53 protein-coding genes, 2 tRNA genes and 3 pseudogenes (2 of these 58 only partly in view) are annotated in these 57,671 nt (G+C 45.4%); 30 read left to right on the top strand and 28 right to left on the bottom strand.

All coding sequences use genetic code 11. The features are described 5' to 3' along the window. Both RQM65_RS13150 and RQM65_RS13145 read left to right on the top strand, forming a co-directional pair. Window positions 1-164 carry the 3' end of a M3 family metallopeptidase gene (locus tag RQM65_RS13150; RefSeq protein WP_314015665.1) on the top strand. 1,879 nt of this gene lie to the left of the window's left edge, so the window shows 164 of its 2,043 coding nt (coding positions 1,880-2,043); its start codon lies beyond the left edge, outside the window; it ends in the stop codon at window positions 162-164. 413 nt (window positions 165-577) lie between these two features. Continuing rightward, the gene (locus tag RQM65_RS13145; protein ID WP_314015663.1) at window positions 578-1,099 is read left to right on the top strand and encodes a 5' nucleotidase, NT5C type; all 522 of its coding nucleotides are present in this window, start codon (window positions 578-580) and stop codon (window positions 1,097-1,099) included. Window positions 1,100-1,179: 80 nt separating this feature from the next. On the opposite strand, the gene RQM65_RS13140 is transcribed toward RQM65_RS13145, so the two are convergent. After that, window positions 1,180-1,833 carry a UbiA prenyltransferase family protein gene (locus RQM65_RS13140; RefSeq protein WP_314015661.1) on the bottom strand — a complete coding sequence of 218 codons (654 nt, stop codon included), beginning with the start codon at window positions 1,831-1,833 and terminating at the stop codon, window positions 1,180-1,182. Between the two features lie 329 nt (window positions 1,834-2,162). Here RQM65_RS13140 and gcvP point away from each other — a divergent pair, with 329 nt between their 5' ends. The 4 genes from gcvP (at window position 2,163) to RQM65_RS13120 (ending at window position 7,815) form a co-directional block, all read left to right on the top strand. Next, window positions 2,163-5,015, top strand: a complete 2,853-nt coding sequence (gcvP, locus tag RQM65_RS13135; RefSeq protein WP_314015659.1) for an aminomethyl-transferring glycine dehydrogenase — start codon at window positions 2,163-2,165, stop codon at window positions 5,013-5,015. Between the two features lie 170 nt (window positions 5,016-5,185). Next, entirely contained in the window at window positions 5,186-6,241 is a 1,056-nt protein-coding gene (locus RQM65_RS13130; RefSeq protein ID WP_314015658.1) for a 3-oxoacyl-ACP synthase III family protein, read from the top strand. Window position 6,242: 1 nt separating this feature from the next. After that, window positions 6,243-6,770, top strand: coding sequence for a methyltransferase (locus RQM65_RS13125; protein ID WP_314015657.1), 528 nt, complete (start codon window positions 6,243-6,245; stop codon window positions 6,768-6,770). A 184-nt stretch (window positions 6,771-6,954) separates the two neighbouring features. Then, on the top strand, window positions 6,955-7,815 hold the full coding sequence (locus tag RQM65_RS13120) for a glycosyltransferase family A protein (RefSeq protein ID WP_314015655.1): 861 nt from the start codon (window positions 6,955-6,957) through the stop codon (window positions 7,813-7,815). A gap of 71 nt (window positions 7,816-7,886) precedes the next feature. Here RQM65_RS13120 and RQM65_RS13115 read toward each other — a convergent pair whose 3' ends face one another. The 7 genes from RQM65_RS13115 to RQM65_RS13085 all read right to left on the bottom strand — a co-directional run bounded on the left by RQM65_RS13115 (window position 7,887) and on the right by RQM65_RS13085 (window position 16,132). Continuing rightward, on the bottom strand, window positions 7,887-8,396 hold the full coding sequence (locus tag RQM65_RS13115) for an OmpH/Skp family outer membrane protein (RefSeq protein WP_314015653.1): 510 nt from the start codon (window positions 8,394-8,396) through the stop codon (window positions 7,887-7,889). A 100-nt stretch (window positions 8,397-8,496) separates the two neighbouring features. Further along, window positions 8,497-9,324, bottom strand: a complete 828-nt coding sequence (locus tag RQM65_RS13110; protein WP_314015651.1) for an OmpH/Skp family outer membrane protein — start codon at window positions 9,322-9,324, stop codon at window positions 8,497-8,499. 361 nt (window positions 9,325-9,685) lie between these two features. Further along, window positions 9,686-12,304, bottom strand: a complete 2,619-nt coding sequence (locus tag RQM65_RS13105) for a BamA/OMP85 family outer membrane protein (protein WP_314015650.1) — start codon at window positions 12,302-12,304, stop codon at window positions 9,686-9,688. Window positions 12,305-12,308: 4 nt separating this feature from the next. After that, entirely contained in the window at window positions 12,309-13,049 is a 741-nt protein-coding gene (gene uppS / locus RQM65_RS13100) for an undecaprenyl pyrophosphate synthase (RefSeq protein WP_314015648.1), read from the bottom strand. Between the two features lie 212 nt (window positions 13,050-13,261). After that, window positions 13,262-13,960 carry a type IX secretion system protein PorG gene (gene porG, locus RQM65_RS13095; protein ID WP_314015645.1) on the bottom strand — a complete coding sequence of 233 codons (699 nt, stop codon included), beginning with the start codon at window positions 13,958-13,960 and terminating at the stop codon, window positions 13,262-13,264. Between the two features lie 87 nt (window positions 13,961-14,047). Continuing rightward, complete coding sequence (locus RQM65_RS13090; RefSeq protein WP_314015643.1) at window positions 14,048-14,929, bottom strand: NAD kinase; 882 nt, start codon at window positions 14,927-14,929, stop codon at window positions 14,048-14,050. 546 nt (window positions 14,930-15,475) lie between these two features. Then, window positions 15,476-16,132: a CBS domain-containing protein gene (locus RQM65_RS13085; protein ID WP_314015641.1), complete on the bottom strand. Its 657-nt coding sequence runs from the start codon at window positions 16,130-16,132 to the stop codon at window positions 15,476-15,478. Window positions 16,133-16,266: 134 nt separating this feature from the next. Here RQM65_RS13085 and RQM65_RS13080 point away from each other — a divergent pair, with 134 nt between their 5' ends. The 7 genes from RQM65_RS13080 to clpX all read left to right on the top strand — a co-directional run bounded on the left by RQM65_RS13080 (window position 16,267) and on the right by clpX (window position 24,043). Continuing rightward, a complete protein-coding gene (locus RQM65_RS13080) occupies window positions 16,267-16,983 on the top strand; it encodes a pyridoxine 5'-phosphate synthase (RefSeq protein WP_314015639.1) in 717 nt (238 codons plus the stop codon). Window positions 16,984-16,993: 10 nt separating this feature from the next. Then, window positions 16,994-17,770 carry an alpha/beta fold hydrolase gene (locus tag RQM65_RS13075; protein WP_314015637.1) on the top strand — a complete coding sequence of 259 codons (777 nt, stop codon included), beginning with the start codon at window positions 16,994-16,996 and terminating at the stop codon, window positions 17,768-17,770. A 134-nt stretch (window positions 17,771-17,904) separates the two neighbouring features. Then, window positions 17,905-19,500 (top strand): SGNH/GDSL hydrolase family protein, encoded by a 1,596-nt coding sequence (locus tag RQM65_RS13070; protein ID WP_314015635.1) that lies wholly within the window; start codon window positions 17,905-17,907, stop codon window positions 19,498-19,500. A gap of 244 nt (window positions 19,501-19,744) precedes the next feature. Further along, window positions 19,745-20,095, top strand: a complete 351-nt coding sequence (locus tag RQM65_RS13065; RefSeq protein WP_314015634.1) for a phage holin family protein — start codon at window positions 19,745-19,747, stop codon at window positions 20,093-20,095. 413 nt (window positions 20,096-20,508) lie between these two features. Next, window positions 20,509-21,831: a trigger factor gene (tig, locus tag RQM65_RS13060; protein ID WP_314015632.1), complete on the top strand. Its 1,323-nt coding sequence runs from the start codon at window positions 20,509-20,511 to the stop codon at window positions 21,829-21,831. 108 nt (window positions 21,832-21,939) lie between these two features. Continuing rightward, window positions 21,940-22,623, top strand: coding sequence for an ATP-dependent Clp endopeptidase proteolytic subunit ClpP (clpP, locus tag RQM65_RS13055; protein WP_314015630.1), 684 nt, complete (start codon window positions 21,940-21,942; stop codon window positions 22,621-22,623). A gap of 184 nt (window positions 22,624-22,807) precedes the next feature. Next, on the top strand, window positions 22,808-24,043 hold the full coding sequence (clpX, locus tag RQM65_RS13050) for an ATP-dependent Clp protease ATP-binding subunit ClpX (protein WP_314015628.1): 1,236 nt from the start codon (window positions 22,808-22,810) through the stop codon (window positions 24,041-24,043). 321 nt (window positions 24,044-24,364) lie between these two features. Here the strand turns inward: clpX and RQM65_RS13045 are convergent, their stop codons facing one another. Both RQM65_RS13045 and RQM65_RS13040 read right to left on the bottom strand, forming a co-directional pair. Continuing rightward, on the bottom strand, window positions 24,365-24,931 hold the full coding sequence (locus RQM65_RS13045; protein WP_314015626.1) for a hypothetical protein: 567 nt from the start codon (window positions 24,929-24,931) through the stop codon (window positions 24,365-24,367). A gap of 125 nt (window positions 24,932-25,056) precedes the next feature. After that, on the bottom strand, window positions 25,057-26,571 hold the full coding sequence (locus tag RQM65_RS13040; RefSeq protein WP_314015624.1) for a GH3 auxin-responsive promoter family protein: 1,515 nt from the start codon (window positions 26,569-26,571) through the stop codon (window positions 25,057-25,059). Window positions 26,572-26,617: 46 nt separating this feature from the next. Here RQM65_RS13040 and RQM65_RS13035 point away from each other — a divergent pair, with 46 nt between their 5' ends. Further along, entirely contained in the window at window positions 26,618-27,412 is a 795-nt protein-coding gene (locus RQM65_RS13035) for a DUF2797 domain-containing protein (protein ID WP_314015622.1), read from the top strand. Window positions 27,413-27,688: 276 nt separating this feature from the next. Further along, window positions 27,689-28,684 carry an NADP-dependent oxidoreductase gene (locus tag RQM65_RS13030; RefSeq protein ID WP_314015620.1) on the top strand — a complete coding sequence of 332 codons (996 nt, stop codon included), beginning with the start codon at window positions 27,689-27,691 and terminating at the stop codon, window positions 28,682-28,684. A 219-nt stretch (window positions 28,685-28,903) separates the two neighbouring features. Here RQM65_RS13030 and RQM65_RS13025 read toward each other — a convergent pair whose 3' ends face one another. The 3 genes from RQM65_RS13025 to sppA form a co-directional block, all read right to left on the bottom strand. After that, window positions 28,904-31,633 carry an AsmA-like C-terminal region-containing protein gene (locus RQM65_RS13025; RefSeq protein ID WP_314015618.1) on the bottom strand — a complete coding sequence of 910 codons (2,730 nt, stop codon included), beginning with the start codon at window positions 31,631-31,633 and terminating at the stop codon, window positions 28,904-28,906. Between the two features lie 302 nt (window positions 31,634-31,935). Beyond that, entirely contained in the window at window positions 31,936-32,646 is a 711-nt protein-coding gene (locus RQM65_RS13020; RefSeq protein WP_314015616.1) for a queuosine precursor transporter, read from the bottom strand. After that, window positions 32,643-34,400, bottom strand: a complete 1,758-nt coding sequence (sppA, locus tag RQM65_RS13015) for a signal peptide peptidase SppA (RefSeq protein WP_314015614.1) — start codon at window positions 34,398-34,400, stop codon at window positions 32,643-32,645. Before sppA ends, RQM65_RS13020 begins: the two co-directional genes overlap by 4 nt. A gap of 74 nt (window positions 34,401-34,474) precedes the next feature. On the opposite strand from sppA, the gene folK reads away from it, so the two are divergent. Next, window positions 34,475-35,620, top strand: a complete 1,146-nt coding sequence (gene folK / locus RQM65_RS13010; RefSeq protein WP_314015612.1) for a 2-amino-4-hydroxy-6-hydroxymethyldihydropteridine diphosphokinase — start codon at window positions 34,475-34,477, stop codon at window positions 35,618-35,620. 170 nt (window positions 35,621-35,790) lie between these two features. On the opposite strand, the gene RQM65_RS13005 is transcribed toward folK, so the two are convergent. Together RQM65_RS13005 and RQM65_RS13000 are read right to left on the bottom strand one after the other, a co-directional pair. Further along, window positions 35,791-36,393 carry an RNA methyltransferase gene (locus RQM65_RS13005; RefSeq protein WP_314015611.1) on the bottom strand — a complete coding sequence of 201 codons (603 nt, stop codon included), beginning with the start codon at window positions 36,391-36,393 and terminating at the stop codon, window positions 35,791-35,793. A gap of 34 nt (window positions 36,394-36,427) precedes the next feature. Beyond that, window positions 36,428-36,619, bottom strand: a complete 192-nt coding sequence (locus tag RQM65_RS13000; RefSeq protein ID WP_314015610.1) for a hypothetical protein — start codon at window positions 36,617-36,619, stop codon at window positions 36,428-36,430. A gap of 325 nt (window positions 36,620-36,944) precedes the next feature. Between RQM65_RS13000 and mutS the strand changes: the two genes are divergently transcribed. The 3 genes from mutS (at window position 36,945) to RQM65_RS12985 (ending at window position 40,111) form a co-directional block, all read left to right on the top strand. Continuing rightward, a complete protein-coding gene (gene mutS, locus RQM65_RS12995; RefSeq protein WP_314015609.1) occupies window positions 36,945-39,527 on the top strand; it encodes a DNA mismatch repair protein MutS in 2,583 nt (860 codons plus the stop codon). Window positions 39,528-39,908: 381 nt separating this feature from the next. Next, window positions 39,909-39,981: transfer RNA gene (locus RQM65_RS12990), tRNA-Gly, on the top strand. A 46-nt stretch (window positions 39,982-40,027) separates the two neighbouring features. Continuing rightward, a tRNA-Leu gene (locus RQM65_RS12985) sits at window positions 40,028-40,111 on the top strand. A 200-nt stretch (window positions 40,112-40,311) separates the two neighbouring features. Here the strand turns inward: RQM65_RS12985 and RQM65_RS12980 are convergent. Further along, complete coding sequence (locus RQM65_RS12980; protein WP_314015607.1) at window positions 40,312-40,812, bottom strand: hypothetical protein; 501 nt, start codon at window positions 40,810-40,812, stop codon at window positions 40,312-40,314. Window positions 40,813-40,920: 108 nt separating this feature from the next. On the opposite strand from RQM65_RS12980, the gene RQM65_RS12975 reads away from it, so the two are divergent. Next, on the top strand, window positions 40,921-41,745 hold the full coding sequence (locus RQM65_RS12975) for a Fic family protein (RefSeq protein ID WP_314015606.1): 825 nt from the start codon (window positions 40,921-40,923) through the stop codon (window positions 41,743-41,745). A 42-nt stretch (window positions 41,746-41,787) separates the two neighbouring features. On the opposite strand, the pseudogene RQM65_RS12970 reads toward RQM65_RS12975, so the two are convergent. Together RQM65_RS12970 and RQM65_RS12965 are read right to left on the bottom strand one after the other, a co-directional pair. Then, window positions 41,788-42,030: pseudogene (locus RQM65_RS12970) on the bottom strand (tyrosine-type recombinase/integrase); the annotation flags it as partial. A 41-nt stretch (window positions 42,031-42,071) separates the two neighbouring features. Further along, window positions 42,072-42,644: pseudogene (locus RQM65_RS12965) on the bottom strand (IS3 family transposase); the annotation flags it as partial. Here RQM65_RS12965 and RQM65_RS12960 point away from each other — a divergent pair. The 10 genes from RQM65_RS12960 to RQM65_RS12915 all read left to right on the top strand — a co-directional run bounded on the left by RQM65_RS12960 (window position 42,622) and on the right by RQM65_RS12915 (window position 48,793). Next, entirely contained in the window at window positions 42,622-42,909 is a 288-nt protein-coding gene (locus RQM65_RS12960) for a zinc-binding dehydrogenase (RefSeq protein WP_314015604.1), read from the top strand. The pseudogene RQM65_RS12965 and the gene RQM65_RS12960 overlap by 23 nt on opposite strands. A gap of 913 nt (window positions 42,910-43,822) precedes the next feature. Then, on the top strand, window positions 43,823-43,996 hold the full coding sequence (locus RQM65_RS12955) for a hypothetical protein (protein ID WP_314015602.1): 174 nt from the start codon (window positions 43,823-43,825) through the stop codon (window positions 43,994-43,996). Between the two features lie 255 nt (window positions 43,997-44,251). Beyond that, window positions 44,252-44,890 (top strand): ATP-binding protein, encoded by a 639-nt coding sequence (locus RQM65_RS12950; RefSeq protein WP_314015600.1) that lies wholly within the window; start codon window positions 44,252-44,254, stop codon window positions 44,888-44,890. A 239-nt stretch (window positions 44,891-45,129) separates the two neighbouring features. Beyond that, entirely contained in the window at window positions 45,130-45,636 is a 507-nt protein-coding gene (locus RQM65_RS12945; RefSeq protein WP_314015598.1) for an RNA polymerase sigma factor, read from the top strand. Between the two features lie 6 nt (window positions 45,637-45,642). Continuing rightward, window positions 45,643-46,302 carry a hypothetical protein gene (locus tag RQM65_RS12940; RefSeq protein WP_314015596.1) on the top strand — a complete coding sequence of 220 codons (660 nt, stop codon included), beginning with the start codon at window positions 45,643-45,645 and terminating at the stop codon, window positions 46,300-46,302. 24 nt (window positions 46,303-46,326) lie between these two features. Continuing rightward, window positions 46,327-46,764: a hypothetical protein gene (locus RQM65_RS12935; RefSeq protein WP_314015595.1), complete on the top strand. Its 438-nt coding sequence runs from the start codon at window positions 46,327-46,329 to the stop codon at window positions 46,762-46,764. Window positions 46,765-46,784: 20 nt separating this feature from the next. Next, window positions 46,785-47,021 (top strand): hypothetical protein, encoded by a 237-nt coding sequence (locus tag RQM65_RS12930; protein WP_314015594.1) that lies wholly within the window; start codon window positions 46,785-46,787, stop codon window positions 47,019-47,021. Window positions 47,022-47,316: 295 nt separating this feature from the next. Beyond that, window positions 47,317-47,892, top strand: a complete 576-nt coding sequence (locus RQM65_RS12925) for a Crp/Fnr family transcriptional regulator (RefSeq protein WP_314015592.1) — start codon at window positions 47,317-47,319, stop codon at window positions 47,890-47,892. A 71-nt stretch (window positions 47,893-47,963) separates the two neighbouring features. After that, a complete protein-coding gene (locus tag RQM65_RS12920) occupies window positions 47,964-48,518 on the top strand; it encodes a hypothetical protein (RefSeq protein WP_314015590.1) in 555 nt (184 codons plus the stop codon). Then, window positions 48,515-48,793 carry a hypothetical protein gene (locus RQM65_RS12915; protein ID WP_314015589.1) on the top strand — a complete coding sequence of 93 codons (279 nt, stop codon included), beginning with the start codon at window positions 48,515-48,517 and terminating at the stop codon, window positions 48,791-48,793. The genes RQM65_RS12920 and RQM65_RS12915 overlap by 4 nt, the downstream gene beginning before the upstream one ends. Window positions 48,794-49,098: 305 nt before the next feature. Here the strand turns inward: RQM65_RS12915 and RQM65_RS12910 are convergent, their stop codons facing one another. The 10 genes and pseudogenes from RQM65_RS12910 to RQM65_RS12870 all read right to left on the bottom strand — a co-directional run. Then, the gene (locus RQM65_RS12910; RefSeq protein WP_314015587.1) at window positions 49,099-49,917 is read right to left on the bottom strand and encodes a CPBP family intramembrane glutamic endopeptidase; all 819 of its coding nucleotides are present in this window, start codon (window positions 49,915-49,917) and stop codon (window positions 49,099-49,101) included. Window positions 49,918-49,958: 41 nt separating this feature from the next. Further along, complete coding sequence (locus tag RQM65_RS12905) at window positions 49,959-51,491, bottom strand: serine hydrolase domain-containing protein (protein ID WP_314015585.1); 1,533 nt, start codon at window positions 51,489-51,491, stop codon at window positions 49,959-49,961. Window positions 51,492-51,747: 256 nt separating this feature from the next. Beyond that, window positions 51,748-52,479 (bottom strand): NAD(P)-dependent oxidoreductase, encoded by a 732-nt coding sequence (locus RQM65_RS12900; protein ID WP_314015583.1) that lies wholly within the window; start codon window positions 52,477-52,479, stop codon window positions 51,748-51,750. An 81-nt stretch (window positions 52,480-52,560) separates the two neighbouring features. Next, window positions 52,561-53,664, bottom strand: a complete 1,104-nt coding sequence (locus tag RQM65_RS12895; protein ID WP_314015582.1) for an adenylate/guanylate cyclase domain-containing protein — start codon at window positions 53,662-53,664, stop codon at window positions 52,561-52,563. A 32-nt stretch (window positions 53,665-53,696) separates the two neighbouring features. Then, on the bottom strand, window positions 53,697-54,398 hold the full coding sequence (locus RQM65_RS12890; protein WP_314015580.1) for a DUF6090 family protein: 702 nt from the start codon (window positions 54,396-54,398) through the stop codon (window positions 53,697-53,699). An 87-nt stretch (window positions 54,399-54,485) separates the two neighbouring features. Further along, complete coding sequence (locus RQM65_RS12885) at window positions 54,486-54,815, bottom strand: hypothetical protein (RefSeq protein ID WP_314015578.1); 330 nt, start codon at window positions 54,813-54,815, stop codon at window positions 54,486-54,488. Between the two features lie 34 nt (window positions 54,816-54,849). Continuing rightward, entirely contained in the window at window positions 54,850-55,686 is an 837-nt protein-coding gene (locus RQM65_RS12880) for a CPBP family intramembrane glutamic endopeptidase (RefSeq protein ID WP_314015576.1), read from the bottom strand. Window positions 55,687-55,709: 23 nt separating this feature from the next. Then, window positions 55,710-55,844, bottom strand: a pseudogene (locus RQM65_RS18945) (DUF6090 family protein); the annotation flags it as partial. Window positions 55,845-55,885: 41 nt separating this feature from the next. Beyond that, the gene (locus RQM65_RS12875; protein ID WP_314015574.1) at window positions 55,886-56,818 is read right to left on the bottom strand and encodes an NAD(P)-dependent alcohol dehydrogenase; all 933 of its coding nucleotides are present in this window, start codon (window positions 56,816-56,818) and stop codon (window positions 55,886-55,888) included. 236 nt (window positions 56,819-57,054) lie between these two features. Beyond that, window positions 57,055-57,671, bottom strand: partial view of an acyltransferase family protein gene (locus RQM65_RS12870; protein WP_314015572.1) — the 3' portion only. The gene runs 484 nt beyond the window's last position; 617 of the gene's 1,101 nt are visible here — the last part of the coding sequence; the start codon falls outside the window, past its right edge — the gene reads right to left on this strand; the stop codon is at window positions 57,055-57,057.

The following is a 57,671-nucleotide window of genomic DNA, read 5'->3' as shown; positions in this document are numbered from 1 at the left end:
ACAAAGAAGTCGCAACTAAATTCAAGGACAACGTTTTATCGCAAGGTGGCACCGAAAATCCCATGTTACTCTACAAACGTTTCCGGGGCGCTGAACCCAAGGTGGAGGCACTGCTCGAACGCGCAGGGTTGTTAAAGAAAACTGACATGGTTTCTTCCAAATGAGTTAAAATTTTTACGAAAAGGACTATTAACGTGTATATTAATTATCTTACATTTGTAGTTCATAAGTAGGTTAAAAAGGTTATATCAAAGTAATTTTTTTTAACAACGAAAAGAGGGCGTGGGGACGCCCTCTTTTTTATTTAGAATGCTTGTCCGCCATTCATCCCTTTGTCATAAGACTAAGGCCAGCAGGTATTAGGACGTAAGAGCGTTTTAAAACGGACGGTTATTTCAAGATATTTAGTCCTTCATCTTAAGTCTCATAGCCCTACGTCGGGTTTAGGTTTCCAAACGGACAATCGAGTCATTCGGCCCCTTCGATAACTTCTTTATAAAGGTTAACAGGTAGCTAAGTTTGTCGAATACTTTTCTCTTTATCTTCATTTTCACGATCTTCGCACAAAACAATATTTATGGTTCTTTTTGTTGATATGGATGAGGTAATGGCGGACACCTACGGCGCACATGTTGAAATTTACAATCGGGATTACGAAGAATGTCTTACCCTTGAGGCCTGTATGGGCAAGGAAGTCTGGCATACCGTGCCGGAAAACAGGCAGACCAGCGTACGCAACCATGCCCGAAACCGTGGCTTCTTTCGCGACCTGAACCCCATTGCCGATAGTCGTTCTGTAATGAAGGCCCTGAACGACAAGTATGAGGTCTATATCGCTTCGGCCGCGATGCAGTTTCCCAATTCCCTGGAGGAAAAATCCGAATGGCTCGATGAGCATTTTCCCTTTATCCCTTGGCAACGGCGCATCCTATGTGGCAACAAGCACATTTTAAGGGGAGATATCCTAATCGATGACCGAAGCTACAATCTTGCGGAATTCCAGGGCAGGTCGCTACAATTTACGTCCCCCCACAACATCCACACTACAGGTTTCGAACGTGTTGACAATTGGCAGGAAGTGGCCGAGAAGTTATTGTGAAATGCACCAGTAAGTCCGTCCAAAAAGTTCTTGAGTGAATTTAGCTCGAGATTCGGGCCGCGGAAACCTAATCGATCGGTTTAGGATTCCGATAAAAAAAGCAAGGCCCACCATAAAATTGGAACAGCCTCTACCCAAAACGAGGCAAAATACCGGTTCCGGCTTATTCTAGTCGATAAGATCAACACCCCTAAAAGCAAACACAGCACCGCGTTGACCCACAGTTCCGCCGGATGGGCCGCATCCTTTAGGAGCGTTAGCAAAAAAAAGGGGGCGATGGCACAGGCCGCGATAATCTTCGTCCCCTTTACCCCGAAGCGTTGAGGTAGGGTGTGCAATTCGGGACTGTCGTAAGCCAGATCACGGATCTCAAAAGGCACCAGCAAAATCAATACCAGCAGAAAACGCTGTACGGTTTCCATCTGAACATCCCAAGAAATGGAAACATCCGCGGCGAGTACAGGAAGAACTACGGTCGACCCCGCCCATACCAAGGCCACCACAAAAATTTTCAATCCCCCTAAACTACGTAGGTTTTTAGTATGCGGCAGCACGGGAATCGCGTATAGCGCTGTCAACACGACCAGCACCCCAATGCCGATATAGACCGAAAGGCTTAAAAAGTAGCTCTGGTAAATTGCAAACCCCAAGGCCGCTAAGCTTATTGCCTGTATCAGGGTTAGATGACGATAGTTCACCACCACGTACTTTTTCGCCTCGATCCCGTATTTCATGAAATTATAGCAAACGATCGAACCAAAAAACAGAAACCGACCCAGATGGTCATCAAACGCAATGTTCAAGCTCATGCAAGTGACGTGGACCAACGCTAAAACGGAAAGCGCAACGTGGATACTGGCATCCAAATAAAATTCAAAACATCGGCGTAGCACCTGCATTGAACAAATGTAGCGATACCGTTGATAAGTATTGTTCTCGGTTTTTCAAGTAGCATGAGTATAAGTATTGATTTCGGTTAAAAACTTTCCTTCGTTAGCTCGCTAATCTGTCCGTTATCAGGGTATAAATCCGTAATTTTGCAGTTCCTTTTTAAGCCCATTCTATGAGAACAGATGTATTTGCGAAGCGCCATATCGGCATCACCGACGACGACCTCGAACATATGCTCGAAACTATCGGCACGGAGAGTTTGGACCAGTTGATCTATGAGACCCTGCCAGAGGGAATCCGCCTAAAAGAAAACTTGGGGCTGGAGGCTCCGATGAGCGAACATAAATTTTTGGCGCACATGCAAGAGCTTTCCGAAAAGAACCAGTTATTCCGTTCGTACATCGGTCTCGGCTATCATGAGAGCCTGACCCCCTCGGTCATTAAAAGGAATATTCTGGAGAACCCGGGCTGGTACACGGCCTACACGCCCTATCAGGCCGAGATCGCCCAAGGCAGGTTGGAGGCCCTCCTCAATTTTCAGACCGTGGTGTCGGACCTTACCGGGATGGAACTCGCCAACGCCTCTTTGTTGGACGAGAGTACCGCGGCGGCCGAGGCGATGACTATGCTCTTCGACGTGCGTAGCCGGGAGCAAAAGAAAAACAAAGTATTGAAATTCTTCGTTTCCGATGAAATTCTACCCCAGACCTTATCTCTTTTAAAAACAAGATCCGCCCCGCTGGGCATCGAACTGGTGGTCGGCAAACATGGGGATTTCGAATTCGGAAGCGATTTCTTCGGTGCCCTGCTGCAATATCCCGGCAAACACGGACAGATACACGATTACGGGGATTTCGTCGCCAAGGCCAAGGAAAACGATATTAAAACCGCAGTGGCCGCGGATATTCTCAGCCTTGTATTGCTGACGCCCCCGGGAGAATGGGGCGTCGATGTAGTCGTCGGAACTACCCAACGTTTCGGAATCCCCCTAGGTTACGGGGGGCCGCATGCTGCCTTTTTTGCCACTAGGGAAGCCTATAAAAGAAACATCCCTGGCCGGATTATCGGGGTCACCAAAGACGTAGATGGGAAACCCGCCATGCGGATGGCCCTACAGACCCGGGAACAACACATCAAACGCGACAAGGCCACTTCGAATATCTGTACGGCACAGGTGCTTTTGGCGGTCATGGCGGGAATGTACGCCGTTTTCCACGGCCCAGAGGGACTCAAATATATCGCCAAAAAGGTACATTCGACCGCGGTCACGTTGACCGATGCCCTCGAAAAGCTAGGCTTGTATCAAGTCAACACCTCTTATTTCGACACCATAACGGTCAAGATCGATTCCAATGCCCTGCGGCCCATCGCCGAAAAACATGAAGTTAATTTTCTGTACGTGGACGAAGACACAGCTTCCATCGCGGTCAACGAGGCCACTTCGGTCAAGGACCTCAACCAGATCGTTTCCGTTTTTTCGGAAGCCCTCGGGAAAGATTCCGCTCACATAGATGCGCTACTGCAAGACACTGCCATCATGGAGAGCATACGGCGCGAATCGGATTTTCTACAGAACAAGGTTTTCAATGCCTATCATTCGGAGACCGAACTCATGCGCTATATCAAAAAACTGGAACGCAGGGATTTGTCCCTCAACCACTCCATGATCGCCTTGGGAAGCTGCACCATGAAATTGAACGCCGCCTCCGAGATGTTCGCCTTGAGCATGGCGCGCTGGGGAAACATTCATCCCTTCGTGCCCGTCGAACAGGCGAAAGGCTATCAAATCGTCTTAAAGGAACTGGCTAAAGACCTGACCACCATAACCGGATTCGCGGCCACGTCGTTGCAGCCCAATTCGGGGGCGCAGGGCGAATATGCCGGCCTTATGGTCATTCGCGCCTATCACGAGTCCCGCGGCGAGGCACACCGAAACATCTGCATTATCCCGGCTTCGGCCCATGGCACCAATCCCGCATCCGCCGTTATGGCCGGGATGAAGGTGGTGGTGACCAAAACCGATGAAAAGGGGAATATCGATGTTGCCGACCTTGAGGATAAAGTGGCTAAACATTCCGAAAATCTCGCGGCTTTGATGGTGACCTACCCCTCTACCCACGGAGTCTTCGAGTCATCGATTATGCATATTACCCAGCTGATCCACGATCATGGGGGGCAGGTATATATGGACGGGGCCAATATGAACGCCCAGGTAGGGCTGACCCATCCGGGCAAGATCGGGGCCGATGTTTGCCACCTCAACCTGCACAAGACGTTTGCCATTCCCCACGGGGGCGGGGGACCCGGAGTGGGACCCATTTGCGTTGCCGAACAGTTGGTACCTTTTTTACCGGGCAACCCGATCATCGAGACCGGGGGCGAAAAGGGAATCGGTGCCATCTCCGCGGCCCCGTGGGGCAGTTCGTTGGTCTGCCTGATTTCCTATGGATATATAAAAATGTTGGGAGGGTCGGGGCTGCGACGTTCCACCGAAATTGCCATCCTGAACGCCAATTATATCAAAAATCGGCTGAGCGGAAAATTCGACGTCCTGTACACCGGCGAAAGGGGACGGGCCGCCCACGAAATGATTATCGACTGTAGACCGTTCAAGAAACAAGGCATCGAGGTCTCCGATATCGCCAAACGTTTGATGGATTATGGCTTTCACGCCCCAACAGTTTCCTTTCCCGTTGCGGGAACGATTATGATCGAGCCTACCGAAAGCGAAAGCCTCGCCGAGCTTGATCGGTTTTGCGAAGCTATGCTTTCCATTCGGGAAGAAATCGATAGGGCATCGTCAGACGATACGGACAATGTTCTGAAAAATGCGCCGCATACCTTGGAAATGTTGACCAGCGACACTTGGGATTTTCCATATAGCCGGCAAAAAGCGGCTTTCCCCCTTCCCTACCTTTCCGAGAACAAATTTTGGCCAGCGGTACGCCGGGTCGATGATGCATATGGAGACCGTAATTTAATGTGCACTTGCGACCCTATCGAAGCCTACGCCGAAGCGGAATAAAGCGTTCACGATCAATGACTACAAGCCTTCCCGGAATTTCGGGAAGGCTTTTTCAATAGGTTTAGGCCGCACGCACGAATCCCTGACTATCGTATAAAAAGAGATGTGGGCAAACAACTCGATCGACTTTGAACTATCTTGTATCCGACAAACCGAATTACCCACCCATTATGACAATCGGAATCACAGGAACAGGAAGCTATATACCTCCTTTGGTTGTTGCCAACCAAAATTTTGAAACCTCTGAATTCCTGAATTCGGACGGCTCACCGTTCAAACAGGACAATTCCCGTATTATCGAGAAATTCCGTGCGATCACCGGAATCGAAGAAAGACGCTATGTGGACAACACGCTGAACGCATCGGATATCGCTTATTTGGCCGCAGAAAAAGCCATTGCCGATGCGGGTATCGATAAAGAGCAGCTTGACTATATTATTTTCGCCCATAATTTCGGGGATGTCGGCCACGGACAATCCCAAAGTGACACCGTACCTAGTCTAGCTACCCGGGTCAAGCATCAATTGCGTATCAAAAATCCGAAATGTGTGGCCTACGATCTGCTCTTCGGTTGCCCCGGATGGATCGAAGGCTCGATTCAGTCCCATGCGTTCATCAAAAGCGGGATCGCCAAAAAATGCTTGGTGATCGGTGCAGAAACCCTGTCCCGTATCGTTGACCCCTACGACCGCGATTCCATGATCTATTCCGACGGTGCAGGTGCAACGGTCATCGAGGCCAAAGAAGGTGCGGGATCAGTTCTAGCCCATGAAAGTGCCTCCTACACCTACGAAGAGGCTTATTTTTTGTTCTATGGAAAATCCTATAGGGAAACAAAAGACACCACCAAGTACATTAAAATGTACGGGCGAAAAATTTATGAATTCGCAATTACCTATGTTCCCAAAGCGATGGCACTCTGTTTGGAAAAAAGCGGCGTCGATATCGGTTCCGTAAAGAAAATTTTCATCCATCAGGCCAACGAGAAGATGGACGAGGCCATCGTAAAGCGATTTTACGGGCTGTATAAAAAGGAAGTGCCATCTGGAATTATGCCCATGAGCATCGGCAAATTGGGCAATAGTTCCGTGGCGACCATTCCCACCTTGTTCGATATGGTGCGCAACGGAAAACTCAAAGATCAACGGGTAAAAAAGGGAGATGTTGTTATCTTTGCCAGCGTAGGCGCGGGCATGAACGTCAACGCCATGGTCTATAGTATTTAAAATGTACGAGAACACCTATCCGGACAAACGTTTTCAACGCACCCTGTCGTTCCTGCAAAAACACATTTCTACCAAAGAAGCTATTTTAGATCTGGGGGTCGAGAATCCTTTTTCAAAGATCATGGTGGAGCAGGGCTATACCGTTGAGAACACTAAAGGAGAAGATTTAGATGTGGATTACACTTCTGTACAGAAATCATCCGCCGAGGTGGTCACCGCCTTTGAAATTTTCGAACATTTAGTGTCCCCTTTCAATGTCTTACGGGAAATCAAGGCCGATAAACTCGTGGCCAGCATTCCCCTTAAACTCTGGTTTTCTCCCGCCTATCGGAGTAAAACCGATGTTTGGGACCGGCACTATCACGAGTTCGAGGACTGGCAGTTCGACTGGCTGCTCGAAAAATCCGGTTGGGAGATCAAGGATCGGGAGAAATTCACAAATCCCGTTGGAAAAATCGGGGTGCGGCCGTTGCTGCGAAGTCTTACCCCGCGGTATTATTTGGTATATGCGGAAAAAGGGAGTTTATGAGTTTATAGGTTTATGAGTGGGCTTGAGCGGTTATGAGGTGTTCGGGAAGTTTGTTTGAGTGTCATCGCAGCAGGCAGGATAGGATAAACACAGAATAAATTGGGCATTTAGAACTAGTCTTGTCTCTTGGCTCCCGGTTCTTGACCTTCGGCCCTTTGCACAAGCCCAGAATTTTGCTATTTAAATGAAGTATTACGTAATAATCCCCGCCCACAACGAAGAAGCTTATTTGGCCGATACGCTGAACTCTATTTTGCGGCAGACCTTGCAACCGCAGAAGGTAGTGGTGGTCAACGACAATTCTACAGATGGGACCGAAGCGGTCATCGACACTTTTTTGACCCTGAGTCCCATTTTCGAAAAGCTCAACAGCGTCTCCTCGGAAGTCCATATGCCCGGAAGCAAGGTCATAGAAGCTTTCCGGAAGGGATTGGTGCTCCTTGACGACGACTACGATTTTTTGGTAAAGTTGGATGCGGACCTCATCTTGCCCGATAAATACTTTGAGAAAATCGCCCATATCTTCAGGGGTCATCCCAATGCGGGGATTGCCGGAGGTTTCATCTATGAAAAGAATGAAAACGGACAATGGGAGCTCCACCACCCCATGAACGAAGACCATGTGAGGGGTGCCTTTAAGGCCTATTCCAAAGCCTGTTTCAAAGCGATTGGAGGACTCCGTAATGCCATGGGCTGGGATACCGTTGACGAGCTCCTGGCCCGATATCATAATTTCGGGATATTTACCGACAGCAACCTACATGTAAAACATCTGAGGCCCACGGGAAATGCCTATGACCAAAATGCAAAACTATTGCAGGGCAAGGCCATGTTCTGCATGCGATACGGAATTTCCATCACGGCCATCGCTTCCCTAAAAATGGCAATGAAGCAACGCAACCTCAAGGCGTTTTTAGACAATATACAAGGCTATCTCGAAGCACACAGGGAGAAAGCCCCTTTTTTGGTCAACGAAAAAGAGGGAGCTTATATCCGAAAATTGAGATGGGACAACATACGCCGTAAACTTTTGAAGGAACGCTAGAATCGCCATTGCACCAAATAAAGACGTCCGCTTCGCAGCGGACGTCTTTACAAGCTTTAGATGGGTAGATCCTAAATTCCCAACTCCTTCTTCACATCGGCCAACAAATCTTTTCCGTTGGCTACGATAAGACCGCCACCGGCCTGGGCGTCGATCACATAATCGTACCCCTGTTCGTTCGCCACTCTTTCAATGGCCGCTTTGGCCTTATCGGAAATGGGGGCGAACAGCTCTTGTTGTTTCTTCTGCAGCTCCCTTTGGGCGGTCTGCTGGGCCTCTCCTATTGTCTTTTGTGCCCCTTGAAGTTCTTCGGCCCTCTTCTGGTTTTCCTCGGGTGTTTTCGATGCCGCTTCGTTTTCGTACAGGGTGTACTTGTTCTTTAGCTCGGTCATCGAACTCTCGATATCGGCGTTATAGGTTTCCGATAACTTCTTCAGTTCCGCCTCTGCAGACTTCATTTCGGGCATGGCGCTAAGCAGTTGTGTTACATCGATATGTGCGATTTTGCTTTGTGCATTAATAAAACCAGTCGCGGCAACAAATAGTACTAAGGCTACTGTAATCTTTTTTAAATGTTTCATTTGAGTGTTAATTTTAATGATTTGAGTGTCGGGTTTGTTAATTATTGAGTTTATGGTTAGTTATAATTTATGGTTAGTTATTAAGAGAAGTGCATCTTGTTTACTCAACGGAATCTTTCTCTTGCTGACGTTCTTCCAACCTCTCCTGTCTTTTTGCTTCGCGTTCTTCCAAAAGCTTTTTTCTTCTTGCCTCGTAGGCCTTTTTACGTTCTTCCCGCAATTTCACCTGTTCGGCCCTTCTTTCGTCCGCAGTCCTTTTTCGTGTTTCTTGGGCTTGCTCGGCCTGCTGCTGTCGCTCCTTAATGGCCTCACTGACCTCTTCCGTCAGCGCTTCTTCTTCCTCGAAATCTTGAAGGGAGTTCCGGCGATCCGCCTTTTTTTTCGGTGCACTCACCTTTCTTGTCCGTGCAATGCCCCGTAAAACCAAATCACTGATATCCCAGCGGTTTTCGGAGTACAACATTACGACATCCGCAGATTTATCAAAAATAAAATCATATTTTTTATTGGCCCCAATCTTTTGTACCTCGTTGAACACTTGGTCTTGGATCGGTTGAATCAATCGCCGCTTTTGTAAAACTAGGTCACCTTCGGGACCGAAGCGGTCTTGCTGATATTGGATCATCTCCTTTTCCATGATCTGTATCTCCTCTTCCCGTTCGGCTATCAGCTCATCGGTAAGGAGCACGCGTTCGGCACTTAGGTCATTTTTCATCTGCTCGACCGCGCTCTGCCTTTGTTCGATCTCAATTTTCCACTTCTGCACCTTATCCGCCAGCTGTTCGGTGGCCTCACGGTACTCCTCCACATTTTCGAGAATATATTCCATATCGACGTAGCCAATACGCACTCCTCGTTGGGCAAAGGTATAACAGGTCGAAAAAAGGACGATTGTCAGTACTAAAAGAACGTTCGCTTTTGGTTTCATTGTTAAGTCGTTTAACCCTTATAGAAAATATCGTGCCAAAAGTTGAAAAAAGAAAAAAGAGCAGAGAAAAGAGAAAAAAGATATGGATGTAAAACAAGATTATTACGTGGTATACTGGCGTTACGCTCTTCCTTGCCTCTACATATATGACTCGCTAAAAAAGAAGTACCCGCAACCGAAAAAGGACTAGCCTTAACATTCGAGCTTTAGGTTCCCGTCGCGTATTTAAACTTTCGCGGCGCCTTTTCAGCCCTAGTCGTCGTATCGCGTTCCCAAAAAGACATGATTTTCGAAATCAATAAAAACGCAATCATGGCAGTTGTGTCTATATTCTTTTCTCTATATTCTCTTTTCTAGATTTTTAAAACTGTTGTCCGATAATAAAATGGGTCTCCCAGCCGTGCGGACTGGTTTCCTGTCCCGTATTGTCGGGATCGAAGCCGTAGCCAAAATCGATACCCAACAGTCCGAACGCCGGCATAAAAATGCGCAGCCCCACCCCGGCAGACCTTTTTAAGTCAAACGGATTAAATTCCTGAAAATTGCGGAAAGCGTTCCCCGCTTCCAAAAAAGTTAGTCCGTATATCGAGGCGGAAGGCTTCAGGGTCAATGGATATCGAAGTTCCAATGAATATTTGTTATATACCAGCCCGCCCTCTTGCTGTCGGGTCAATGGGTCAACGGGGGTCAATGACTGATTTTTGTAACCCCTCAAGGCGATGATATCCCTACCATCCAAGGTGAAATTGCCCATGCCGTCGCCTCCAACGAAAAATCGCTCAAAGGGTACGTCGCCGACGTCGTTGTTATAGCTTCCCAGAAAACCGAATTCCGCATTGGTGCGAAGCACCAACGACTTGTCGCCGCTCCCGACCAGTGTAGTGTACCAATCTCCCTTGAACTTCAGCTTGTAGTATTCCAGCCATTTGAAACGTTGTTGGTCGATGTCTTCAAGCTCCCTTCTTTCAGGCGTATTTTGACCTCCCTGTGCCCGTACGATGGGAACCAGTTCTTTGTTTCTATCCCGCAGCGAAGCGTAATCTTTGTTGCTGAACAGGGAGTAGGGTGGTGTCAAGCGTGCAGTAACCTCAAAATTAGATCCTCCTCTCGGAAATATACGACCGCCCGAAATGGCATTTCTCGAAATACCCAAGGTATAAGTTAAGGAGTTACTAGTTCCATTGGTTATATTAAATAGCCCTAAGTTATAGTTATTAAACTCGTACAACTGATACCCTAAGGAATGGGAAACGGTAAAATAATCATCGGGCCACTGCACGCGCTTGGCCAAGCCGGCGGAGACGGATGTAATAGAAAAACCTTCATCCTTGATAACCTTTAGCCTGCTTCTGGTGGAATTCCTGAAATCGGTCCTGAACTGTTGGGTCCGCGAAAAGTTCAAACTGAACCGTACCGGTTTTTTCCCCCCGAACCAGGGCTCGGCAAAATTCAGGCTGTACACCCTGAACGATCGGCTCGCCTGCACCCGCATCGCAAAGGTCTGTCCGTCGCCCATAGGTACCGGTTTATACGCCTCGCCGTTGAAAATATTCTTTATCGAAAAGTTATTGAACGAAAGACCGAGCGTACCGATAAAGCCACCACCACCATAACCGCCCTGCAGCTCGATCTGGCTCGACCCCGATTCCACAAGGTTCCATTTGAGATCCACGGAACCCTCATTGGGATTCGGGTTTAAAATGTCGGGACTGATCTGCTCCGCATCGAAATAGCCCAGTTGCTGCAACTCCTGGATCGTTCTAATGATATCGCTTTTATTGTATTTCTGTCCGGGCCGGGTTCGCAGTTCCCGATAGATCACATGATCGTTGGTACGGTCGTTGCCCACGACATCGACATGGTCTAAAAAGGTCTCCTTGCCCTCTATGATCCGGATCTCAAAATCGATGGTATCGTTCTGCGCCGATACTTCCACCGGATTGATGCTTGAAAAGAGATAACCACTGTTCTGATAGAGGTTGGTAAGGTCTTCGGCGTCGGGTTTCGAGTCATCTGCGATACGTTCGCGCAACAGCACCCCGTTGTATGTATCCCCCTTTTTTACGCCAAGCACCGAGGCCAACTGTCTATCCGTATAGACCGTATTGCCCACAAAGTCGATTTCGCCAAAATAATACTTATCGCCTTCCTCGATATCGAATTTCAGGTTGATATTGTTTTCATCGACCTTGATAATGGAATCGGAAACGATCCGGGCATCCCGGTAGCCGTTTTCCGCATATCTATCGATCAATAATTGCTTGTCGTTCTCGTAATCTTCCGCAATAAATTTGGACTTCTTCCAAAATCGAAAGAACTGTTTCTGCTTGGTCTTCTTCATCGCGCCGCGCAACCTGCTGTCCGATAGCTGCTCGTTCCCCTCGAAAATAATCTTCTTTATCTTGACCTTGTCTCCTTTATTGACGTTGATGACCATTTTTTGGGCATTGGTCTGGGAGGTATCGTTGGCTACCGCGATGGCCACCTTGGCGTTCAGATAGCCTTCCTTTTTGTACTTGTTTTCGAGATAGTTTTTGGTATTTGCGATTAGGCTCTCGGTAATCTTCTTTCCTTTCTTTAGGTCCGTATCGTCAAGAATACCATCGACCTTTCGAGGTTTTACCCCGTTGACCTTGATATCGGATAGGGTGGGACGCTCGGTAATGTGCAATTCCAGAAAGATTTTGTCACCGTCGATATCGGTAATGAAGAAGTCAATATCGCGGAAAAGCTCAAGGCCCCATAATTTGTTGATTACACTACTGATCTCGTCCCCGGGAACGGTAATGGGCTGGCCCACCCGTAAGCCGGTATAGGTCTTCACCGTCTGCTCGTTATAGCTCTGTAGTCCGGTTACCTCAAGTCCTCCTAAAATATATTTTTTACCGTCTTCGAAAGAAAGTTCTTGTGCGACGGCAAATGTGGTTAGTAAGAGTAGTAGAAGGGTAAATAAAGGTTGAAGGGATATGAACTGCTTCATATCGTCAGTTGAGTTGTTCGCTGGTTTTTCCAAATCTTCTTTCTCTGTTCTGATAACTTTGTATGGCCTCCGCTAAATGTAGGTCGCTGAAATCGGGCCAAAATACGTCGATAAAATAAAGTTCGGCATAAGCGATCTGCCAAAGCAAAAAATTGCTGATCCGACATTCCCCACTGGTCCGGATAAGCAAATCTACATCAGGCAAATCGTGCGTGTAAAGATGAGTATTTATAATGGTTTCGTCTATATCATCGGTTGAAATTATATTATTTTTAACTTTGATACTGATTTCTTTTACGGCCTTCTTTATTTCCTCTCGCGCCCCATAGCTTAGGGCCAAGGTCAGGGTCATTCCGGTATGGTTTTTCGTCTTCTCCATTACCTCTTTGAGCTCCCGATAGGCTTTTTTGGGAAGGGAATTAATATCGCCGATGGCGTTCAAGCGTACATTGTTTTCCATAAAGGTGTGAAGTTCCTTTTTTAAGGACGAGACCAACAGTTTCATCAGGATGTCGATCTCCAGTTTGGGCCGTTTCCAGTTTTCGGTCGAGAACGTATATAAGGTAAGGTATTCAATATTGATCTCGACACAGTTTTCAACCGTCTTCCGTACGGTATCAACCCCGTTTTCATGGCCGAACACCCGCAGTCTGCCCTGCTTTTTGGCCCATCGACCGTTACCATCCATTATAATGGCGATGTGTCGGGGGAGGTTTTTCTTGTCGATGTCGGCAAAGGAATTCATTGAAGTCGATATACGATTGATTTAAGGTTTAGGCATGGGTAGCGAGACGGATCCGTGTCGTCGTGCAGCATTGTTGAATTGGAAGAATTTTAAATTTGCGCATCCGAAATGAGTTAGTTCGTGTCTTCGGCTTGCAAAAATACAATTTCCTGTTAACGGAACAGCAAAAAATGCCTAGCGTTTAGTTCTGGAATTTCGGTCTAATTGAAAAACTATTGAAAATTATCGCAACAGGCCTTTCTGCCAAAAGTGTAAGTTAGGGTTATTCCGGAAAAAACATACCAATCGTCGCTAAAAATGTTACCGAACTGTAGGTCGCCGAGCTGTCGGCTTACGTTCAGTTTTTTGGGATTGCTGCCATCAAGGTTGTCCGTAAAAGTATAGCGCGCCCCGATTTCAGCCCCCAAGATCAAGAACTGGTTGAGTCGCAATTTGGCCCCTACTGTCATGGGGATAGCGAAACTACCGTCTTTTTGGCCGATGTCCATCATGAGTCCCGCATCGAAATAGTTATAATCATACCTGAAATAGGTCACCCCGGTGTATAGGTAAGGTGTAAAAGCAGGGCCCAACCGGTGTAGATTGTACTCCACAAAATTAAATTCGAGTCCCGCCGAAGCCTCAAGAATGGAATTGTTGATTACCCGGCCCCTTTGCTTTCGCGAGGGAATGCTCGATTTCGAGTCGTCGGCCGTAAATTTTCCGTAGATCATACTGGCCCGCCATGCGTAACGCTTGGCTATATTCCATTTGAAGAGCCCCCCAACTGCGATATCCGAAGGCAGCACATAATTGGTACGTCCTACATCGCCGATATTATTGGCCCCACCGGCAAAGACGCCGATTTCATAAGTCTGGGCGCCCATATTGCCGAAAGACAATAAAAGAAGTACGACAAAAAATCGTTTCATAGATAGGGATGGTGTTCTTTCTTGATAAACTTGATTTGGCACTTTTTATTGTTTTGGCATAGAATCAATTGCGTCTCAATGACCACATCAATTCCGGCGATCCTCGCCCCACAGCAGTTTGTTGCGAATGGTCTTTAGGAAGCTTTCGGAAGTGTACTCGACCATTTTAATAACGAAGTCCGCCTTTCTGATATTGATCTCCTTTCCGTTGGGTACGGATGCCAAGCGGGAATCCAAGGAAATGAGGTGGTTTTCTTCCCTGCCGGAGACTTTGAGGCGTATCAGCGTTTCATCGGAAATTACCAACGGTCGGGCGTTGAGGTTGTGGGGCGCAATCGGGGTAAGCACGAGCGATTTTGCCGTGGGTACGATAACCGGGCCGCCACAGCTGAGCGAATAGCCGGTTGAGCCCGTAGGCGTGGATACGATTAGACCGTCGGCCCAGTAAGAGGTCAGGTATTCGCCGTCGAGATGGGTCTCGATCGTAATCATCGAAGTGGTATCCTTTCGGCTCACCGCTACTTCGTTAAGGGCAAAGTTCAAATCGTTGAGCTCGGGAAACTCGGAGCCGGAGTTGACCTCGACCAAGCTTCGTTCAATGATGGAATATCTACCGGACTTGAATTCCTGAACCACTTTTCGCACTTCCTCTTTATTAAAGGTGGAAAGGAAACCCAATCGACCGGTGTTCACCCCGACTATAGGTATTCCCAAATCCCGAACAAACGTGGTCGCCCTCAAAATGGTACCATCGCCTCCGAAACTGACGAACATGTCGAAAGATTCGTCCAGTCCCTCCGTATTGGTGAAGGTACTATAGGTTTTAGAGGCACGGTTTTCGGAAAGATAGGAATAGAAATCGGTCTCTATCCACACCTCGGCATCCTCTTTATGAAGTTCGTCCAGCAGTTCTACCACGTATTCGGAAGTGTCTTCTTGATAGGTTTGACTAAAGAGGGCAACTTTCATGGTTTTAGTCGTTAGACGTTAGGTGTTACATTATGGACGCTAGTCGTTAGTTATTAGTTATTGGTCGGTAGTTGTGATTTGGCCTAAATTTTCGATTTGGTATCGGATGTTCGATTTTAGATATTATCTGTTGAACGAAAGGGCTTCTAGGTTGGCTGAATGACGGAATTAAAAAACAAGGTTCAACCGCTACCTTGTACTTTATCAAGGCCCAAAGCTAGACAACTTTGAAACTCGAACCAAACTACAAAACAGTTTTGAACCTTTCCGTAGAATCCCTTAAAAATTTTTAGGGCACTACTATCCAATGGTGTAAAACAGAACTATCATTAATGATTCTGACCAAAATACGAAAGGAAGAAGGAATAAGAACAGCGAAATGCCAAAGGGTGTTTTTAGGTATGAGATCGAGATCGACCTTTGGATATTTCTAAAAGGGTATCCGTTTATCTCCCTTGTTCTTTCCGTCCTTGCTCCCTTGGTGTGCCTTTCAATGAGCCTCTGCGGAATTTAGGATTACCCACGAATGTTGAGAATAAAAGCTTTTTATACATTTAGGTACTTTTCCAAATAGTCCGATCGCTCCTTGAGATCTTCCATGAACTGGTCGTCGTCGTTTCCGAAGAGAATATTATAGTTATAGCGGCGAAAGGTCTGTATGATTTCGTTCAAGTTGGAGGAGGCTACTTTAATCGTAATCTGGATGACATCGTTTTTCGAATCGGTAATGAAGCCCCCGATCAACTTGGTATTATTGCTTTCCACGATCTGGGCAATTTCGCTGAAGGTGTAGTCCTTTATCCCCTTGGCCAACACGATAATTCCGCCAGGCTCGGTAAAGAACGGGGTGTCGATAAAAAGGTTGACAATATCGGTCAGATCATAGTACCCTGCCATCCTACCCATTTCATCCAAGACGGGAACTAGATTGGCTTCATGTCGTGCAAAGGTTTCCAATACATCGAGCCAATTGGTATCCTTCCTGACAAAAAAAGTACCAAGATCGTAACGATGGTCATTCACGGTTTTACCCGTTTCGAACTGTTCCAAATCATTTTCGTCCAACACGCCCAAATAACTATCCTTTTCGATAATCGCGACATGGGAATGCGTGGTCTCCTTGAAAAAATGGATGACTTCGGACAACGGGTCATCGACTTCAAAGACCGGAATATTGGAAACAATGTGGTTTTGGATGTGCATATCTGTCTTTTGTTCTAATAGGGCGTCCGAATCTCAGGGATTACGGTCCGCTCTTTATGCAAATTACTAATTAATAATATCAAAAGGTGTGCCTTATTCGTATTTTTGTATGAACGGTATCAAAAACAGGATAAATGACGAAACTCAGTGTGAATATCAACAAAATCGCCACTTTGCGCAACTCCCGGGGCGGAAACGTCCCCGATGTTTTAAAAACGGCGGCCGACATCGAGGAATTCGGGGCACAGGGCATCACCGTACATCCAAGGCCCGACGAACGACATATCCGCTATGAGGATGCACGGCAACTTAAAGGTATCGTAACCACCGAATTCAATATAGAGGGGAACCCCATTTCCAAGTTTATCGACCTTGTGCTCGAGGTCAAACCCGACCAGGTCACCCTGGTGCCCGATTCCGTTGATGCAATCACCTCGAACGCAGGATGGGATACCATCGAATATAAGCAATTTCTGAAGGATGTCATCGGCACCTTTAAGGAGAACGGGATACGCACCTCCATTTTCACCGATCCCGTGCCCAAAATGATCGAAGGTGCTGTGGAAACAGGCACGGACCGAATCGAGCTTTACACCGAAAGTTATGCGGTACAGTATGCCGAGGGCAAGCACGAGCTGGCCGTAGAACCCTACGTCGAAGCGGCCAAATTGGCATATCGCCTAGGGTTGGGACTCAACGCGGGCCATGACCTGAGTCTTGACAACGTCAACTATTTCAAGGAAAAAGTACCCCACTTGCTCGAAGTTTCCATCGGGCATGCGCTTATTTGTGAATCGCTATATTTGGGACTCGAAAACGTTGTCAATATGTATCTGCACCGGTTGAAATGATTTAAGGCCTATGGAGGAAAAAATCCTACATTCAAAAATAGAGGGCGAGGGACGGCCATTGTTGATTTTGCATGGTTTTCTAGGGATGCTGGACAACTGGAAAACCTTGGGGGGCCAGTATGCGGAATCGGGATTCGAGGTGCACCTCATCGACCAACGCAACCACGGACAGAGTTTCTGGTCCGACGATTTCAACTACGATCTACTTTCGGAAGACCTGCTCCGCTATACGCAACACCACGAAATCGATCGAGCGGTACTCTTGGGACACTCCATGGGCGGGAAGACGGCCATGCAGTACGCCTGCGACCATCCTCACCTTGTGGAAAAATTAGTGGTCGCCGATATCGGTCCCAAGTTCTATCCGCCCCACCATCAGCCCATCGTTGACGCATTGAACGCGCTTGGTCCCGATGCCTTTAGCTCGAGAAGTACCGCGGATGCCGAACTAAAAAAACACATATCCAATCTAGGCATCCGGCAATTTCTTCTTAAAAATCTATATTGGATCGAAAAGGGCAAGCTGGCGTTTCGCTTCAACCTCGAGGTGCTTAGCGAAAAAATGGGGGAAGTGGGGGAAAATATCGGCTCATCGGACTACTATGAAGGCCCTACCCTCTTTCTTCGTGGTGACCGTTCGGAGTATATCGCCCCGGGCGATCTCCCCGAATTCAGAAAACACTTTCCAAAAGCTGAAATGGAGACCATTGAAAAGGCCGGTCACTGGCTGCATGCCGAGAACCCGGACCAATTCTTTGAGAAGTCTCTGGCGTTTATGAAAGATTAAGCGTCAATGGTTCAAATGAAAAATACTATGCATGCATAATTTTTTGTGGAAAACATTGTACGTATGGGATTTTTGGTTAATTTTGATTACAGGTATAAATTAACATGTCCTTAACAACCCCCTAAGACAAAACGATGAAGAAGATTTTAGCGTTACTTGCCTTTTGCAGTCTGTTCGCAATTTCGTGCAGCAATGACGACAATGCGCCGGTAGGCCCCACGCCCCCCGAACCCACTCCTGAAAATTACACCAGCGGCTCCGCAGATTTTTCAAACTACGTGGCCCTTGGAAACTCCCTGACCGCCGGATATTCCGACGGCGCCCTGTTTATGGACGGCCAAGAGGCGTCCTTTCCCAATATGCTCGCCGGCAGTTTCGCCGAAGTGGGCGGAGGTGAATTCAAAATCCCCTTTATGGCAGATAACTTGGGCGGACTGACTTTGGGAGGAGAAAAGCTCGAGGGCTTTGAAAATCGATTTATTCTGTCCTTCGCCTCCGGCTCCCCCTCCCCGGTACGCTTAGAAGGGCAAGGCTCCACGGAAGTAACGAATGTATTGTCCGGTCCGTTCAACAACATGGGCGTGCCGGGCGCAAAGATCTATCATCTGGCAGCCCCCGGTTATGGCAGTCTCGATGCCCTGGCCATCGGGGCCGCGAATCCGTATTTTGTGCGGTTCGCCTCCGACCCTATGGCTACTGTAATTGGCGATGCCGTGGCACAAAACCCCACCTTCTTTACAATGTGGATCGGTAACAACGATATCCTATCCTATGCGACATCTGGTGGATCAGGGGTAGATCAGGAAGGCAACCTCGATCCTTCTATCTACGGCCCTAACGATATCACCGACCCCAACGTATTCGCAAACATATACAACCAGCTGTTACAGGCCCTTACCGCCAATGGCGCCGGCGGTGCGCTGGCCAATTTGCCCGATGTAACCACGGTTCCATATTTCACGACGGTACCTTTTGATCCCTTGGATCCCACGAATCCGGATTTCGGGCCGCAAATTCCGACCTTGAACCAGAACTTTGCGGGATTGAACCAAGTTTTCGCCGCCCTGCAAGTGCCCGAACGCTCCATCGTCTTCGCCGAGGATGCCGCCAGTGCCCTTGTCATCAAGGACGAGTCGCTGCCCGACCTGTCACAACAGATTACCGGCGCCTTGATGCAGGGAGGATTGGATGCGGGTACCGCGACCGTCTTTGGAATGCTCTACGGTCAGGCCAGACAGGCCAATGAGAACGACCTAATCGTACTCACCGCCCAAAGCGAAATCGCAACGCTGAACGAAACTGCCTTTGCATCGTTACAAGCAATGGGACTCCCCGCCGCCAATGCCGGGCAACTCGCGGTAAACGGGGTAACCTATCCTTTGGAAGACCAATGGGTGCTGACCCCTGACGAGCAGGCTACGGTCTTGACGGCGACGGAAAAGTTCAATACGACCATCTCGGGGCTGTCCGACCAATACGGACTGGCGTTTGTAGATGCGAACGCGGTCTTAACCCAAGCGGCCAGTGAAGAAGGCATTCCCCTCTCCGACGGCAGTAGCGTGACCGCCGAATTTGCAACGGGCGGCGGGTTTTCGCTCGACGGGGTGCACCTCTCCCCACGGGGCTATGCCATCATGGCCAACGAATTTATCGAGGCCATCGAAACCACCTACAACGCCGATTTGCCCGAAATCGATCCGCTCGAATACAAGGGACTTTACGTCAACTAGTACAAAATAACAAGATAAACCGACCGACATAAGGACAGAAAGGCCGAAAATTCGGAAAATGAGTAAAGGAACGGGGTGATCTGTCCTAATCGGGGGCCATCCAACCCTGAGAGAATTATTTTCAAGTGACGTCGAACCGACAAAGGCCTTCATACTTGGCTGGCGACCTTGATTCAAATTAAAGTTCTAATTTTGGAGACGTCGGATACTCCGGTGCCGTCGTCCAACTAATACCATTCTAAAGATGAAACTCATATTAAGGGTACTCCTCAGCGGTCTCGCGGTCGTAATTTTGTCGAAAATATTGCCTCATGTTTCGGTCGACAGCTATTTTACGGCCATCGTGGTAGCCATCGTGCTGAGTCTCTTGAATCTGATTGTAAGGCCAATTCTTGTCATCCTGACACTTCCGGTGACTATTTTGACCTTGGGCCTCTTCTTGTTGATCATCAATGCCATAATCATCCTATTGGCCGATAATCTTATCAGCGGTTTCAGTGTCGACGGCTTCTGGTGGGCGCTGCTGTTCAGCTTACTACTCTCTTTTTTACAGTCCCTGTTGTACTCCCTCCTAGATGAAAAGGGCAAGGTGTAGGACGAAAACCCAGTGGTTTTCCTTTAGAGCTAAAAGCCTTCAATCTAGATTACTATCTGATAACCAAGCATTTATAAGCAAAAGTGTTTCATAAAAACTAAAAGACGCATCCTAACGGACTATAATTCCTCGGCGATAGTCCACATGTATTTACAAAAGGCCCTTATGTAGGCATCCCAAAAAAACACCGCCCTTTCACCCGCTAATTCATTCCCCCCCCCATCCAATACGAAGTCAGCAGCACGTCTACTACATCGTGAAAACCAGTGCTAAAGGTTGATAGCGGTGCTTCCCGGCATGCTATTCCATCTTGCCCAAAAGTTTGGCCCGCAGCGGTTTCAAAACTTGGTAGGATACTCAAATTGTACTACTTTTGCATCCCGTTTCGAGGAACTTTAATAAAGATGATTTAGATGAATATTACCAAAGAGCAGATCGACGACCTCAATGCAGTCGTAACCGTAGCCATCACCAAGGAGGATTATCAGGAAAAAGTGGATAAGATCCTGAGAGATTATAGAAAACAGGCCGATATTCCCGGTTTCAGAAAAGGCCACGTGCCTTTGGGACTGATCAAAAAACAATATGGGAAGTCCATTTTGGTAGACGAGGTAAACAAGCTGCTACAGGACAACCTCAACAAATATTTGACCGAGGAGAAGCTTGATGTTCTAGGGAATCCGTTGCCCAAGCAACAGGATAATTTCGATTGGGACAATGAAGAGCTCGCCTTTGAATTCGAATTGGGCCTTGCCCCCGATTTCGAGGTTTCGCTCGATACCGAAGAGCCGATTACCCGATACAAGATCGTTGCCGACGAGAAAATGGTCAACGAGCAGGTCGAGCGCTTGCGAAAACAGCACGGAAAACTCATCAGTAAGTCCGAAGTCAACACAAAAGATGAGGTTACCGGCACCTTTACCAACGAAGAAGAGGAGATAGACAACAAGGCTACCCTAGAACTGGAGAAGATCGAGGACGAAACGGCACTTGAAAGCCTCAAAGGAAAAAAGGTCGGCGATTCGATTACGCTGAACACCAAAGGCCTCTTAAAGGACGATTATCTTCTATCGAGCGTTTTGGGAGTAACCCAGGAAAAGGCCAAGGATCTTGATATCCAAGTCGTTTTCACCATCGAGGAAATCAACGAACGGGAACCTGCCGAACTCACGCAGGAATTCTTTGATACCATTTTCGGGGAGGGCAATATAACTTCCGAGGAGGAAATGAAGGAACGTATCAAAGAAGACTCCGAGAAACAGTTCGAGCAGCAGGCCGACCAAAAGCTGCTGAACGACGTAACCGAATACTTTATCGAAAACATTGACTTCGAGCTTCCAGCGGAATTTTTAACCAAGTGGATAAAAATGACCGGGGAAGAGCCTTTGACCGAAGACCAGGCCGTCGAGGAATACGAAAAATCGGAAAAAGGACTTCGTTACCAGTTGATAGAAGGTAAAATCATCGAGGACAACGACATACAATTACAGCGCGAGGAGGTTATGGAGTTCGCCAAGGGCTACATTCGCTCGCAAATGGCGCAATATGGACAATTAGATCCCAAAGAGGAAGAACTCGATGGCATTGCCGCGAGGGTATTGGCAAACCAGGACGAGGCAAAGCGTTTGTCGGAGCAGTTGATGAGCCAGAAACTGCTTGAACTTTATAAGGAAAAAGCAAATCTGAAAACCAAGGAAGTGAACTACGAAGATTTTATTAAGGAAGTTTACGGATAATGATTTCCGGTTGATTGCGGAAAGTCTTTAACAAATATAGGGTATCTTTACCTTACCGAGAATCAGCATCTCGATGCTTTTTTCACTACACCTTTCGAAAACAAGAAAATGGATTACGGAAAAGAATTCAAGAAATACGCCACCAAAGACCAAGGTGTCAATAGTATGTATTACGACAAAATAGTCGAAAGCATGCACCCTGTAGGGCTCACCCCTAACATCATCGAAGAACGACAAATGAACGCCGTTGCCATGGATGTCTTCTCGCGGCTGATGATGGACCGAATCATCTTTCTGGGTACCGGAATCAACGATCAGGTAGCCAACATCGTTCAGGCCCAGCTATTGTTTCTGGAAAGTACCGATGCGGCAAAAGACATCCAAATATATATCAATTCCCCAGGCGGAAGTGTTTACGCCGGACTGGGCATCTACGATACGATGCAGTTCATCAAGCCCGATGTGGCGACCATCTGTACCGGTATGGCCGCCTCAATGGGAGCCGTATTGCTCTGTGCAGGTGAAAAGGGCAAACGCAGCGGATTGACCCATTGCCGAGTCATGATACACCAGCCCATGGGCGGCGGGCAGGGCCAGGCGAGCGATATCGAAATTGCGGCCCGCGAAATTCTACAGATCAAGGAAGAGCTTTACGAGATTATCGCCAAGCACTCGGGGCAGACCATCGAGAAAGTAAACGAAGACAGTGATCGTGATTATTGGATGAAGGCCGACAAAGCCAAGGAATACGGAATGATCGACGAGATTTTGAAGAGGGATAAGGACTCGTGAAAAAATTAAAAATATGACGCGAAGCCAGCTAATGGTAGGTGCAGTCTATAAACTTGTGGCTTCGACGGTCAGGTATGACCACCAGACAATACACTTTTCGATAAAAGGTAAACCAAAACGAAAAACACAGCGTTACTATTTAGGTTCAAGTTTCCGGTTTACGTAAATAAGAGAACATAAGACTATGGCGAAGGAAAATTTAGAGTGTTCATTTTGTGGAAGGAAAAAGCCCGAGACCAACCTATTGATCGCAGGGCTCGATGCACATATCTGTGATCGCTGTATAGAACAGGCCCACGGTATCGTAACCGAAGAATCGAGGCAGACCAAGACCAATGACCTTTCTTCGGAACTTATACTGAAAAAGCCACAGGACATCAAAGATTTTTTAGACACCTATGTCATCGGACAGGAACGGACTAAAAAAGTAATGTCCGTCGCCGTTTACAACCATTACAAAAGGCTGTTACAACCCAAGTCCAAAGACGATGATATCGAGATTCAGAAGAGCAATATCATCATGGTCGGCAACACGGGTACCGGTAAGACCTTGGTAGCCAAGACCATTGCCAGGATGCTCAACGTACCTTTGGCCATAGTTGATGCCACTATATTGACCGAGGCCGGCTATGTTGGCGAAGACGTTGAAAGTATTCTTACCCGGTTGCTTCAAGCGGCCGACTACAATCTGGAAAAGGCCGAACGCGGTATCGTGTTCATTGATGAAATCGATAAGATTGCCCGCAAGAGCGACAATCCATCGATTACCCGCGATGTTTCGGGGGAAGGCGTACAGCAAGGTCTCTTGAAGTTATTGGAAGGTACCACGGTCAACGTCCCGCCCAAAGGTGGACGCAAGCATCCCGATCAAAAATTCATCGAGGTAAATACCGAAAATATTCTATTCGTTGCCGGTGGTGCCTTTGACGGTATCGAACGGGCCATTACCAAGCGCTTGAATATGCAGGCGGTAGGCTATAGCGCTTCCAAGGCAGATGAAACCCTAGATCAGACCAACATCCTACAGTACATAATCCCAAAAGATCTTAAGGAATTCGGATTGATTCCCGAAATTATTGGTAGGCTGCCCGTCTTGACCCATATGAATCCATTGGATGCCACTACCCTACGCGCTATTCTTACCGAACCGAAGAATGCGATTATCAAACAATATGAAAAGCTTTTCGCTATGGACGATATCAGCTTTAGCATTACCGATCAGGCCTTGGATTACATCGTGGAAAAAGCAATCGAATATAAACTGGGAGCTAGGGGCCTACGATCCTTGTGCGAGGCTATTTTTACCGACGCCATGTTCGAAATGCCAAGCACCGACGAGACCGAACTTAAGGTTACCAAGCCCTACGCGGAAGATAAGTTATCGTATGAAACAATCAAGAAATTGAAAGCGGTTTCTTGAAACAGTTCTACCAACATTTGAGGGTAAAATTGTAATAGTTTAGAACTTGACTTAAGACAAAAGGACGTAAGACGTAAGACAATTGGTCATTATACCTTGACGTACGGCCATTTGTTGGAATTTCACCCTTAAGTCCATCGTGTTCGGATTTATGGCCTAAGTCATAAATCTGGAGAATTCATTGATACCTTTCAAGAACATCTGTGGTAGGGCCCTTGAAATTAATTTCCGTTATCAGCTTTGCAAGTAAGAGGATCAGGGGTCGTACGGTCAAAGATCACACCCCATAAATTCCTAAACCCATAAACTGATAAACTCAAATCACACCGCTTTTTCCCGTTTTTCCCGGTCCCATGATTTTTGGGTGACCGAACGTAGTAGATCCAAGCAGACTTTTTGAATCACCTTATCGTCGGTGTACATTTTATGGCCGAAACCTTTGATCAGCTCGGCTTTCAAGCCCGTTTCTTCGTACCATGTTGATTTCGGTCGATAAATGTCCAAGTCGCCGAACAATGCGGTGGTCTTGCAACCCGGCCTTTTCTTTTCGCCGCGTATCCTAGTCGAGGAGACGGTGTAGAGCGATTTCATGGATAGTCCCGCGAGGTTGGCTTTCCAAGCGATAGTACCCCCCGTGCCGAAACCCAGATAGTGGGCCGGTTTTTTCTCTTTTTTCAAAAGATGGACGGCTGCGGTATCAATGCCGCCATCGACAAAGGCCTTGAGAATATTTTCTTCGGAATGCACTTGTACTTCCAAGTGCGCCAATTGCTGGCTGTCGTAAAAGGTAATATCGAAATACTGCTGTAGGTACGCGAGATAAGATGTAATCCATTGTCCCTTTTTTACGCCCCACATATCGGAAATAATGACGAGTCTTTCTGCCATAACAATTACGTGTTTTAATTAGCTTGTACGTCTATCCTTAAGAATTTCGATTTTCAGAAACAATAGGGGTACATTGGGTTAAGTTCTTGTCGCTAATTTGCACCTTAAACGGTAAATATCCATAATTATTTGTTCATTCGAAGCAATTCTTCGATGTAATCCCGCTTGTTGGACAATCTGGGGATCTTGTGCTGTCCCCCGAGCTTACCCTTCGATTTGAGCCAATCATAAAACAACTGTTGCCTTGCAACGTGTATTTTTGGCATGTTCAAGGTGATATTGTTATACCGCTTGGCCTCGTAATCGGAGTTCAATGCTTTGAGGGCATTGTCGAATACCTCGGTAAAGTAATCGAGATTTTGAGGCGGCTTACGAAATTCGACAATCCATTCGTGGGCTCCTTTTTCCCTACCGGCCATAAAAACAGGTCCGGCAGTATAGTCCTTAATCTCGGCCCCGGTCTTTAGGCAAACCGTTTTCAAGGCCTCCTCGGCGTTCTCGATAATCAACTCTTCACCGAACACATTAATATGGTGTTTGGTGCGGCCCGTAACCTTGATCCGATACGGATCCGTTGACGTAAAACGTACCGTGTCGCCGATTTGGTAGCGCCATAGCCCCGCATTGGTGGTGATAATAATCGCGTAATTGGTATCGGTCTGCACCTCCCAAAGCGGAATCGCTTGTTGGCTGGCGGTACCATAGCTGTCCATGGGAATGAATTCGTAAAAAATACCATAATCCAGCATCAACAAGAGCTCGTCGGACGCGTTTCGGTCCTGAATAGCGAAAAAGCCTTCTGACGCATTGTATATTTCGTAGTATCTGAAATTTTTGCGGGGAAAGAGTTTGCGATACTGTTCTTTATAGGGATTAAAATTGACTCCCCCGTGAAAATAGACTTCCAGATTCTCCCAAACCTGGAAAATATGGTTCTTTCCGGTTTCCTCGAGTACACGATTGAGCAACACCAACATCCAAGAGGGGACGCCCGCCAAGCTAGTTACGTTTTCTTGGGTACTTTCCTTAATGATGGCCTTCAGCTTCTGTTCCCATTCGCTCATTAACGAGACCCGATTGCTCGGGGTGCTGCTAAATTCGGCCCATAGGGGCATATTGTCAATAAGAATGGCGGACAAGTCGCCGAAAAAGGAGCCGTTGTCTTCGTAAAGTTCCTTGCTTCCGCCCAACCGGAGGCCTTTTCCCATAAAAAGCTGGGAATTTTCGTTATTGTTCAAATACAGACAGAGCAGGTCTTTCGCCGACTTATAATGGCAATCTTCCAAAGACTCCGAGCTAACGGGAATAAACTTGCTCTTGGCATCGGTAGTGCCACTGCTCTTGGCAAACCACTTTATCGATGTCGGCCAGAACAGGTTCTGTTCGCCCCGGCGGGTTCGTTCGATCAAGGGCTGCATCTCTTCATAAGATACGATGGGCACACGCTCGCGAAAGGTGTTATAGTCGGTAATGCTTTTGAACCCGTGCTTTTTCCCGATTTCAGTGTCCTCGGCTATTTCGACCAACTGCTGCAATACCTCTTCCTGCACTTCCACGGGGTACTTAAGGAAAAGCTCAATTTGATGATAACGCTTTTTCAAAAGCCACGAGGCTATGGAATTTACTATGGGTATCGGCATTATTTTGGATATCTTTATCGGGATAAAAGTAAGTAAAAGTTAAGACATGCAGTACGAAGGCGTATTACGAAAAATGAAATCCGAAGTCGGACATCCTATTCAATATTACCTTCTTTTCGAGGATGATTTTTTAAATGTCAACCAAGTACTCAACAGGGCATTGAGCATCCGTTTTATCAAATACCAATGTTTGAATTGTGGGGAAGACCGTCCCGTTTATCGCCAAGGTTTCTGTAAAAACTGTTTTTTTGATATTCCCTCCGCGGGCGACTGGATCATGCGTCCCGAACTGAGTACCGCACATTTGGACAAAGAAGATAGAGACCTGGAATACGAGAAGAAAGTGCAGCTCACGCCCCATATCGTCTATTTGGCGAACTCCAGCAATATCAAGGTCGGAGTGACCCGAAAGTCGCAAATCCCGACCCGATGGATCGATCAGGGCGCGCACGAGGCCATCGAAATCGTGGAGACTCCCAACCGTTTCTTGGCGGGCATCACCGAGGTAGCGCTAAAAGACCATGTCGGCGATAAAACGAACTGGCGCAAGATGCTGACCAACGAAGTAGACGATGAGGATCTGGTAGGTTGGCGCGATAGATTAAAAGGATATATCCCGGGCGAAGCCATTGATTATTTCATTGCATCACGTCCGGAAACCCATTTGCAATTCCCCGTGCTTCGATATCCAAAAAAAGTCAAAAGCTTGAATCTGGACAAGACCCCCAGCTTCTCCGGAGTCTTAAAAGGCATTAAAGGACAGTATCTCATCTTTGAAGATGGCACCGTGTTCAATGTTCGGGGCAACGAGGGATATTTTGTGGGATTGGAGGTACTATAGAAACGATTCTGGCCCTTTTTAGCCCACTTTCGAAATCAAACGGGGCTAAAAAGGGGTACGAATACCATCATGGGGAAGATTCGGGAGGCCGCTGACAACGCGCTGAGCGTGGACGCCAACGAAGGAATACTGTTGTGCGGGGAAGATTCGGGTACCCTAACCGGTTCGCTTGCAGGATAGCCGCAACACAGAATGAGATACAATTCTCTTGTTTAGCATCGATCGATGCCAAAGATTGACGCTACATTCAACATCCACTTAGAAAAGTAAAACGTTATGAACCAAGTAATCCATTTAAAGAATCGACCTAAAGGAAAGCCCGAACTAGAGGATTTCGAATTTGTCGAAGAAAAAAAGCCACAGGCCGCGGACGGCGAGATGCTTCTTAAAACCAAGTATGTTTCCGTAGACCCCTACCTGCGGGGCAGAATGCGGGACGAAGAATCGTATATTCCTCCTTTCCAGCTAAACGAACCCCTTGAATCCGGCATTATTGCCGAAGTGGTCGAATCGAAAAACCCCAATTTTGAAAAAGGGGATTTTGTCAACGGAATGCTGGATTGGAAGGAATATCAAACCGCTACCGGAAATGGTCTGAACAAAGTGGATCCGGACAAGGCATCGCTCTCGGCCTATCTTGGTATTCTGGGACTCACCGGACTTACCGCCTATATCAGTCTAGAGCACATCGGCAAGCTTCAGGAAGGGGAAACCCTGTTGGTGTCGGGAGCCTCGGGGGCGGTGGGCAGTACCGTCGGGCAAATCGGAAAAATTAAGGGCTGCCGTGTCGTTGGAATCGCGGGAACCGATGAAAAAATCAAACTGATGAAAGAAAAGTTCGGTTTTGACCACGGTATCAACTATAAGACCATCGATGACATGAACCAGGCCGTTGCCAAGGCTTGTCCCGATGGCGTCGATGTCTATTTTGATAATGTAGGCGGTGAGATTCTCGATGCCGCCATGCAGAACATCAATAAAGATGGACGGGTCATCAACTGTGGAGCCATTTCCCTTTACAATATGACCGAAACACCAAAAGGACCTAGATACGAGGGCATTATGGTCAAAAAGACGGTGCGAATGCAAGGTTTCCTAGTACGCGACCATGTAAGGGAATTCGGTCCTGCTACCCAGCAGTTGGCCCAGTGGCTTAGCGCGGACAAACTGACCTATGAGGAAACCATCGTGGAGGGTTTTAAGAATATTCCCCAGGCGTTTCTCGATTTGTTCGAAGGAAAGAACAAAGGAAAAATGGTCGTGAAGGTTTAAAAATCCCAATTCCAAAATAAGGAAAGGTGTCCCGAGCATAGACGAGGGGCCACATTCGTATTGCGTAAGTAAGTCACCTACCTCGGCGCAAAGCCCCCGAGGCCTTCGTAAGGAAATAGTTGTAGCTCTTCGAGGCAAGCCTCGGAGCATTCAAATCTCGATTATCGCGTAATTGGCTTATTCGGAACGGTCACCATGGTCATCGACCGTTGTGGCGGCTCACTTCTTTTTCGTGCTATCTTTCTTTTTGCTACCAAAGAGACCGCCGAGGATATCCTTGGCCGTTTCCTTAACGGCGTCCCCCTCGGTTTTTGGAGGTACGGAATCTTTAACGGTCGAGGTTGAATCTTGCTTCTTTTTGCCTAAGAGTCCGCCTATTATCTCTTTCGCGTCCCTATTTTTTGTCGAGTCTTTTTCCGACTTCTCCCCTTTAAGGGCATCACCGATCAGGTCTTTGACCTTGTCCTTGCCTTTGTCGAGGAGTTTTTGCTTTTGGATTTCTATCAGCCGGTCGGTCAGGCTTTTTACCCCCGAGGAAAGGTCGGTGCTGACACTGGGACTTGTATAGTTACCTTTGATATTCGTGACAACGGGAATGGTGAGGTTATCTAGGTCTTCTTCCCCGAGCTGGGACAATAGTTTGTTCACTTCGCCCCCGAGGTATTTGGCGGGCACTTCCATCGTCGCCTTATAGTTCAGCTTTTTATCAAAGGTGTGGCCTCCGTCGATGTTGATGGCGATATCCTTATAGTTTATGGTAAAAGGTTTGACGGAAACCAATCCGTTTTCAAAAGACAATTTTGTCTTTAGGTCCTTCAGGTCCAATTGATCCAAGTCAATAAAGTCGAGTTTACTGTCCAAGGCCGACAACAACGGGGCCTTTTCGGTATCGATTTTTTCAGTTTCGATGTTCGCCAGAATAGTACCGCTCAGGGTCATCAAATCGGGCAGCAAATCGTCGGTCAGGTTTCCCGAAAGGGAAATATCTGAATCCAGGTTACCATGTAAAATCTGTGCGATTGGTGCCAGGACCTTAAAGAGTTCCAAAGATTCGAAAGTTTCCGCGATTTGAAGCTGGCTCATATCGAGTTTCATGTCAAAAGTCGGATCTTCCTGTTTCGTGGAGACCTCGCCGTTGAACGCCATTTTTCCATCGAAAATAGAGGAGGTCATGTTCGAAAGCGTAGCCGTTTCGTCCTTGATCCGCAAGATTCCCCTTACATCTTTGAGCATCAAATTATCGTACAATACCGTATTGGCGGCGGCATTGATGGTTACATCCAAAAAAGCGGGAATCTTTATCTTCTCGTCTGAATCTGAAGCTTCCTTTTCATCGTCGGACTTCCCCGTCTTTTCCGCGGGTGGATTATCCGTCTCCTCGACCATAAAATCGTTCAGGGAAAAGGTGTTGGACTTCAGGTCGAAATTACCTCTTACCTTTTCATCGTTGAACATATAGCCCAACATATTTTCAATGCTTCCCTTGGCGTTGAAATCTGTTTTACCGGTCTTCCCTTCCAGTTGCTCCAGAGTAACGGCTTTTGTGGTAAAGGTCACTGTGCTAGTGCCCAAGGTGATAGGGTTGGCAAAATCGCCCGAAGTATATTCAAAATCCTTCAGGCTCAGTTTGCCCGTAGTCGCAGTATTTTCATACTGCTTATTCTCGATCGATGCCATATCGAATGCCGTATTGATATCGGCGGATAGCATTCCCTTTAGATTCAAGTCCGACGGCACGGGGTAGGCCTTTGACACATTGGCCAGATTCATCTTCCCGTCAATATGGGCGTTCACCTTGGTGTTTCCCAAAAGCTCCTTGACCTTGGCAGACATATTGAACTTGTCTTGATCGATCATAAACGAGAGTCGGTCGAGATCGACATAAGTGTCTTCGGCGATACCCGTATCGTTGTTGATCTTGGTATCGATATGGATGTTCGTCACTGATTTCGGAAGGTCGGGATATTTAAAGGAAGCGTTATTGGAATTGATATCGATCTTGAATTTAGGAATATGCGTTTCATCGACAATGCCGCTGAATTTCCCCTCTACCGTAAAATTGCCCGTGGTCTCTACGTTCTCGATGTTTTTGGAATATTCTTTTGGGATGACCGCTAAAAAGTTCCTAAAATCGGAGGATGGCGTTTTGAAGCTGATATCCACTTCTTGGGTTTCATCGTCGTTCAACTTGACAAAACCATCGAACACCAAGGGCAATTGATTGACCAAGGCCTCGTTTTTTAGGAAGGAATATTTGTTCTGTTTCAGATCCACCCCGATAAGCGCATCGAGGTGCACCTTGTTCTTGTTCAAATAATTGGTGCTATCCATTTCAAAGGACACGAGTCCATCGGTAGTCGTCTGCAGTTCTGAGGTCTCCAAGGAAAGGTCGCCACTGCCTTTGTGCTGCATCTCGGAAATCTCAAAACGCATGCCTGCTGCCCTATCATCGTACACGATTCGGGCATCGGAGATTTCGTAGGATTGCAGGTCGAGTTTGAACCCCTCGCCACTGCCGGCATCCGGTTCAGGATTCGCGTCGGACTCCAAGGCTACGTCATAGCTTGCGTTCTCGGCTTCATCGACCGTTATGTTCAATTTTGCGCCGTCGACGACCAGACTTTTGATTCCGATCGGGTCGTCCGCTCCCTTGAACAGTTCGCCTATTCCCATTTTCAAGGCTACTTCATTGGAGGCAAACAGCGTGTCTCCCTCAAAAGGAGCCTTGTTTATCAAACGCACCCCGGTCAGACTCACTTCCGCATTTGGGAAGCTCGCCAGTAGACTGAGATCGGCATCCTCGAAATCGAAAGTAGCGTTTACATTATTGTTGACATTATTCTTGATGATATCGCCAATTTTGCCTTCCAAGAAAAGCGGAACGGCAATGAGGATGGCGAGGATGACCAAAACAATAATTCCTATAATCTTTAAAGCCTTCTTCTTCATAAAAATTCATCCTTATAAAATTCGATTACAGCGCAAAAAAATTGCTGCTGTCAAGCTCTACGCTAGAGAAGCATGGAATCTTCGTGCTATTCGAAGTTTCTCCAATCCGACCACCGGGCTTTCCTACCAGATATTCAAACTGGGGAGAATGTCAAGTTCCCAATCTCTAAACCGCTAATTTTCCCGGAAAATTTAAATAACCCCGGCAGAAGTCTTTGCTCTAACGTTTTTTTTCTTTGCTCTTTGCTCCGCCCCTACTCTTCCACGCTCTCCCCGATAACAACTCACAAACCGTGCAAATATTATACTTCGAGTTGTATTTCTTCGTTGGCGGCAAGATGGAAGCGTTTTCTTAGGATATAAACGAAAAAATAGAGGAAAGGGGTATCCAAGAATGCTATAAAAACCTTAAAAAGAAAACCACTGATGACCAATCCGACGAACATGCTCCAGGGCAGCACGCCAAAAACGCAGAGCAGTCCGACTACGGTAAAAGTGTCAATAAATTGGGAGAGGAAGGTAGAAAAGTTATTGCGCAGCCACAGGTACCTGCCTCGGGTCAGCTTTTTCCAAAAATGGTAGATACCGATGTCGATGTACTGCGCGAACAAGTAAGCGATCATCGAGGCCAGCACGGCAATCGGGGAAAGGGCGAAGACCTGGGTAAAGATTTTGTCGTTTATGGGAGAGGATTCTATGGCCGGTGCCGCCTCCGCCACTAAAATAATAAGCATGGAAAAAAGAGAGGCAAAAATTCCGGCCGTAACGACTTGGTTGGCCTTTCTTCTACCGTAGATCTCGGAAATAAGGTCGGTGATCAAAAAAGTAATCGGATAGGGAAGCACACCAACCGATATCTCGAAAATGGAAGCCCCGAACACCTCAACCGGTCCGAAGGGGTTCCAATAAAAAAATTTTTGAAAAATCAGGTTAGATACGACCAGGGAGGTGATGAACAGAGCGCCCAGATACAGGTAGATCCTGTAGGCCAGTTTTTTGTCCTTTAGGGTCATTTGATGTCCAATACAAATGGCATCCGTGCCTGTACGCCCTCTTGATCCATAACAGATTTCACTTGTTTGAGAACAGAGTAGGCTTGCGTACCGATTTCTCCTTCGATAAACTCTTGTTTGGCCTTGGTTCCGGCCCCGCCCATATCTTCAAGAAAACGTTCCAGTCCCGTTTTATATTTCGGGAATTTTTTAATGCCATACTCCTCCAGTTCTGCCATGTTCGCAGCCTCGGCTACCGCGTCCTCGAGATTGCCCAGTTCGTCTATGAGTCCGATACGCTGGGCATCGACCCCGCTCCAGACCCGACCTTGCGCCATGCTATCAGCTTCGGCCACGCTAATGTCGCGACCCTGTGCGACCCGTTTCAGGAAGGTGTCGTAGGTGCTTTCGATACTCTCTTGGACCAAATTCCTAAAATCGTCGGTCATGGGTTCGAACAAGGAATACTCCACCGAATTTTTGTTCGTACCCACCTGTTCGGCGTTGATTCCGACGTCCTCGGCAAGTCCCGTCATATTGGGCACGGTTCCGAAAACCCCGATGGAGCCGGTAATGGTCGTCGGTTCCGCGAAAATCTTATCCGCTCCAACGGCGATGTAGTATCCGCCCGAAGCGGCCACGTTGCCCATGGACACCACGACCGGTTTCTTTTCCTTGGCCAGTTCGATCTCACGCCAAATGATATCGGATGTGAGGGCACTACCGCCCGGGGAGTTCACCCGGAGCACAATGGCCTTGACCTTGTCATCGTCCCTAGCATCCCGCAGGGCCTCGGTAATAATTCCCTGACCGATGATGTCAGGACCGCCTTCCCCGTAGAGAATTTCGCCCTGGGCAAATACTACGGCAATCTTATCCGCTCCCATATTGGTCGCCTTTTTATTTGATCGAATCACGTAGTCTTCTAATAGCACTACGTTCAGATCCTTATCCGATCCGACAGCTCTTTTAAGACTGTTCTCGTACCCGTCGTAAAAAGTGATCCCATCGATGAGTCCGCTTTGCTTCGCAAATTCCGGAGTTCTGCCCCCTAGGGTATCTGCAATTACGTTCAGGTTTTTGGGATTGATTTTGCGCGAATCGGAAATATCGTCGACCATGGTACCCCATAACGAGCTGATCAGTTCATTGATCTGGGTTCGGTTCGCGTCGCTCATTTCGTTCGCGATAAAGGGCTCGACCGCACTTTTATACTTGCCGTGACGAATGACTTCCAATTTAATACCCGACTTTTCCTGAAGATCTTTGAAAAACAGGACCTCCGAAGACAAGCCCCTAAAATTCAGCGCTCCAACAGGGTTCATAAAGATGGAATCCGCGATACTGGCCAAGTAATAATCTTTCTGGGGATAAAAGTCGGCATAGGCATAGACAAACTTACCGTTGCTTTTAAAATCGTTCAGCGCATATCGGATTGCCTGGGTCTGGGCCAGACCGGCGAGGATAAAGTTGTTGTTCAGGCTGATCCCTTTAATATCATCGTCGTTTTTGGCGACGCCAATGGCATTTAAAATCTCATCAAGGCCCTGCGCCTGTTGAAAAATCCCACCTGAAAACGGGTCCATGGGGTTGTCGCCTACATAATCACTAATAGGGCGTTGGAGCTGCAGCTCCAACACCGAGTTTTTCTTAATGGAGACGGAGTCTTCGGAGCTGGTTATGATACCGATGAGCACAAAGAACATGGTAAAAGCGATACCCAGGGCTACGAGCGTCCCCAGGATAGCGGCCAGCAAATTTCGTAAAAATTTCATTGGAGGGTCGTTAGAATTCAATCGGGCAAAGATAGTGAACTCCCCTTGAATTTTTGTTACTTTGCACGACCATTATGACCAGCCTTAAAACCGCATATCTTTCGTTAGGAAGCAACCTAGGTGACCCTTTGGGACATCTGCAGGATGCTGTGTTCGCCCTCCAAAAAAAGGCGGGTGACATAGAACGGATATCGCCGGTGTACCAGAGTAGTTCATGGGGTTTCGAATCCAATGATTTTCTGAACGCCTGCCTTTCCATAAAAACGCAGCTGTCTCCCCACCAATTGCTCGAAACCGCCCTGAAAATAGAACTAGATCTCGGCAGGGTACGGCACAATGAGCATGGCTATCAGGACCGAATAATCGATATCGATATTCTTTATTACGAAAGGGAAACCGTAGTATCGGAGCAGCTGATCGTTCCACATCCGGAGCTGCCCTTTCGAAAATTCGTACTCAAGCCCCTGGCCGATATAGCACCCCAGTTTTACCATCCGGTACTGAACAAAGACACCCGTAATTTGATACAGGAAAGTCGGGACAGGGGCCGGTTGGAAAAGACGGAGTTTCGCCTGTTCAAAGACCGCGGAGAAGTTTTTTCGCACACCAATTTTATAGCCATAGAAGGAAACATCGGGGCGGGCAAGACCACCTTGGCTACCAAAATAGCCGAAGACTACAACGCAAAACTAGTATTGGAGCGGTTTGCCGACAACCCCTTTCTCCCCAAGTTCTATGAAGATAAAAGCCGGTTCGCGTTTCCTTTGGAAATGTCTTTTCTGGCCGATCGCTATCAGCAGTTTACCGATGACACCAGTCAATATGACCTTTTCAAAAGTTTTATGGTGAGCGATTACGACATTTACAAGTCGCTAATCTTTGCACGCATCACCCTGCAACAAGACGAGTATGCCTTGTATCGCAAGCTTTTTCGCTTGATGTACAAAGAAGTAAAAAAGCCTAGAATCTATGTGTATCTCTACCAGACTACGGAGCGGCTGTTGGAAAATATAAAGCGAAGGGGCCGGGATTACGAGCAGGACATTTCTGCGGAATATCTCGAAAAAATTAATAAGGGCTATTTTGAATTTCTTCGGGGCAACCCCGAACAGAACAGCTTGGTCATCGAACTTGGAGATCACGATTTCGTCGAGAACCAGGAGGATTACCAAGCTGTAATCGAAAAAATCGTGAGGTTTGCGATGCGGTTACCGAAGTGATGGACTGGCCGGGCTGCACGCGGGCAGGCCAGCCAGAAAGGTCCAGTTTGGCGGGCTCGACTGAACGTTCGTTCGGGCTGGCAGCCGAAAACTTTTTGGCCGTTCAATATGGGGTCTCGACTGCGCTCGACCTGACATTTTGGCAATACGGAAACACGACTTATAGGCAACTATCCCCGGGGCTTTGCTCCATTTCCCCTAGAGTCAGGTGGATTTCTTGGTAAGGTTTTTATTTCAGATTTGACAGCGGTCCATTTCGACCAAAAGTCCCATACCACGACCCCGACGCTTACAGAAATGTTCAGCGAATGTTTGGTGCCGAATTGGGGAATTTCCAAAACGCCATCGCAGGCGTCTACTACTTTTTGGTCCACTCCCCTCACCTCGTTCCCGAAGACCAGGGCATATTTGTGGGCTGCATCGATTTGCAATTCATGAAGCATTTGGGCGCCTTCGGCCTGCTCGATCGCCAGTGCGGTATATCCATCGGCCTTGAGTCCGGATAGCACTTCCACAGCGTTCTCCCCATATTCCCAAGCCATGCTTTCGGTAGCGCCGAGGGCAGTCCTTCTAATATCTTTATGCGGCGGGGTAGCGGTAATTCCACAGAGGTATATCTTTTCAATCAAAAAAGCATCCGCCGTACGGAAGACCGAACCGATGTTGTTCAGGCTGCGGATGTTGTCCAACACGATGATAATCGGAGTTTTCTCGGCTTTTTTAAAACCGATTACATCAAGCCGGTCGAGCTCTTCGTTCTTTAATTTTCTCATCTTTTTTCCTTCTTTCCGCTTTTTTCCTTCCACCCTACCATCTCTCTTTTCCTTCTTTCCATTCACCCCTCTTTCTTTCCACCTCTCTTCCTTCACTCTTTCTGTTTGCCCTCTCCTTTTTTTCTTCCGTTCTACTTTCCTCCCGCCCTTTCATCCTTACATCCTTCAAATCTTCCATTCTTCCACTCTTCCACTCTTCCACTCTTCCACTCTTCCACTCTTCCACTCTTCTTGATTAAAGAAAAAAAACGCTCCCGGTTCATGCCAAAACGTCTAAAAAGGCGAATTTGCTAAAACAAACTGCCCTAAAGCTTGCAATCCTACGGGAACCATCGCCAAGTGAGGCATCCCCAAGAAAACTATTTCTAAATGAACCCTACCCAGTCCCACTGTCGGGACGACACAGCGGGCAAAGTTATCATGAAATATCAACAAAAGGTAGCGTTCCGCATCAAAAATAGTACATTCGATAAAATAGCATCAAGAACACGAAATCGTCACGATCCGTTTTGGGAAAATCGAAAAAAAGCAAGAAAAAGGTCACCCCTTTGATGAAGCAGTATAACAGCATCAAGACCAAATATCCTGATGCACTGTTGCTGTTTCGGGTGGGTGACTTTTATGAGACCTTCGGGGAAGATGCGGTCAAGGCATCGCGTATTCTCGGCATCATCCAGACCCATCGTAACAACGGGGGCGACCGCACCGAGCTGGCCGGTTTTCCCCACCATTCGCTGAATACGTATTTGCCGAAACTGGTCAAGGCCGGGCAGCGGGTCGCCATCTGTGACCAGCTCGAAGACCCCAAGGCCACTAAGTCCATCGTCAAGCGAGGGGTTACCGAGCTGGTGACGCCAGGGGTCGCGATGAACGACGACATCCTCGAAACCAAATCCAACAACTTTTTATGCGCCGTGCACTTTGGAAGAAAGTTGCTGGGCGTTTCCTTCGTCGATATTTCCACTGGGGAATTTTTGACCTCCGAAGGCACCGCAGAACAAATCGATAAGCTTTTGCAGAACTTCGGCCCCAACGAGGTTTTGGTGCCCAAGACCCACAAAAAAGAGTTCGCCGAGCTTTTTGGAACCCAGTTCCATACTTTTTATCTTGAAGATTGGATATTTCAAGACGATTATGCCCATGAGACCTTGACCAACCATTTTAAGACCAGCACCCTAAAAGGTTTCGGGATCGATCACCTGAACCACGGGATTATCGCTTCGGGAGCGGTCTTGCACTATCTTTCCGAAACCCGGCACCGAAGGCTGCAACATATCAACGGTCTTAAACGAGTGGCCGAGGAAGAATACATTTGGATGGACCGGTTCACCATCAGAAACCTCGAGCTCTATCATTCGCACCACCAAAATGCCGTTACCCTGATCGACATCATCGATAGAACCATTTCACCCATGGGCGGGCGGATGCTCAAAAGATGGATGGCGCTTCCCTTGAAAAACGCAGAAAAAATTCGGGAGCGGCATCAGGTCGTATCCCATTTATTCCAAGATGAAACCATCCTTCGGAAATTACGGCATGCGATGAAACAAATGGGCGATCTCGAACGCCTTATATCCAAGGTGGCCACCGGAAAAATCAATCCGAAGGAAACCATCCAACTAAAGAATTCCCTTGAGGCCATCGTTCCCATTAGGCAACTGACATCCCAAGTTGACAACAATGCCCTAAAATCGATATCGGAACAGCTGGATACCTGCGATGCCCTAAGGGGTAAAATCAAGGAGACGCTTTACGAAGAGGCACCCGTAAATATATTAAAAGGCAAAACTATCGCCGACGGATATTCCCCGGAGCTCGACGAACTTCGCAAGCTCGCTTTTTCCGGAAAGGAGTATTTAGATAAGATGCTGGAGCGGGAAACCGAGCGGACCGGTATATCCTCCTTAAAAATAGCCTCGAACAATGTGTTCGGATACTATATCGAGGTCCGCAACACCCACAAAGATAAGGTGCCCCCCGAATGGACCCGCAAACAGACCCTGGTCAGTGCCGAGCGTTACATTACCGAAGAGCTCAAGGAGTACGAAGCCAAGATATTGGGGGCCGAGGAGCGTATTCTCAGTCTGGAACAGCAATTGTTCGCGCAGCTGACGGTCTGGATGCAGGAATATATCGCCCCGGTGCAGCACAATGCCCGCGCTATCGCCCGGCTCGACTGCCTTTGCGGGTTTGCCCTGCTGGCCAAGGAGAACACCTATGTCGAACCCGTTATCGATGATTCCACCGCCATCGAAATCAAGAACGGGCGACACCCGGTCATTGAAAAACAGCTGCCCTTGGGTGAGGCCTACATCGCCAATGATCTTTTGTTAGATCGTGACGAACAACAGATCATAATGATTACCGGGCCGAATATGAGCGGTAAATCTGCCATTCTGAGGCAGACCGCCTTGATCGTTCTCTTGGCGCAGATGGGAAGTTTCGTTCCCGCGGAATCGGCTAAAATCGGCTATGTCGATAAAATCTTTACCCGGGTGGGGGCCAGCGATAATATATCGATGGGCGAATCGACCTTTATGGTAGAAATGAACGAAACCGCCTCTATCTTGAACAACCTCAGCGAGCGTAGTCTCGTATTGCTGGACGAAATCGGGAGGGGCACCAGTACTTATGACGGTATCTCTATCGCTTGGGCCATTTCAGAATACCTACACGAGCATCCTGCTCGGGCCAAGACCCTGTTCGCCACCCACTACCACGAGCTGAACGAGATGAGCGAAACCTTTGAGCGCATCAAAAACTTCAACGTTTCGGTCAAGGAACTGAAAGATAACGTACTATTTCTTCGTAAGCTGACCCCGGGCGGTAGCGAACACAGTTTTGGAATCCACGTAGCGAAAATGGCCGGGATGCCACAGCAGGTCATCCACAAGGCCAACAAGATTCTGAAGAAACTCGAAAAATCACATTCCAACGAAGAGCTAACCGATACCCTGAACGCTGCGCAGCATGAGATGCAGCTCAGTTTCTTCAATCTCGACGATCCATTGTTGGAGCAGATCAAGGAAGAAATCACGCATCTCGATATCAATACACTGACCCCGGTCGAGGCCCTGATGAAACTGAACGAAATTAAAAGGTTGTTGACGCGCGATAAGAAGGCTACATCCTGAACCGGAAAATGAACGCTTTCGCCCATTGTAGGTTGCTGAGTCCATTTTAAACCTAAACCGTTGGAGCAACTACTGGAAACAGAAAACCTGCTTCTTATCCATTTCAGTTCACCCCTGGAAATCTGGCAAAGGGTAGAAGATTTTTCCATCTTTGGCTGGAAGAGTCTTGAATCCCGAATTCTCGACAGATCCGGTTATCAAGGTGCAACTTAAAAGAAAGACATTTGGGGTTCCGACCTGTTTAATCAGATTTCGAAGCGCTTTTTAGCAAACCTAATTATCAATTTTTTCTCCTGCTTTTTTCTTTGGATTTTGAAGAATTATATTAAATTTGCATCCGCATCGGGTAGAGATGCGACATTCATAATTTTAAAGACAAATGCGAAAATAGCTCAGCTGGTAGAGCGCCACCTTGCCAAGGTGGAGGTCGCGGGTTCGAATCCCGTTTTTCGCTCAAGGGAAACGTCGCTCGCCGGCGTTTTTTTGTTTAAGTCCGATTTGCTCGAGTGGTGGAATTGGTAGACACGCCGGACTTAAAATCCTGTGGGCATTCGCCCGTGCGGGTTCAAGTCCCGCCTCGAGTACAAAGGGAAAGCCAAGGATTCACGTCCTTGGCTTTTTTATGTGAGGTACAATAGGTACAACAAATTGGTATTTAACTTTCGGCAATCGCATAACGGTTCCGGATATAAGTAGTTGAATGGGCTGGAACTTGGCTTTAAAAGTAACAACAGACTGATCTGAAAATTCCTGCAGGATTTTCAGGACAGACGGGTAGATGCAATTACTTGGCTTCATCTTCATCCTGTAATTTAAATTCCTTTTTTGCATTATCATATATATACCCAAATTTTGTACTGAATTTCTGTTCTGTAGATTTATTCCAAAAAACTCTTAATCCATCTTTTTCTTCTGCTGCTTGGACAAAAGCTCTCTGAAGTTTATCGATTGCTTGACTGTATGTATCATTCGGATATAGAGAAACGATTGCAGCGTGAAATTTAATTTTATATTCATGAAAGCTACCTCCCGTTTTCAGTGCATCTCCCCGAAATTTAATTAAATCCGCTTCTCGTAATTGTTGCATATAGCGTTCCAGTGTCCTATCACTATCATCAAGTTGAGCATATTCCTTGTAAAAAGGAATTGTCTTTCCTTCTTTATCGTCAACCGCTCTAAGCAGTGATGCCAACTTGTTTCTCACTCCTTTGGTTACTCTGTCAACTACTCTGGCAATTACTCCGACATCTGTTTCCTCAGCTACTCCACCAGTATGTGTGTCCAAAAAAACGTTTTTCGGAAATTTAAAAACCTTCAACTATTATTAGAAATTAAGCATGGTTTGTAATAATTTTGTAAAAGTCTATAAATCAACCATAAATCCTTGTCTGTAATGGAAACTCCCAGTAATGGAATACAAAAGCTGATACAGATAAGGGATAAATACCTTGAGCTTACAAGAGGGGTCATCGATTATGACAAATTCAACTATTATTCGATTGTCCACCATGGTACTTCGATCGAGGGCTCGACACTTACCGAAGAAGAAACATTTCTGCTGTTGGACGAAAACCTTACCCCAAAGAACAAACCGTTACTCCATACCTTGATGACCGTTGACCATTACAATGCACTTAAATATGTAGTGGAACTGGCCAAATCCAAGAAAAAACTGGACGTTGGGGAGATACGGAAAATTTCATCCTTGATATTAAAAAGTACCGGTTCCACAATTTCTACGATGGCCGGTGATTTCGACTCCTCAAAAGGAGAATTCAGAAAGACGACGGTTCGCGCCGGGAACAGGTCGTTTATGGACTACCGAAAGGTTCCGGAAAAGGTCGGAGAACTTCTCGACCATATCAACAAGAATATAAATCAAAGTAAAGATTTCGTGGAAAATAGTATCTTGGCCTTCGACTCCCATTTCCAGATGGTTTCGATACACCCTTTCGCCGATGGTAACGGCCGGTTGTCCAGACTTCTTATGAACTATGTCCAACACTACCATGGCGAGCCCATGACAATCGTTTCCAATACCGACAGACAGGAATATTTCGATGCCCTTGAAGAGACCAGGAAAAACGAGGATATCGATGTGTTCCGCAACTTCATGTTCAACCAATCCTATAAATATTTCCAGAAAGAGATATTGAACCTGACCGAGGGGCAGAAACAGGACAAATCCAAAGGACGAGGACTATCCTTCTTATTTTAAAATGAGTTAAAGTAAGATTCTAGAGAAATATCTTAACATAAGTTAGAAATTAATCACCTTATCAAGGGCATCATCGGTATCCTGGTGCATGAAGTTCGCTTGATAGTTTATTGTAGTGGTAATTGAGGTATGGCGATAAAGCTTTTGCAACATCTGAAGAGGAATGGCATCCCCAGCAATATTACCAAAACTATGACGGGCAATATGCATGGTCAGTTTTTTATTAATTTTCGCTTTATCCGCAACCCTTGAAAGGTATTTATTAAATTTTTTGGTCGCGTTTTTGTTTTAGCCAAGGGCCCAGCGGCAGCGACACGCTTCTTTAGAGCGTATTCCACCGGCGGTATCCCGCCCAGTCCGTCGTGCGGTCTGTGATGGTTGTAATCGTCCGCCCAGATCTGTGTCCGTTCCCTTACCTGTTCCAGGTCCTCGAATATGTATTTGTCGAGTAGGCCCCTTCGATAGCTTCCGTTGAACCTTTCCACGAATGCGTTCTGGGTCGGTTTTCCAGGCTGTATATATTTGAACTCTATTCCGTGCATTTCGCTCCAATCCCTCGTAAGGTTCGCGATCAGCTCCGGGCCGTTGTCCATCCTTATCTTCCCCGGCTTCCCCTTTTTGTTGATAAGATGGTTCAGCACCCAGACCACTCGATTGCTCGGCAAAGAGAAATCGACCTCTATATGAAGTATCTCCCGGTTGAAATCGTCGATGACGTTGAACGACCTGAAACGCCTTTGGTTCTCCAGCACATCGGTCATAAAGTCGATGCTCCAGACCCGGTTGGCCTCCCCGGGCACCTCCAACGGCTCCTTGACCCTTGCCGGAAGGCGCTTCTTCGCCTTTCTCCGTAAGGGCGGCCCGATGGCCTTATAGATGCGGTGGACCCGCTTGTGGTTTTACCTGTCCCCTGTTCTTAGCCTGCCGTTGTTACTACAAATGCTGTGGACTTCAATGTTCGACGACAAAAAAGCTCAATTCTCCGCCACAGGCTTGAAAGCGGTTTCAGAGCTCAAATCGCTCCTGAATGAACTCAAAAAACTTTTAGAATCCGGACAACTGAAATCGATCCCTGACAGGTGCTATTCATTGGAAGAAGTGGCCGAGGCGCATCGATATATAGATACCATCCACAAAAAAGGAAATTTTATAGCGATAACTTGAAAATCATACACTGCTCTAAACCATACATTTAAATCTCAATCAATTGAATGAAATGTTAAAAATTGCATAATATAGTACCTTTTTATACATAGTACTGTCACAAAATAGAAACTGCCTCGTCTGATAAATGTAGAACGATTTGAAAACAACAATAAAAACCAGAAATCATGAAAGCATCAATCACAAAAACAGCAACAGAATCAAAAACAGGCCAGTACTTTTCATCTTTCAGCAATAGCAAAAGAACGCAATGGGCACGCTATAGACACTTCATCAGATAATCAGTAACTAAAAACAGTAATCATCAATCTATAAAAACAAGGAAATCATGAAAGCATCAATCACAAAAACAGCAACAGAATCAAAAACAGGCCAGTACTTTTCATCTTTCAGCAGCAGCAAAAGAGCGCGATGGGCGCAGTACAGAAACTTTAATCGCTAATCACGATTTGGCCAGTTCGACAATCAAAAAAAACAGTCATGAAAACAAACATCAATATATCTACTGGGGGGCGGATCTTTTCTCCGACGGAATCTAAAAAGTCCGCATTATACCAAAATAATATCCATAGTAAGCGAATCCCTTGGACCGCAACTAGACATTATCAGTGCTTTTAGCAACAATTCACCTTACTAAGGATAAAAAGACGGGATAGGCCTTTAACAAGGCCTATCCCTTTTCTTTGCGTAGAAAGATGCACTTTTCCCTAATCCGCGGAGATTTTTTTGCGATATACTATTTGGTGTTATCAGTAAATAAAACTACAGAGAAATCGGTAAACAGGAATACACAACTTTCGGCAACTAGAAATACATAATTGCCAAGGGAGTGGTTTTGCCCCCCGGGGGGCAAAACCACTCCCTTGAGTTTCGATCCCTTTATTTGGGCGGTTCAAACACACACCGCTAAAGTATGGATACAAGGACCGCAAACACCTGGATTATGTATTGTGAGATTCAACGGCTGGACCGCCCGGGGTTCAGCAAGAACAAGATAGCCAAGCACCTTGGCATCAACTGGCGTACCGTCAAGAAATATTACGCCAAGGTGGACGAGGCGGGGTTCGAACCTCCTGGAAAAGGGTAAAAGGGCAAAAATACAGTACCCTTACGGGGATTTTGTATGCTCCCGCCTGGAGGGGTTCCCGGAGGCTCCTGCCGCGCAGATGTTCGACTGGCTCAAAGAGGCACATCACGATCTGCCGGGGGTATGCAAAAAGACCGCCTATAATTTTGTCATGGCCGTCGGAAACTGTCAAAGAACAGTGCAGGCAAGTGCGACTGAAGGCAGTTGCGGACAGTATGGAAGATGCCGTAACGAAGGCCGAAACCCACGGGACGAGTGGAACTCCTGAACCAACTCTTTAAGAACGAGATCGACCACAGGGCACAAAAAGAGAGGGAACGCCGGAAAAGATATGCGGCACTGCCCTTGGGGCATGATCTGGACGGATATGACCTCACCGGTGAGAATTCCATCGGCAAACAACAGCTCGCACAGCTGTGCGAACTCAAATGGATGGAACGCAACTACAACCCTATCCCGATGGGCCACTCGGGAACCGGAAAAGCGTACCTCGGGGTGGGACTGTGCTCCGATGCCGTGTATCAGGGCTACAGGGCCTACTTCCAGACCATGGAATCCCTGGTAAGGGTACTGAAGATGAAGGACATCACGCGAAAGGAGGCGGTTCTGTACAAACGTATCCGCAAGGCGCACCTGCTCGTCATAGACGACATTATGATGTTCCCGGTGACCAAGGAACAGGCCGTGGCCTTCTTCAACCCGATAAACCATTTGCACGACAGCGCCTCACTTATCATTACCACGAACAAGTCCCCGAAACAATGGGCAGAGGTACTCAACGATTCCGTACTGACAATGGCGATCCTGGACAGGATCCTCTACCGGTGCGAGATCGTAAAGCTCTCCGGAAAAAGCTATAGGATGCAAAACAGGAAAACGATCTTTAAAAACTGAAAAATATCGGTATCCTTGATTCGGGATCGTGTACTTTTAGTTACCGATTCCTGTGTACTTCAAATTACCGATTCCTCTGCACTTTTGCTTTCTGGCAAGAATTTGCGGCTTCTGTATAATAATCGGAACTTTCGATGGGGCTCAACTCCCCAACCTACAAATGCTTGAAAAGATTATCCAAAGAAAATATCACAAAAAGTGTGATTTTTTTTAAAGTGTTGCGAATAATAGAGTAAAGGATGAAGGCAAACAAAAAAGACAGATTCATAACCCTGATAGATGAACATAAGAAGATCATCTATAAAATTGTGAATTCGTATTGCCCGAACAGAGCGGATCGGAAAGACCTGGAGCAAGAAATCATTATTCAATTATGGAGGGCATTCGATAAGTACGATCCAGATTATAAATATTCCACTTGGATGTATCTAATCGCTTTGAATACGGCTATCTCCTTTTACAGAAAAGAGAAAAAATGGTATGCCAAAACCGACTTTTTAAGCGATGATTCCATTTTTGGCCTGGCGGATGAAGACCATGAAGATGGAGTAGAATTGAATCAGAATATCAAACTATTACAGGATTTCATCCATAATTTGAAGGAACTGGATAAAGCCTTGATGTTATTATATCTAGAGGAGAAAAACTATGAGGAAATCGGCGAGATCCTGGGAATCACAAAAACGAATGTGGGCACCAAAATCGGCCGAATCAAATTAAAACTGAAAAAGGAATTTAAAAAATAGAGCATCATGGAAACAAACGAACTAAAAGAACTTTTTGCGGCATACGATGCCAAACTAGACCGAGCATTACAATTGAACGAAAGCTCGCTGAAAAAGATAAAGTTGGACAGAATCCACAAACAGACCCGCTGGATATCTGTACTTAGAAGTATCGAGGTGGTCTCGTTCTCGATATTGGCTGTTATTCTCGGTAGCTTTATAGCCGACAACTGGGCCGTAGCGCATTTGGCCGTTAGCGGGGTCATTCTTCATGTTTTTACGTTGATCGCCCTTGCGGGAAGTATAGGTCAATTGGTTTTGTTGCAACAAATCGATTACGCAAAGCCGATCGTGGAAATCAGAAAAAAAATAGAACTGGTCAATTCACATGCCTTGCTGTTTTTAAAACTGGTATTTCTCTCGGCGCCGATATGGTGGGCCTATCCCGTAGTAGCGCTGAACTATTTTTTCAATATCGATATCTATCCCCATATAGATCCCGATTTTGTGGTAAAATATGTCGCGGTCAATGCTTTATTGGTTTTCCCTCTTCTTTGGTTTTTAAGTAAATTGACCTATAAAAACCTACATATCAAATGGGTGCGAAAGACCATCGGCTTTTTTACCGGGACAAAAACAAAGAAGTCCTTGGAGTTTTTAAATGAGATAGAGGAGTTTGAAAAATAATTCCACTTTGCTAAATCCGAATAAATGAAAACCAGAAAGACTATTGCCGTTGCCTTTATTGTTTTATCAGTGATACTTGGCGTTGTCTTCTATTTGAAAATCGATTACCCCGAAAACTTTGTAGGATATTTCAAGAAATCATATTACGGCCAATTCGGACCTTTGGCGATTTGTGTGGAGTTGTTAGTTGCCGCTATTTATCTTTTTATGGGACATGAAAAATGCAATTTTGCCTTGGCGTTGTTTGCATTTACAGCTTTGTCGGATATATTGTTCAATCTAACGGGCATCTTTATAAGCGGAGTCCCCAATTATGCCATGGTGCTGTTCTTTGTTTGTGCAATGGTGTCCTTATGGATAGCCTTTTCAAATGTATTTAATTTGGGAAGAATAACCCTTGCATGGGCAATAACAAGTTTTATTCTTGGGAATGCGATCGAGTTTTACTTTAACTATTTTTAACTGATTTAGAACCCGATTTTATGGAAAGAACCACACCTTTTTATGATTTCAAAACAAGGGATTTTCCTGAAGACGAGGCATCCTGTTTCAATGGTTTGAAAACTAAACAAGAAACTTTATGGGAAACAACAATAAGTGCAAGTTCAGAATGTACATACGATACTACGGCTTCCAAAATGGGGAATCTCATCAAGGTTTTAAACTTTGACCGAATCGATAATCATAAATCCGGCAAAAGGGTCTTTGTAAAAAAATAGCGGTAAATGACATAGATGTGGTTAAGCGCATTTTAGAATATGAACGGAACTGTCATAACTCGCTTAGATATGCCCTAATTCCCGAGACTCCTAAAAAAGGGTATAATTCCAACTCCTATATACGGGGTGCCTTGGAATATTCTGGACTTATCGACTCGTTAGAGGTGCCCAGTTGTTTTAAATCGCCTAGATTGTCAAAAGGAGTAACAGAATTGGGCAATTAAACTACGGAGCTTAAAAATTGCTGAATGCAATACGTATTTCGAACCATTTCCATTATGCTAATATCTAAGATATGAAAGCCTCAATACTGCATAGGGCCATTGATATCTATACACCACACCTATCTTTAAAATCCCGTAAAGAATTAGCATCCATTTGCGAAGAGCAAAACTTTAAAAGCGGAACACTTCTTTTTAAACCAAATCAACCCGAACAATCTGAATATATCCTTTTGCAGGGCATTGCCCATACTTTTTTGTTAAACTTCGAAGGAGAGGAAATCACGCTTTCCTTTTTTGAAGACAATACCGTTTTACCTCCTTTTGTTACGCGAACGCAAAAGGGAAAATCGATACTGCATTGTAAAGCGATTACCGACTGTACTTTTGTCCAAATCGATGCCAAAGCATTTGAATCATTAATGATAGACAATCTTGAGATACGTGAATTCGGCAATACTGTCCTGCGACAAGAACTTTTGAATAAGGTAAACAAAGAAATCCGAATGGCATCATGGTCGGCCAAGGAAAGGTTGGAACAATTCCGAAGAGATTTCTCAATGTTGGAGAACAAAATTCCCCATCCCATGATCGCTTCCTACTTAGGCATTACCAATGTTTCCCTAAGCCGATTAAGAAAGCAGACCTGAAATCGCTTTTTATCATTTGTTAATGTAGGGGCCCAACGAGGGTCGTTCCTTTGTCTAATAAAATTCGAGGAATGAAAAAGCTAAGAGCGATTATCGGAAAGAATCTTCAGGGCAAAAAGGTACTGGCCCTTTTTATAATGACCAGTTTCATCTATTTCATAATGTTGGGGATAACCATTCCACTTGTTTCAGGATATGCAGAAGGATTAAAATTATTGGATATGATGCCGACCGGTTATAATCTTGATTATGTAAATACACTGTTCGATGCCCTCGGGCCGAAGGGAAGGGACACATACTTGTATCGTCAACTTCCTATAGATATGATCTACCCGGCACTATTCGGCATCAGCTATTGTTCGATACTCGCTTACTTTTTGAAAAAGTTGAACAAGTTTGATACTAAGTTGTTTTATCTCTGTTTGCTACCGCTATTTGCGGGATTGGCAGATTATTTAGAGAATTTTGGAATCATTAATTTACTGATCAATTATCCCAATTTAACATCTGGAATGGTAACAAACGCTGCTTTTTTTAGTCTTTTCAAAAGCGGGGTTACGACCCTGTACTTTATAATTTTATTGGTGACGCTTATCCTGATGGGAATTAGAACCTTGAGAAAATGAAAAATTTTGCCCTATTATTGCTTACGGTCATGATTGTCAGCAGTTGTTTGCAGCAAGAAGCAAAGGAAGTTGGAAAGGAAGGAACATACAGCGGCATTTTTAACCATGGCAATCTTTCGGATGCCATATCCTTCGAAATAAAAAAAGATTCCACCGACTGGAAGGTATTCTTTACCAGTTTGGAGCAGAATGCATTTCAGATACCGGCAAGAAAGGTTCAAGTAAGCGGAAAGGTCCAAACCATGGTTCTCCAAAATATGGGTTCCCAATCTTGAAGAAGTTCAGGCCGATCCAAAACTTTTAAACGGTCCCATGCCATATTTTCAGAAAACCAAACAGCCCATTTTAGTAATTTAAGGAACTTTGGACGAAATCATTCCCGAAAACAGCCATGAAATAATCTCAAAGGCGTTGGAAAAAGGGGGTAACGAAAGTTTTGATATTGTTCAATTAAAGGGAGCAAATCATTCGATGTACCACGTTGGGCGGACCGATTTTCCGTATTGGGCGAAATTGCACGATGATAATTTGAGGACAGTTGAAGATTGGGTAAATGTAATTTCCAACAAAAAATAAACCACTATGGATTTTTATTCCATAGTGGTTTATTTTTCACTATCAATATTGCGGTGAATAGTAGCATTCCTACGCTGGATAATAAATGCACTTTTTTGAAATCTAAATTCAATTCTGGAAAAAACAGCAATGCAATTCCAGCATTAATCGACAGATGAAACAAAATCGCAACTAGCACGCTCCCTTTGGAGTTAATTACCAGCCAAGTGATTATAATTGAAAGACAAATTAACATAGCAAAATATGTTATTACCGGCAAAAAAGAAATCGCTTCTCCACTGACCAAGGTTCCAAAAGGTGCCCAGAATAGAGGAATGTGCCAAGCAAACCAAATTATTCCAATAAAAATCGCACTTCGTAAATTCGAAAATTGCATTTGAAATTCAGGCAACAGATAACCTCTCCACCCCAATTCTTCCCCAAGAGGCCCGGCATATAATCCAGCCCATAATATTGTGGGAATCGAAAGAAACGCCTTAGGTTCAATGTTCCCGATATCTCCAATCAAAAAGCTGTACAGCCCAATTCCTATAATGACAAAAATAATTGGTGCCAAAATGATGAAAATGTAATTTTTATAAGAGACGTTATAAATCAATAACTTTTTAAACAAGTTCAAGACTCCCGGGGTGCCATCAAAGAACATACACGTAATTATGGCACTAATAGTTGGGCCATAAACACCAGCAAAGAAGAATATTAAGAACACACTCATGGTCTCTTGCGTTATTCCGCCTTTTAGATAATTAAGACCAATTAACCATGAAGTCCATGACCATAAAAAGGTGATTATTAAGAATGTGATAATCTTTTTATTCTTCATATTTTTCAGATGACCGCCAACTGTTCAAATAATCAGTCATTTTAATACCGTTCATTTTTTGTTGGCATCTGTTTTGATTTCAATTTAACAGCAGTTTGCCCGTAGAGGGAGAAAGATTTGAAGTCTCCATTCTTTAAAAACGAAACCTTCACACCAGTATTTGGATCGATAAAGTCCAGTTCATCACCACGAATCGGGGTTAGTTTATATTCATCTCCATTTGGAAAATAAAGTGAAATAAGGTTATCATTTTCATCATATGTAATCGAAAGGTCTATTTGACCGTTCCACTTGTATTTACCTATCAATCCTTTTAAAACTTCTGAACTTACCTCTTTCCGCCGAGCATCGATTTGCTTAAAATGCTGCCAGTTATATACTTGTGAGGCAGATAGAAGGAGTTCATTCCCCAGGGGCACTCCATTGTCCGAATTGATCAAATAGACCAAACCATTGCCACTTGTAAGACTTATAGTCATTCCCGTGCGATAACCTGCATTACCTCCGTAGTGAGTAATGGCAATATCATCTCCGGACCGGTTCACTATGAATCCATAAACTAGGCCGTCTCGTTCTTGGCCTAAAATCGATTTAATGTCGGATTGTGAAAATATCGAGCTTTTTCCTTGATAGGCATTATAGATTTCAACTAGGAATTTTGCCATATCAATAGCGTTGCTCCAAAGACCTGCCGCAGCCTGCTCTGGGTAGTTTTTCCATCCACCTTCTAAAATGTCTCCTGACTGCGTGTAACCTTTGGCTACCTGATTAGTTATCGGGTCAAGTAATGGTTGTGTGAATTCAGAGTGTTCCATTCCGGCAGGCTCAAGAATCCATTTTTTCATGATGTTCGAGAATTCATCACCGTATATGTCTTGAAGCGCCAGTTCGGCTAATGTGTAGGCACCACCGGAGTAAGCCAGCATTTCATTTGGCGCTGAGATTATGGCTATCGCCGGAGTATTGACCCCTTCATTACCTCTCAAAATATCTATATCAGAGGGTATGGCAAGATCTTTCGCGTATCCCTCATATCCCCCGGCACTGATTCCGGACGTATGGGAGAAAATATTGCGAAACGTAACTGGGTTCTCCGCCGTTTGTTTGCCTTGGGGCAGTTCAAAATGCTTTAGGTAATTTTGGATATTTTCATCTAGATCTATTTCGCCAGCCGAATGCATACGAAGTGCCGCTAGAAAGGTAACTGGTTTAGACAATGAAGCTGCCTGAAAAATACTCGCACAGTCCAATTTTTGTTCTTCGGGAAAATCTGTATTTTGATAAATATCTGCCCATTCAATCCTGCCTTGATGTATTGCCGCAAGAGATAAAGCCGGAATTTTGTATTCTGACATTTTATTTGTTATGGAGCTGAAATTTTCATCCTCTCCCAAAAACTTCACTTGCCCACGAATTCCAGCTTCTAGTTGAACTTTCTTATCAACTGATCCTTCTTGGTTAATACAATCTGAATGAACACTTGAGGTAACAGAATTTTTAGATGGATTGGAACAAGAACCCAGAAAAACCAAAACAATGGATGGAAAAATTAATTTATGCTGAAGTTGTTTCATACGCTTAGTCTTGGTCATTATTTTGTTGATGCTGTCGATTAACTTAAAAAGTCTTTTTAATCCTTTAGGCTTGTGATTAGTTTCGATAGTTCATTTCCAATTCAAATTTTTACTTGATACGCTATTAGTAAACAACCAAAATGTTTGGTTTAATATTTATATCAGTATTATACAAGCAAAATGGCATCCGTGTTAGTAAAGTTAATTCTCCCAAACCTAGAGTCCCGTAACGTAGTCATTTAACAAACACCTCGCATTATGATGACATCTCTTTGCTATAAATAACGGGCATTTGCCCCTTCCATTTTTGCCAAAGGTCATCATTACTGATCAAGTTTGCCATAAAATGGGCTACGTTGATCCTGCTAACCTTTCCGGCATCAAAAATCGGGCTCCTGATAGGAGAGGGATGTACTTCGTACTCCGTTACCTCCGATTCATTGATTAATCCGTCGGGGCGAACTGCCGTCCATTCGATCATTGTATCTTTTTGACCGATTTCGGTTCGTAGAAAATCCGCGGCCTTTTCATTATCAACGTGTGGGGGCAATAACAACCGCAACAATGCGATAATGCCTCTTTGAGCAGATGAAATAGGTTCATCCAAATCGCGATTCCTGTTCCCTGAAGTATTCATCAGTACATATTTGACAGGCTTTTCTGGATTGTTCGCCTTAATTGCGCCGCATAACCTTCGTGCGGCATCGGCAACCAATCTTTGCGGCTTGCCATAAATACCCTTAAAGGTTAGGTTATGACCCAAGCACGAGGCTATGGCATCACAACCGGCTACATGTTCCGCCATTTCCGTATCGCTAAGATTCAAAATACTGGCCTCTATAATGGACAAATTATGTTCATTTCTGATGGATTCCGGCAACTTTCCAGCAGACCGTACAACAGCTTTGACGTATTGGCCCTGTTCCAGAAGTTGTGCTACCAAATGTTGTCCTGTTGCTCCGCTTGCCCCTACTACTAGAATTGTCATTTTTTCATTTTTTTTATGTGATATAAGTATGACGATAAGATTATTCCTTTGTTACCGAACAAACTAAAGCTCAGCCAATTATCAACACTTATGACGAACGGTAAATAACTCTAGGTTCTCTTCTTTGCCCCTTAATTCATTTTTACCCAAAGATGTAATCTGAAACTTGCTAGCTGATTCCAACTCATTGACCAAATCTTCAGAAACCAATAGGTTCACATTGTATTGATTACAAAGCGCTTGAATACGGGCGGTGGTATTTAAAACATCGCCCGTAAAAATAATTTCCTTTTTCAGTGCACCTATTTCGCCAGTGGTTACCATGCCCACATGAAGTCCCGCTTTAAAGGTGGGTGCTACGCCAAAAGTATTATTGTACCCATCCGCCCTCTTTTTGAGGGCTTCTTTCATGGCAAAAAAACAGTTGATACAATTGTTGTTCTTGATGCCGTCTTCATACTTCCAAGAGATGACGATTTCATCTCCGATATATTGATAGACTTCCCCCGAATGGCGAACAATGGCATCCGAGAAATCGGAATAGTACTGCCTGAGCAGTTCAAAGTATTCGATGTGGCCCAATCGCTCTGCTATCGCGGTCGAGGATTTCATATCGGAAAACAGGAAGATGCGCTTTTCCTCTTTCGGGGTATGGTATTTTCCGGTAAAGAAGTTCATCAGAACGCCATGACCTATGTTCTCACTGATCTCGGAATAAAAAAGACTTACGAACAGACTGAAGGAGATGGAGACCATGGTACTTGTAAATTCGATATTGTTGAGAAAGTTCCACAATTTGTCCAAAATGATGGGGTCAAAAAGGGATATTCGGGACTCCAAGGCGGCCGCGATAGGGTAGCAGATGAGGATGATCAGCAGCAAGAAAATGGTATAAAAGACAAGCTTGTAGCCAATTTTCCGTAAAAAACTCTTTTTGCCGAACAGATTACCAAGCCATACGACTTCGATGGTGCCCACCAGTAATCCGACTACAATGACGGCTATACTGGCAAAAATAAAAACCGTGGGAGTCATCCTGATAACGGCAGACTGAGCTGAATTTTCTTCAAGTGCAGCGGTCAGAACGGCTTCCTGGGAGAATAGGTTGACCCATCCCAGCACAAGCCAGATCACGCCGTACGGAATAATCCGTGAAATGTTTCTTTTTGTCTTCGGGGATAGCATGGATAGCCAATTTATATCGAACCTACCTTTTGTTATTTCTTGATCTCCGCTTCCAACAATTCCAAAATGGAATTTAGGTGTTCCATTAACGGATCATAATGTGCATCTTCCGTCGCATATGCCGTAAGCATGAACAAAAGAAGGTTATTCTCGAATTCTTTGGAATTCAATAAATGCAAGTTGCTGCTCTGTTTTTTCCGTTCCGGTAGATTTAATTCTTGACTCGCCCCTGCTAAGTTGAAAATGGTACGGATGCTGTTTTCTTCGGTTCGGAACATATCCAGTGCTTTTTCCCTTTGTCGGGCCAGTTCAATCTCCTGTTTGGCAATATCTTCCAAAGTTGATATCCAATTGGTCAAATATATTCTCAACCGCTGGTTCGAGATATCTCTTAAACTTCCGGAATTGAGCATTTCATTGAGTAGGGAATTATTGGGATTAAAGGAAATATCCGAAACGAACGAACTATAGAGCAATTCGGAAAACTGCTGTTCCGTAATGGCAATGGTATCCTTTGACATGTGCCCAATTATTTTTTTTGCCCCTTCGTAATTACCTCTGTTGACCTCGATCAATTTTTCCAGTTTCGACTTACTGGTCTGAAATTCATCCTTTAAGCCTGTCAAATACGTCCGTTCCTTTTCCTTGATCGCCCTGTTTTGATTGCTGTTGTTGATGGCCAAAGCGATCAATATTCCAATAACGACGAGTACGATCTCTCCTATGGCATACAATAGGTAGTTACGAAGTTTATTTTCAGCAACAAGCTTACGCCTAATTTTTCGAAAGAATTTTAGCATTGTTTTATCTTAGAGCACTGCTTATGAATTTTTTTCTCTTCTCAGGATTTTACAATACGATTGATTACAATCTCCGATAAATTCCACTCTTTTATCAATGCCCCCATAATAGCCGCCCATTACATCATCTAGATGAACCTCGTCAGGCGAAAAAACGTATTGTTCAGTTCTAGCGGTAACAGGATTTCTCTTTGATATACTGATGATGATTTCATCCACTTGCTCTTGCACCGTATCGGGCAACGGTAAAATCCAGGCCTTTACCAGTATCCATGGCACGAAGTACAAAGAGCCAATACTTATAGCAATGAATAGTATTCTGAGTATTTGTTTTGTTCGGTTCTTTGTCATGATGCGGTTGTTTTTTCATTTTAAGATTGAAAACTTATAAGTTCTCAACTTTCGCCCTTCTCCAAAAATAAATGGCAATAATCGTCGTGATAATCGGTAGCATGAGTCCATATTCATCAATCCAAAAAGTACTGCTCTCATTCGTTATGGTCAAGGGCGTGAAGATTTTCTGTATGAAAATATTATGTACGGAATGAAATAGAGCCGCTGGCCACAAGCTGTTCGACTTAAAAGTAAAATAGGCCAAAATGATCGATATTGCCATTATCATTACAGTGAAAGCTGCAATATGGAATATCAGGTTTCCACTTCCTCTGTAAACCAAATAGATAATTGGCCAATGCCATATCGCCCAAATCAATCCGCTACTCATGGAAACACCGCCAAAAGAAAATAGCTTTCGAAGTTCATATATTAAGAAGCCGCGCCATCCTATTTCTTCGCCCAACGTAGAACCAATGTTCTTTACAACGCCAACGACCGATAAAAGAACGATCATGGTCAATAGTACGAACGAACTGCTGAACCCTCCCATTCCTAATTCTTGCGACCACTCGGTAATGGTTTCCTGATTGGGCACATTTCCAAAACCGAACACCCAAATTAATGTATAAGAAATCGTAATGTAGCCCACTGGAATTAAGTAGGATAAGCGCAAGTATTTCAAGCGTTTCAAGCCCCAGGGAAGAATTGAAATGGGTCTTTTCATTAGTTTCAATGTAATAAAGGCCGATAATGCAGGGCACATCATTAAAGCCCCGACATAGATGCTTGTCGGGTTCAATTTGAGTATTGCGTAATAACAGATAGCACTTAGCAAGGTCAAAATTCCCAAAAACAACAGTATCGTCTTCCGGACTTGTTCATGCATTTTTGGTTCGTTACTTATCATAGGTTCCAATTGTTGATTTGTAAGGCAATCAAAATACCTGTTACCACCAGAATAATTTCGCCAATGGCATATATTAAGTACTTTCTGGTCTTATTTTCACTCAATAGATTTAACCGTATTTTTCGAAAGATTTTCATTGCTGTAATTTGTTAAACGGATATTGAACAACATATTCGGTTTATTGTATGATATCAATGACCACATTTCCCCTTTTGCGTCCCGAATCAACGTATTCATGGGCACTTACGATTTCATCCAACGTAAATATCCTATCAATAAATGGTTTTAGTTTTTTCTCTTCTGCAAGATTTTTTATTCGCTTGAGACTATCACTTTTTTCTTTTGTCAGCATCTTGACCGAAACGAAAGCACCTTTGGTATTCAAAACTTTTTTTGCCTTTGATTTTGTTGTCTTGCCCACTGCGTCAAAAACAATGTCGAATTTTTCCTCAAGAATTGAATAATCCTCTTTTTTATAATCTATTACGTTTTCTGCGCCCAATGATTTTACCATTTCAAAATTAGAACCGCTGCATACACCTGTAACCGTTGCACCTTGCCGGGTCGCAATTTGAACGGCATAGCTTCCCACACTTCCCGATGCACCGTAAATCAGTACTTTTCTCCCCTTTTTAATGCCGAGACTTAGGTACGCTTTTTCAAGGAGGAACATGGCAGTCATTGCTCCCACGGGTAAGGCCGCAGCTTCTTTGAAACTTAGGTTTTCGGGTTTCTTTTCAACAACCCCATGCTTCCATTCTTGTGGCAGGCAGATGTATTCCGCATAGGAACCTTTCTTTAGCATGGTGGTCGTGCCAAACACATGATCTCCGATTTTAAATTTTGAAACATTTTTTCCAACCGCTTCAATGCTTCCGGCCAGTTCATGACCGAGAATCTTCTTTTTTGGTTTGAACAGACCAAATATCAGCCTTGCCGGAAGCCAGAACAAAGGCGGGAAGTCTGAACCACGAAGTCGAACGTCTCCGGAGGTCACGGTAGCTGCATGTATTTTGATAAGGATTTCATCATCCTTGGGCCGTGGCTTTTCTACCTCTGCCAACGTTATGACATTGGGTGGGCCGTATTTGTTATAGATCGCTGCTTTCATCTGTTTAAAATTTTATAATCCGGTAAAATAGAAGTAATTACAAAATCGTTAAACAGATGTAACCACTTCGTTTTCGCATAAACCTATTTTAATCATATCGGTAAGGTATGCTTAAAAAAGTTTATGCTCATTTCATAACTCTTACAAGAATATTTATTGCGTCTTGTACAACATATTTGATTTCATAAAATGTAGGGGGAACTGTCAAGTCTCAACCGAGCAAAACGCCAAAACCGTCATGTTTTTGATTCGGATACGATGTTCGTAGCTTGGCGTTTCAATCTGTTAAACGTCCATTTCAATCCAAACAAGGGCCTTAAGAAAACAACCCTCCGAAGGACAAACTCATAAACAAGATAGCAAACAATACCCGTAAATGCTGTTATAGCCATGAATTTTAGGAAAACCGGTATCTCCAATGGCAAAATGAGCATAGACCCGGCATACAATACAAACATGTGAATAATGTACACGGGATATGCAGCTTGGCTTAAATAGCTCAAAATTTTGCTTGGCCTGTTCAAGTACTTGCACCCCAACCCAAAAACCCCGAAAACCCAACAATTGGATTCTATGGCCGTAAGATAACCCGGTGCTTCCGTCGCAAAAACAAAGTACCGGACGCTATACAAAATAGCGGCCAAGCCAATATATAACCATCGCCACCTTAAAACGGTTTGCCAGAAGGTTTTTCCACTATATACAAAAAGAAAACCAAAAAAGAAGGCAAGCAGTCCAAGGAAAAAGCCATGCCAGGTCTCAGCGTACATGGCGAACAGCTGGGGCTTTACCATCACGGCTTCCAAGACAAAGAACAACGAAATCAACAAAGGTCCACCGGGATTGCCCGTAA

The sequence above is a fragment of the Pricia mediterranea genome (genome assembly GCF_032248455.1).
Lineage (GTDB): Bacteria > Bacteroidota > Bacteroidia > Flavobacteriales > Flavobacteriaceae > Pricia > Pricia mediterranea.
This window is presented reverse-complemented; position numbering and strand designations above follow the sequence as displayed.

Bases quoted from the DNA above. Each gene is read 5' to 3' on its own strand.
- RQM65_RS13145 (WP_314015663.1), top strand. From the start codon at position 578: ATGGTTCTTTTTGTTGATATGGATGAGGTAATGGCGGACACCTACGGC.
- RQM65_RS13140 (WP_314015661.1), bottom strand. From the start codon at position 1,833: ATGAAATACGGGATCGAGGCGAAAAAGTACGTGGTGGTGAACTATCGT.
- gcvP (WP_314015659.1), top strand. From the start codon at position 2,163: ATGAGAACAGATGTATTTGCGAAGCGCCATATCGGCATCACCGACGAC.
- RQM65_RS13130 (WP_314015658.1), top strand. From the start codon at position 5,186: ATGACAATCGGAATCACAGGAACAGGAAGCTATATACCTCCTTTGGTT.
- RQM65_RS13125 (WP_314015657.1), top strand. From the start codon at position 6,243: ATGTACGAGAACACCTATCCGGACAAACGTTTTCAACGCACCCTGTCG.
- RQM65_RS13120 (WP_314015655.1), top strand. From the start codon at position 6,955: ATGAAGTATTACGTAATAATCCCCGCCCACAACGAAGAAGCTTATTTG.
- RQM65_RS13115 (WP_314015653.1), bottom strand. From the start codon at position 8,396: ATGAAACATTTAAAAAAGATTACAGTAGCCTTAGTACTATTTGTTGCC.
- RQM65_RS13110 (WP_314015651.1), bottom strand. From the start codon at position 9,324: ATGAAACCAAAAGCGAACGTTCTTTTAGTACTGACAATCGTCCTTTTT.
- RQM65_RS13105 (WP_314015650.1), bottom strand. From the start codon at position 12,304: ATGAAGCAGTTCATATCCCTTCAACCTTTATTTACCCTTCTACTACTC.
- uppS (WP_314015648.1), bottom strand. From the start codon at position 13,049: ATGAATTCCTTTGCCGACATCGACAAGAAAAACCTCCCCCGACACATC.
- porG (WP_314015645.1), bottom strand. From the start codon at position 13,960: ATGAAACGATTTTTTGTCGTACTTCTTTTATTGTCTTTCGGCAATATG.
- RQM65_RS13090 (WP_314015643.1), bottom strand. From the start codon at position 14,929: ATGAAAGTTGCCCTCTTTAGTCAAACCTATCAAGAAGACACTTCCGAA.
- RQM65_RS13085 (WP_314015641.1), bottom strand. From the start codon at position 16,132: ATGCACATCCAAAACCACATTGTTTCCAATATTCCGGTCTTTGAAGTC.
- RQM65_RS13080 (WP_314015639.1), top strand. From the start codon at position 16,267: ATGACGAAACTCAGTGTGAATATCAACAAAATCGCCACTTTGCGCAAC.
- RQM65_RS13075 (WP_314015637.1), top strand. From the start codon at position 16,994: ATGGAGGAAAAAATCCTACATTCAAAAATAGAGGGCGAGGGACGGCCA.
- RQM65_RS13070 (WP_314015635.1), top strand. From the start codon at position 17,905: ATGAAGAAGATTTTAGCGTTACTTGCCTTTTGCAGTCTGTTCGCAATT.
- RQM65_RS13065 (WP_314015634.1), top strand. From the start codon at position 19,745: ATGAAACTCATATTAAGGGTACTCCTCAGCGGTCTCGCGGTCGTAATT.
- tig (WP_314015632.1), top strand. From the start codon at position 20,509: ATGAATATTACCAAAGAGCAGATCGACGACCTCAATGCAGTCGTAACC.
- clpP (WP_314015630.1), top strand. From the start codon at position 21,940: ATGGATTACGGAAAAGAATTCAAGAAATACGCCACCAAAGACCAAGGT.
- clpX (WP_314015628.1), top strand. From the start codon at position 22,808: ATGGCGAAGGAAAATTTAGAGTGTTCATTTTGTGGAAGGAAAAAGCCC.
- RQM65_RS13045 (WP_314015626.1), bottom strand. From the start codon at position 24,931: ATGGCAGAAAGACTCGTCATTATTTCCGATATGTGGGGCGTAAAAAAG.
- RQM65_RS13040 (WP_314015624.1), bottom strand. From the start codon at position 26,571: ATGCCGATACCCATAGTAAATTCCATAGCCTCGTGGCTTTTGAAAAAG.
- RQM65_RS13035 (WP_314015622.1), top strand. From the start codon at position 26,618: ATGCAGTACGAAGGCGTATTACGAAAAATGAAATCCGAAGTCGGACAT.
- RQM65_RS13030 (WP_314015620.1), top strand. From the start codon at position 27,689: ATGAACCAAGTAATCCATTTAAAGAATCGACCTAAAGGAAAGCCCGAA.
- RQM65_RS13025 (WP_314015618.1), bottom strand. From the start codon at position 31,633: ATGAAGAAGAAGGCTTTAAAGATTATAGGAATTATTGTTTTGGTCATC.
- RQM65_RS13020 (WP_314015616.1), bottom strand. From the start codon at position 32,646: ATGACCCTAAAGGACAAAAAACTGGCCTACAGGATCTACCTGTATCTG.
- sppA (WP_314015614.1), bottom strand. From the start codon at position 34,400: ATGAAATTTTTACGAAATTTGCTGGCCGCTATCCTGGGGACGCTCGTA.
- folK (WP_314015612.1), top strand. From the start codon at position 34,475: ATGACCAGCCTTAAAACCGCATATCTTTCGTTAGGAAGCAACCTAGGT.
- RQM65_RS13005 (WP_314015611.1), bottom strand. From the start codon at position 36,393: ATGAGAAAATTAAAGAACGAAGAGCTCGACCGGCTTGATGTAATCGGT.
- mutS (WP_314015609.1), top strand. From the start codon at position 36,945: ATGAAGCAGTATAACAGCATCAAGACCAAATATCCTGATGCACTGTTG.
- RQM65_RS12975 (WP_314015606.1), top strand. From the start codon at position 40,921: ATGGAAACTCCCAGTAATGGAATACAAAAGCTGATACAGATAAGGGAT.
- RQM65_RS12960 (WP_314015604.1), top strand. From the start codon at position 42,622: ATGCGGTGGACCCGCTTGTGGTTTTACCTGTCCCCTGTTCTTAGCCTG.
- RQM65_RS12955 (WP_314015602.1), top strand. From the start codon at position 43,823: ATGGATACAAGGACCGCAAACACCTGGATTATGTATTGTGAGATTCAA.
- RQM65_RS12945 (WP_314015598.1), top strand. From the start codon at position 45,130: ATGAAGGCAAACAAAAAAGACAGATTCATAACCCTGATAGATGAACAT.
- RQM65_RS12940 (WP_314015596.1), top strand. From the start codon at position 45,643: ATGGAAACAAACGAACTAAAAGAACTTTTTGCGGCATACGATGCCAAA.
- RQM65_RS12935 (WP_314015595.1), top strand. From the start codon at position 46,327: ATGAAAACCAGAAAGACTATTGCCGTTGCCTTTATTGTTTTATCAGTG.
- RQM65_RS12930 (WP_314015594.1), top strand. From the start codon at position 46,785: ATGGAAAGAACCACACCTTTTTATGATTTCAAAACAAGGGATTTTCCT.
- RQM65_RS12925 (WP_314015592.1), top strand. From the start codon at position 47,317: ATGAAAGCCTCAATACTGCATAGGGCCATTGATATCTATACACCACAC.
- RQM65_RS12920 (WP_314015590.1), top strand. From the start codon at position 47,964: ATGAAAAAGCTAAGAGCGATTATCGGAAAGAATCTTCAGGGCAAAAAG.
- RQM65_RS12915 (WP_314015589.1), top strand. From the start codon at position 48,515: ATGAAAAATTTTGCCCTATTATTGCTTACGGTCATGATTGTCAGCAGT.
- RQM65_RS12910 (WP_314015587.1), bottom strand. From the start codon at position 49,917: ATGAAGAATAAAAAGATTATCACATTCTTAATAATCACCTTTTTATGG.
- RQM65_RS12905 (WP_314015585.1), bottom strand. From the start codon at position 51,491: ATGAAACAACTTCAGCATAAATTAATTTTTCCATCCATTGTTTTGGTT.
- RQM65_RS12900 (WP_314015583.1), bottom strand. From the start codon at position 52,479: ATGACAATTCTAGTAGTAGGGGCAAGCGGAGCAACAGGACAACATTTG.
- RQM65_RS12895 (WP_314015582.1), bottom strand. From the start codon at position 53,664: ATGCTATCCCCGAAGACAAAAAGAAACATTTCACGGATTATTCCGTAC.
- RQM65_RS12885 (WP_314015578.1), bottom strand. From the start codon at position 54,815: ATGACAAAGAACCGAACAAAACAAATACTCAGAATACTATTCATTGCT.
- RQM65_RS12880 (WP_314015576.1), bottom strand. From the start codon at position 55,686: ATGCATGAACAAGTCCGGAAGACGATACTGTTGTTTTTGGGAATTTTG.
- RQM65_RS12875 (WP_314015574.1), bottom strand. From the start codon at position 56,818: ATGAAAGCAGCGATCTATAACAAATACGGCCCACCCAATGTCATAACG.